The sequence below is a fragment of the Agrobacterium sp. K11 genome, from assembly GCF_059429395.1.
Genome location: NZ_JCAHRB010000007.1, coordinates 170797 through 226780 on the forward strand (window position 1 = coordinate 170797; position 55984 = coordinate 226780).

At 59.3% G+C, this 55984-nt stretch carries 58 protein-coding genes (1 of these 58 cut by a window edge); 36 read left to right on the plus strand and 22 right to left on the minus strand.

Annotated elements, in window-relative coordinates:
- Nucleotides 1-249 precede the first annotated feature (249 nt).
- Entirely contained in the window at nt 250-1746 is a 1497-nt protein-coding gene (locus AC5SEO_RS14600) for a replicative DNA helicase (protein WP_003512358.1), read from the plus strand.
- A gap of 91 nt (nt 1747-1837) precedes the next feature.
- On the opposite strand, the gene AC5SEO_RS14605 is transcribed toward AC5SEO_RS14600, so the two are convergent.
- The 3 genes from AC5SEO_RS14605 to AC5SEO_RS14615 all read right to left on the minus strand — a co-directional run bounded on the left by AC5SEO_RS14605 (nt 1838) and on the right by AC5SEO_RS14615 (nt 3791).
- On the minus strand, nt 1838-2140 hold the full coding sequence (locus AC5SEO_RS14605; protein ID WP_019565389.1) for an AzlD family protein: 303 nt from the start codon (nt 2138-2140) through the stop codon (nt 1838-1840).
- On the minus strand, nt 2137-2841 hold the full coding sequence (locus AC5SEO_RS14610; RefSeq protein WP_174068166.1) for an AzlC family ABC transporter permease: 705 nt from the start codon (nt 2839-2841) through the stop codon (nt 2137-2139). Before AC5SEO_RS14610 ends, AC5SEO_RS14605 begins: the two co-directional genes overlap by 4 nt.
- A 92-nt stretch (nt 2842-2933) precedes the next feature.
- Nucleotides 2934-3791 carry an AraC family transcriptional regulator gene (locus AC5SEO_RS14615; protein WP_035251674.1) on the minus strand — a complete coding sequence of 286 codons (858 nt, stop codon included), beginning with the start codon at nt 3789-3791 and terminating at the stop codon, nt 2934-2936.
- Between the two features lie 86 nt (nt 3792-3877).
- Here AC5SEO_RS14615 and alr point away from each other — a divergent pair, with 86 nt between their 5' ends.
- From alr to rarD, 13 genes are all read left to right on the plus strand, one after another.
- Complete coding sequence (alr, locus tag AC5SEO_RS14620) at nt 3878-5053, plus strand: alanine racemase (protein ID WP_025592950.1); 1176 nt, start codon at nt 3878-3880, stop codon at nt 5051-5053.
- Nucleotides 5054-5118: 65 nt separating this feature from the next.
- Nucleotides 5119-5388, plus strand: coding sequence for a type II toxin-antitoxin system ParD family antitoxin (locus tag AC5SEO_RS14625; RefSeq protein ID WP_174068165.1), 270 nt, complete (start codon nt 5119-5121; stop codon nt 5386-5388).
- A 197-nt stretch (nt 5389-5585) separates the two neighbouring features.
- A complete protein-coding gene (gene radA / locus AC5SEO_RS14630) occupies nt 5586-6986 on the plus strand; it encodes a DNA repair protein RadA (RefSeq protein WP_003512347.1) in 1401 nt (466 codons plus the stop codon).
- A 95-nt stretch (nt 6987-7081) separates the two neighbouring features.
- Entirely contained in the window at nt 7082-7669 is a 588-nt protein-coding gene (locus tag AC5SEO_RS14635) for a CvpA family protein (protein WP_003512345.1), read from the plus strand.
- A 138-nt stretch (nt 7670-7807) separates the two neighbouring features.
- Complete coding sequence (gene purF, locus AC5SEO_RS14640; RefSeq protein WP_003512343.1) at nt 7808-9301, plus strand: amidophosphoribosyltransferase; 1494 nt, start codon at nt 7808-7810, stop codon at nt 9299-9301.
- Between the two features lie 150 nt (nt 9302-9451).
- Nucleotides 9452-10192: an SDR family NAD(P)-dependent oxidoreductase gene (locus tag AC5SEO_RS14645; protein WP_003512341.1), complete on the plus strand. Its 741-nt coding sequence runs from the start codon at nt 9452-9454 to the stop codon at nt 10190-10192.
- Between the two features lie 225 nt (nt 10193-10417).
- Nucleotides 10418-11803 carry a cysteine--tRNA ligase gene (cysS, locus tag AC5SEO_RS14650; RefSeq protein ID WP_174068164.1) on the plus strand — a complete coding sequence of 462 codons (1386 nt, stop codon included), beginning with the start codon at nt 10418-10420 and terminating at the stop codon, nt 11801-11803.
- Between the two features lie 236 nt (nt 11804-12039).
- Entirely contained in the window at nt 12040-12408 is a 369-nt protein-coding gene (locus AC5SEO_RS14655) for an endonuclease domain-containing protein (protein WP_100199928.1), read from the plus strand.
- Entirely contained in the window at nt 12405-12881 is a 477-nt protein-coding gene (locus tag AC5SEO_RS14660; RefSeq protein WP_003512335.1) for a GFA family protein, read from the plus strand. Before AC5SEO_RS14655 ends, AC5SEO_RS14660 begins: the two co-directional genes overlap by 4 nt.
- Entirely contained in the window at nt 12878-13342 is a 465-nt protein-coding gene (locus tag AC5SEO_RS14665) for a GFA family protein (RefSeq protein ID WP_003512324.1), read from the plus strand. Before AC5SEO_RS14660 ends, AC5SEO_RS14665 begins: the two co-directional genes overlap by 4 nt.
- Nucleotides 13339-13818: a GFA family protein gene (locus AC5SEO_RS14670; protein ID WP_025592940.1), complete on the plus strand. Its 480-nt coding sequence runs from the start codon at nt 13339-13341 to the stop codon at nt 13816-13818. Before AC5SEO_RS14665 ends, AC5SEO_RS14670 begins: the two co-directional genes overlap by 4 nt.
- A gap of 3 nt (nt 13819-13821) precedes the next feature.
- Complete coding sequence (gene pip / locus AC5SEO_RS14675; RefSeq protein WP_111789333.1) at nt 13822-14778, plus strand: prolyl aminopeptidase; 957 nt, start codon at nt 13822-13824, stop codon at nt 14776-14778.
- Between the two features lie 215 nt (nt 14779-14993).
- Nucleotides 14994-15902, plus strand: coding sequence for an EamA family transporter RarD (rarD, locus tag AC5SEO_RS14680; RefSeq protein ID WP_003512314.1), 909 nt, complete (start codon nt 14994-14996; stop codon nt 15900-15902).
- 57 nt (nt 15903-15959) lie between these two features.
- Here rarD and AC5SEO_RS14685 read toward each other — a convergent pair whose 3' ends face one another.
- Both AC5SEO_RS14685 and AC5SEO_RS14690 read right to left on the minus strand, forming a co-directional pair.
- Entirely contained in the window at nt 15960-17720 is a 1761-nt protein-coding gene (locus tag AC5SEO_RS14685) for a peptidoglycan D,D-transpeptidase FtsI family protein (protein ID WP_174068163.1), read from the minus strand.
- A gap of 194 nt (nt 17721-17914) precedes the next feature.
- On the minus strand, nt 17915-18535 hold the full coding sequence (locus tag AC5SEO_RS14690) for an LOG family protein (protein ID WP_065688176.1): 621 nt from the start codon (nt 18533-18535) through the stop codon (nt 17915-17917).
- 156 nt (nt 18536-18691) lie between these two features.
- On the opposite strand from AC5SEO_RS14690, the gene AC5SEO_RS14695 reads away from it, so the two are divergent.
- The 6 genes from AC5SEO_RS14695 to AC5SEO_RS14720 all read left to right on the plus strand — a co-directional run bounded on the left by AC5SEO_RS14695 (nt 18692) and on the right by AC5SEO_RS14720 (nt 26446).
- Complete coding sequence (locus AC5SEO_RS14695; RefSeq protein ID WP_174068162.1) at nt 18692-20695, plus strand: LysM peptidoglycan-binding domain-containing protein; 2004 nt, start codon at nt 18692-18694, stop codon at nt 20693-20695.
- 109 nt (nt 20696-20804) lie between these two features.
- Entirely contained in the window at nt 20805-22691 is a 1887-nt protein-coding gene (locus AC5SEO_RS14700) for an ABCB family ABC transporter ATP-binding protein/permease (RefSeq protein ID WP_112959005.1), read from the plus strand.
- Between the two features lie 164 nt (nt 22692-22855).
- Nucleotides 22856-23554, plus strand: a complete 699-nt coding sequence (locus AC5SEO_RS14705) for a phosphatidylserine decarboxylase (RefSeq protein WP_003512305.1) — start codon at nt 22856-22858, stop codon at nt 23552-23554.
- 23 nt (nt 23555-23577) lie between these two features.
- Nucleotides 23578-24447 (plus strand): CDP-diacylglycerol--serine O-phosphatidyltransferase, encoded by an 870-nt coding sequence (gene pssA / locus AC5SEO_RS14710; RefSeq protein ID WP_003512304.1) that lies wholly within the window; start codon nt 23578-23580, stop codon nt 24445-24447.
- Between the two features lie 172 nt (nt 24448-24619).
- Nucleotides 24620-24751, plus strand: a complete 132-nt coding sequence (locus AC5SEO_RS14715; protein ID WP_003496883.1) for a hypothetical protein — start codon at nt 24620-24622, stop codon at nt 24749-24751.
- 402 nt (nt 24752-25153) lie between these two features.
- Nucleotides 25154-26446, plus strand: a complete 1293-nt coding sequence (locus AC5SEO_RS14720) for a GGDEF domain-containing response regulator (RefSeq protein ID WP_013635817.1) — start codon at nt 25154-25156, stop codon at nt 26444-26446.
- 74 nt (nt 26447-26520) lie between these two features.
- Here the strand turns inward: AC5SEO_RS14720 and AC5SEO_RS14725 are convergent, their stop codons facing one another.
- Both AC5SEO_RS14725 and AC5SEO_RS14730 read right to left on the minus strand, forming a co-directional pair.
- Complete coding sequence (locus tag AC5SEO_RS14725; protein WP_174068161.1) at nt 26521-27282, minus strand: SOS response-associated peptidase; 762 nt, start codon at nt 27280-27282, stop codon at nt 26521-26523.
- A 10-nt stretch (nt 27283-27292) separates the two neighbouring features.
- Complete coding sequence (locus AC5SEO_RS14730) at nt 27293-27616, minus strand: YnfA family protein (RefSeq protein ID WP_026330795.1); 324 nt, start codon at nt 27614-27616, stop codon at nt 27293-27295.
- Between the two features lie 106 nt (nt 27617-27722).
- Here AC5SEO_RS14730 and AC5SEO_RS14735 point away from each other — a divergent pair, with 106 nt between their 5' ends.
- The 9 genes from AC5SEO_RS14735 to AC5SEO_RS14775 all read left to right on the plus strand — a co-directional run bounded on the left by AC5SEO_RS14735 (nt 27723) and on the right by AC5SEO_RS14775 (nt 33880).
- Nucleotides 27723-28139: an NUDIX hydrolase gene (locus AC5SEO_RS14735; RefSeq protein WP_003512297.1), complete on the plus strand. Its 417-nt coding sequence runs from the start codon at nt 27723-27725 to the stop codon at nt 28137-28139.
- Nucleotides 28140-28317: 178 nt separating this feature from the next.
- A complete protein-coding gene (locus AC5SEO_RS14740) occupies nt 28318-28758 on the plus strand; it encodes a TIGR02301 family protein (RefSeq protein WP_003512294.1) in 441 nt (146 codons plus the stop codon).
- 105 nt (nt 28759-28863) lie between these two features.
- Complete coding sequence (locus tag AC5SEO_RS14745; protein ID WP_003496894.1) at nt 28864-29121, plus strand: hypothetical protein; 258 nt, start codon at nt 28864-28866, stop codon at nt 29119-29121.
- A 14-nt stretch (nt 29122-29135) separates the two neighbouring features.
- Nucleotides 29136-29903 carry a hypothetical protein gene (locus AC5SEO_RS14750; RefSeq protein WP_174068160.1) on the plus strand — a complete coding sequence of 256 codons (768 nt, stop codon included), beginning with the start codon at nt 29136-29138 and terminating at the stop codon, nt 29901-29903.
- A gap of 190 nt (nt 29904-30093) precedes the next feature.
- Nucleotides 30094-30942: a CAF17-like 4Fe-4S cluster assembly/insertion protein YgfZ gene (ygfZ, locus tag AC5SEO_RS14755; protein WP_174068159.1), complete on the plus strand. Its 849-nt coding sequence runs from the start codon at nt 30094-30096 to the stop codon at nt 30940-30942.
- Nucleotides 30943-30944: 2 nt separating this feature from the next.
- Nucleotides 30945-31580, plus strand: a complete 636-nt coding sequence (locus tag AC5SEO_RS14760; RefSeq protein WP_003512289.1) for an HD domain-containing protein — start codon at nt 30945-30947, stop codon at nt 31578-31580.
- On the plus strand, nt 31577-32095 hold the full coding sequence (locus AC5SEO_RS14765; RefSeq protein WP_019565367.1) for a tyrosine phosphatase family protein: 519 nt from the start codon (nt 31577-31579) through the stop codon (nt 32093-32095). The genes AC5SEO_RS14760 and AC5SEO_RS14765 overlap by 4 nt, the downstream gene beginning before the upstream one ends.
- A gap of 79 nt (nt 32096-32174) precedes the next feature.
- Complete coding sequence (locus AC5SEO_RS14770) at nt 32175-32996, plus strand: mechanosensitive ion channel family protein (protein WP_019565366.1); 822 nt, start codon at nt 32175-32177, stop codon at nt 32994-32996.
- 200 nt (nt 32997-33196) lie between these two features.
- Nucleotides 33197-33880 carry a metal-binding protein ZinT gene (locus tag AC5SEO_RS14775; RefSeq protein ID WP_174068158.1) on the plus strand — a complete coding sequence of 228 codons (684 nt, stop codon included), beginning with the start codon at nt 33197-33199 and terminating at the stop codon, nt 33878-33880.
- 117 nt (nt 33881-33997) lie between these two features.
- Here AC5SEO_RS14775 and AC5SEO_RS14780 read toward each other — a convergent pair whose 3' ends face one another.
- From AC5SEO_RS14780 to AC5SEO_RS14790, 3 genes are all read right to left on the minus strand, one after another.
- Complete coding sequence (locus AC5SEO_RS14780; RefSeq protein WP_003512280.1) at nt 33998-34816, minus strand: ABC transporter permease; 819 nt, start codon at nt 34814-34816, stop codon at nt 33998-34000.
- Nucleotides 34813-35601 (minus strand): ABC transporter ATP-binding protein, encoded by a 789-nt coding sequence (locus AC5SEO_RS14785; RefSeq protein WP_174068157.1) that lies wholly within the window; start codon nt 35599-35601, stop codon nt 34813-34815. Before AC5SEO_RS14785 ends, AC5SEO_RS14780 begins: the two co-directional genes overlap by 4 nt.
- Nucleotides 35602-35689: 88 nt before the next feature.
- Nucleotides 35690-36733 (minus strand): ABC transporter substrate-binding protein, encoded by a 1044-nt coding sequence (locus AC5SEO_RS14790; RefSeq protein ID WP_174068156.1) that lies wholly within the window; start codon nt 36731-36733, stop codon nt 35690-35692.
- Between the two features lie 293 nt (nt 36734-37026).
- On the opposite strand from AC5SEO_RS14790, the gene AC5SEO_RS14795 reads away from it, so the two are divergent.
- The 4 genes from AC5SEO_RS14795 (at nt 37027) to AC5SEO_RS14810 (ending at nt 43087) form a co-directional block, all read left to right on the plus strand.
- On the plus strand, nt 37027-38580 hold the full coding sequence (locus AC5SEO_RS14795; protein WP_065658293.1) for a VOC family protein: 1554 nt from the start codon (nt 37027-37029) through the stop codon (nt 38578-38580).
- Nucleotides 38581-38821: 241 nt separating this feature from the next.
- Nucleotides 38822-41593 (plus strand): DUF2339 domain-containing protein, encoded by a 2772-nt coding sequence (locus AC5SEO_RS14800; RefSeq protein WP_174068155.1) that lies wholly within the window; start codon nt 38822-38824, stop codon nt 41591-41593.
- Entirely contained in the window at nt 41590-42234 is a 645-nt protein-coding gene (locus AC5SEO_RS14805) for an HD domain-containing protein (RefSeq protein WP_003512260.1), read from the plus strand. The genes AC5SEO_RS14800 and AC5SEO_RS14805 overlap by 4 nt, the downstream gene beginning before the upstream one ends.
- 10 nt (nt 42235-42244) lie before the next feature.
- Nucleotides 42245-43087 carry an MOSC domain-containing protein gene (locus AC5SEO_RS14810; RefSeq protein ID WP_003512258.1) on the plus strand — a complete coding sequence of 281 codons (843 nt, stop codon included), beginning with the start codon at nt 42245-42247 and terminating at the stop codon, nt 43085-43087.
- Nucleotides 43088-43118: 31 nt separating this feature from the next.
- Here the strand turns inward: AC5SEO_RS14810 and AC5SEO_RS14815 are convergent, their stop codons facing one another.
- Complete coding sequence (locus AC5SEO_RS14815) at nt 43119-43853, minus strand: class I SAM-dependent methyltransferase (protein WP_003512256.1); 735 nt, start codon at nt 43851-43853, stop codon at nt 43119-43121.
- Between the two features lie 176 nt (nt 43854-44029).
- Between AC5SEO_RS14815 and AC5SEO_RS14820 the strand changes: the two genes are divergently transcribed.
- Nucleotides 44030-45244: an MFS transporter gene (locus AC5SEO_RS14820; RefSeq protein WP_003512255.1), complete on the plus strand. Its 1215-nt coding sequence runs from the start codon at nt 44030-44032 to the stop codon at nt 45242-45244.
- 2 nt (nt 45245-45246) lie between these two features.
- On the opposite strand, the gene recO is transcribed toward AC5SEO_RS14820, so the two are convergent.
- The 11 genes from recO to rpoZ form a co-directional block, all read right to left on the minus strand.
- Entirely contained in the window at nt 45247-46011 is a 765-nt protein-coding gene (gene recO, locus AC5SEO_RS14825; protein WP_174068154.1) for a DNA repair protein RecO, read from the minus strand.
- A 56-nt stretch (nt 46012-46067) separates the two neighbouring features.
- Entirely contained in the window at nt 46068-46445 is a 378-nt protein-coding gene (locus tag AC5SEO_RS14830; RefSeq protein WP_025592901.1) for a response regulator, read from the minus strand.
- Nucleotides 46446-46581: 136 nt separating this feature from the next.
- Nucleotides 46582-47334 (minus strand): Crp/Fnr family transcriptional regulator, encoded by a 753-nt coding sequence (locus tag AC5SEO_RS14835; protein ID WP_003512249.1) that lies wholly within the window; start codon nt 47332-47334, stop codon nt 46582-46584.
- 182 nt (nt 47335-47516) lie between these two features.
- On the minus strand, nt 47517-48467 hold the full coding sequence (era, locus tag AC5SEO_RS14840) for a GTPase Era (RefSeq protein ID WP_013635798.1): 951 nt from the start codon (nt 48465-48467) through the stop codon (nt 47517-47519).
- Nucleotides 48468-48550: 83 nt separating this feature from the next.
- The gene (gene rnc, locus AC5SEO_RS14845; protein ID WP_174068153.1) at nt 48551-49264 is read right to left on the minus strand and encodes a ribonuclease III; all 714 of its coding nucleotides are present in this window, start codon (nt 49262-49264) and stop codon (nt 48551-48553) included.
- Nucleotides 49261-50007, minus strand: a complete 747-nt coding sequence (lepB, locus tag AC5SEO_RS14850) for a signal peptidase I (RefSeq protein WP_003512243.1) — start codon at nt 50005-50007, stop codon at nt 49261-49263. The genes rnc and lepB overlap by 4 nt, the downstream gene beginning before the upstream one ends.
- A gap of 211 nt (nt 50008-50218) precedes the next feature.
- The gene (acpS, locus tag AC5SEO_RS14855; RefSeq protein ID WP_003512241.1) at nt 50219-50623 is read right to left on the minus strand and encodes a holo-ACP synthase; all 405 of its coding nucleotides are present in this window, start codon (nt 50621-50623) and stop codon (nt 50219-50221) included.
- Entirely contained in the window at nt 50620-51198 is a 579-nt protein-coding gene (locus AC5SEO_RS14860; protein WP_003512239.1) for a DUF2062 domain-containing protein, read from the minus strand. The genes acpS and AC5SEO_RS14860 overlap by 4 nt, the downstream gene beginning before the upstream one ends.
- Before the next feature lie 445 nt (nt 51199-51643).
- The gene (locus AC5SEO_RS14865; RefSeq protein ID WP_003496944.1) at nt 51644-51790 is read right to left on the minus strand and encodes a hypothetical protein; all 147 of its coding nucleotides are present in this window, start codon (nt 51788-51790) and stop codon (nt 51644-51646) included.
- Between the two features lie 197 nt (nt 51791-51987).
- Nucleotides 51988-54222 carry a RelA/SpoT family protein gene (locus AC5SEO_RS14870; protein ID WP_003512236.1) on the minus strand — a complete coding sequence of 745 codons (2235 nt, stop codon included), beginning with the start codon at nt 54220-54222 and terminating at the stop codon, nt 51988-51990.
- A 132-nt stretch (nt 54223-54354) separates the two neighbouring features.
- Entirely contained in the window at nt 54355-54747 is a 393-nt protein-coding gene (rpoZ, locus tag AC5SEO_RS14875; RefSeq protein WP_003512234.1) for a DNA-directed RNA polymerase subunit omega, read from the minus strand.
- A gap of 391 nt (nt 54748-55138) precedes the next feature.
- On the opposite strand from rpoZ, the gene AC5SEO_RS14880 reads away from it, so the two are divergent.
- Nucleotides 55139-55708 carry a LabA-like NYN domain-containing protein gene (locus tag AC5SEO_RS14880; protein ID WP_013635795.1) on the plus strand — a complete coding sequence of 190 codons (570 nt, stop codon included), beginning with the start codon at nt 55139-55141 and terminating at the stop codon, nt 55706-55708.
- Nucleotides 55709-55932: 224 nt separating this feature from the next.
- A protein-coding gene (locus tag AC5SEO_RS14885; RefSeq protein ID WP_141193644.1) for a globin-coupled sensor protein crosses the window boundary here: on the plus strand, nt 55933-55984 show its 5' end (the start). The gene runs 1448 nt beyond the window's last position; the window shows 52 of its 1500 coding nt (coding positions 1-52); the start codon lies at nt 55933-55935; the stop codon falls past the right edge of the window.

The following is a 55984-nucleotide window of genomic DNA, read 5'->3' on the forward strand; positions in this document are numbered from 1 at the left end:
GATTTTCAAGTTTCTTTCACGCCGGGTCTGCCATGCGATAAACTCATGGCAGCGAATCACGTTGCCGGGAATTTCCCGCCCCTTGTACCCACCCGCCTGTGGATTGCTGGGGACAACTGAAGATGTGATCCAGCTTCGCAGACAGGACGTCAGGCTACCATAGAGTGTTGCAACAATATCATTGACTGCCATGGCCAAGGAAGCCAAACCCGAAGTGTAGTGGCAAGGCAAAGGGAGATCGTGCAAACCATGAACGACGCTGTGAGAAAGATCACCCCCGCGCAACCGGCGGAACCGCATTACCGCGAGGCGCCGAACAATATCGAGGCCGAACAGGCGCTGCTGGGCGCTATCCTCGTTAACAACGACGCCTATTACCGCGTGTCGGACTTCTTGAAGCCCGTGCATCTTTACGAACCGCTGCACCGCAAGATTTTCGAAGTGGCGGGCGACATCATCCGCATGGGCAAGACCGCAAATCCGGTGACCATCAAGACCTTCCTGCCCGCAGACGACAAGGTCGGCGACCTGACGGTGGCGCAATATCTGGCGCGTCTGGCGGCAGAAGCCGTTTCGATCATCAATGCGGAAGATTACGGCCGGGCGATTTACGATCTGGCGCTGCGCCGCGCGCTGATCCAGATCGGCGAGGATGTCGTCAACATCGCCTATGATGCGCCGCTGGACATGCCGCCGCAGGCGCAGATCGAAGACACCGAGCGCCGCCTGTTCGAACTGGCGGAAACCGGTCGCTACGATGGCGGCTTCCAGTCGTTCAACGATGCGGTGGCGCTGGCGATCGACATGGCGGGCGCCGCCTTCGAGCGTGACGGCAATCTTTCCGGCATTTCCACCGGCATCCATTCGCTCGACGCCCGCATGGGCGGCCTGCAGCGTTCCGACCTTATCGTACTTGCCGGTCGTCCGGGTATGGGCAAGACCTCGCTTGCCACCAACATCGCCTATAACATCGCCGCGACCTACGATCAGGAAGTTCAGCCTGATGGTTCGTTCAAGGCGAAAAACGGCGGCGTCGTCGGCTTCTACTCGCTCGAAATGTCGTCCGAACAGCTGGCAACCCGTATCATTTCCGAGCAGACGGAAGTGTCTTCCTCGAAGATCCGCCGCGGTGACATTACCGAGGCCGATTTCGAGAAGCTCGTCGCCTGCTCCCAGATGATGCAGAAGGTGCCGCTTTACATCGACCAGACCGGTGGTATCTCCATCGCCCAGCTTTCCGCCCGTGCCCGTCGACTGAAGCGCCAGCGTGGTCTTGACGTTCTGGTGGTCGACTATATTCAGCTGATGACCGGCGCCGGCAAGAGCGGTGAGAACCGCGTGCAGGAAATCACCCAGATCACCACGGGCCTTAAGGCGCTCGGCAAGGAACTCAATGTTCCCATCATCGCGCTTTCACAGCTCTCCCGTGCGGTGGAAAGCCGTGAAGACAAGCGCCCGCAGCTTTCCGACCTGCGTGAATCGGGCTCGATCGAGCAGGACGCCGACGTGGTGCTGTTCGTGTTCCGTGAGGAGTATTACGTCAAGAACATGGAGCCGCGCGATATTTCCGATCCGAAATATGCCGAGTGGGAGGCCCTGTTCGACAAGGTGAAAGGCACCGCCGACGTCATCATCGCCAAACAGCGTCATGGACCCACCGGCACGGTGAAACTCGCCTTCCAGTCCGAATTCACCCGCTTTGCGGATCTGGCCGACCCGAGCTTCAGCCAGTACGAAGAGCATTGATCTGAACCGAGGGCGAAACCGGTTCAGCGTTTCACCCTGCCTGCTCTAAATCGAAACTGGGGAATCTTTTCAGAACTTTGGCGGGATTGCCTCACAATCCGATTCCGCGCAAAAGCGCCACGGTGACGACGCCGAGCGTTGCGGCTGGGAGCAGGCTGAGGCGAAGTGCCGCGAATGCCGTCACCGCGCAGGCGATTGTTTCCGCCATTCCGCTTGAGAATGCCGTTGGCGTCACCACAGCCATCAAGACGGCAGGCGGAACCACGCCGAGCGCTTTTTTCAGACGCGGCGTCAGGGTGAAATGGTTGACCAGCAGCAGACCCCCAAGACGCGTAGCAACGGTGGCCGCCATCATGGCGAGGATCGCCAGCAGGGTGTTCGTATCAAGCGTCATGCAGGCTGCTCCACCTCGTCCTCGCGGCCGAAGGCTGCGACGGAAAGCCCCGCAAGCGCACCGGCGGCTATGTACCAGGCGCCTGGGACCAGCGCGTGCGTAACAAAGGCGGCGGCAGCGCTTGCCAGCAGCACCAGGCCGGTTTCCCTGCCCTTCCAGAACCCCATCAGCAGCACGATGAACACGGCCGGAAAAGCGAAGTCCAGACCGATGACCGTCATGTCCCCCATCACCGAGCCTAAAAGCGCGCCCGTGAGCGTGGCGATGTTCCACACGAGGTAGATTGAAAGCGCAGCGCCGGTGAAAAATGCGGCCGTCAGCCTGCCGGCAACTGCCCTGAATTCCGATAGCGCCCAGGATTCGTCCGTCAGCACCAGCATGGCAGCATATTTTCGCCAGCCGGTAAAATCATCGAGCTTGCCAGCGATGGAAGCGCTCATCAGCACATGGCGAAGATTGACCAGCAGCGCGGCAAAACCGAGCGCGCTCCAGCTTGCCGGATGCGTCCACAGATCCAGGGCGACGAATTGCGAGCCACCTGCAAAGACGAGAATCGACATCAGCGAGGCTTCCAGCGGCGACAATTCCTTGCCGACCGCGACTGCACCGAACACGGCGCCGATCGGCACCATGGCGACCAGCAGGGGTGCCGCAGCTCTCAGGCCTGCGCCAAGCTCTGCACGTTTTTCCAGTACGGACATTGCATTCTCCTTTTCAGAGACATGCGATTACGCCTGCAAGTTTTTCCAGTCTTGAATGAAAGTGACGTTGCGCTTCGGAATGGCCACCAAAATCACGCCGTCCGGAATTGTCCCGGCGTGACGCCGGTGCGCGCCTTGAAATGCCGCGTAAAATGCGCCTGATCGGCAAAACCGCACAGCGCAGCCACCTCGGCCGGCATCTCGCCGGAACGCAGAAGACGGCGCGCGCGCCTTATGCGCACATCCGTCAGATAGGCATGCGGGGTGATGTGGAACTCCTTGCGGAAGGCCCGGATGAGATGCGCGCGGCTGAGACCAGCGATGGACGCCAATTCCTCAAGGCCGATATCGGTCTCGTAATTATCGGAGAGATAGTCGCGGGCGGTATGGACCGCCGTCTTCTCGCGGGTTTCAACGGCCAGTATAATGGCGCTGCCATGCCTGCCGAACAGTGCCGCCAGAACCGAGAACATGCCCTCATCTGCCTCAAGAGCGCCGGACTTGGCCTCCAGCCTGCGATGCGCCATCTGAAAAGCAGCGGCCATCTGCGGATCACGCGGCAGAAACCTTGGAAAGGACGGCATTCCGTGGAAAGCCCTGCCCGTCACATCCTCGATAATATCACGCAGCAGCGCTGCGTCGGGATAGATCATCCGATAACGATAACCGCCGCCACCCGGCGCACCATCGTGGATCTCGTCCGGATTGATGAGATAGAGATGCCCCGGCCCGGTCTGTTCCCTGGTGCCCTGAATGGTGGAAATCTGCGAGCCGCTTTCGATCGCGCCGATCGAGAAGGTATCATGCGCGTGCGGCGAATATTCATGTGTCAGGAACGTCGCGCTCAGACATTCCATGCCGCCAAAACGTGGGTCGCGCCAGAAACGCGTCGTTTCCGTCGCTGCAACCGGCATGACGTCTATGGCCTGTTCCTGCGAAACATTGTGCATAGAACGACTTTAAACCAATCGGTCATTACCGTCTTGAACAAAAGTGCTAGGGTCCGAACCGGTTCCAAATCAACCGGACGCATGGCATGACAGACGACTTCGAAGACACATTTACCGAACACGAAACCGACGCTTTCGAACATGCGCCGCTGAGGCTGACCGTCGATCTCGGCGCGCTTGCCGACAATTGGCGCGACATGAAAAAGCGGTCCGGCAAGGCGCGGACGGCGGCTGTCGTGAAAGCAGATGCCTACGGGCTCGGTATCGAGGATTGCGGCGCGACGCTCTACCATGCCGGCGCACGCGACTTCTTCGTGGCAACGGTGTCCGAAGGTGCGACCTTGCGATCCTATGCACCGGAAGCGCGCATCTTCGTGCTGTCAGGCATCTGGCAGGGCCAGGAGCGTCAGGTCTTCGACAATGATCTCGTGCCGGTTCTGGCCTCGGAGGAACAGCTCTCCTTCTGGATGGCGACAGTTGCCGAACGCGGCGAACACCCCTGCGCGCTGCATGTGGATACCGGCTTCAACCGGCTTGGCCTGCCGCTGGACGACGCGCTGTTTCTGGCAGACGACGTGACCCGGCCTGCGAGTTTCGATCCGGTTCTGGTGCTCTCCCACCTCGCCTGCGCCGACACGCCGTCTTCGCCCATGAATAAGGTCCAGCTCGAATCATTCCGCAAGGTTAGCGCCGCTTTCGAAGGAATCGAATCAAGCCTTTCCGCCTCTGCCGGAATCTTTCTGGGGCCGGATTATCATTTCGATCTGACCCGCCCCGGCATTGCCCTTTACGGCGGCGAGGCAATCAACGATGTAGCAAACCCGATGCGGCCCGTCGCAAAGGCCGAAGCGCGGATCATCCAGATTCGCGAGGCCGGCGAAGGCCAGACCGTCAGCTATGGCGGCACTTATTTGCTGAAACGGGCAAGCCGCCTTGCCATCGCTTCCGTTGGTTATGCGGACGGATACCAGCGGTCGCTTTCCGGTTCCGGCATTCCATTGCGCGAAATGGGCCATGGCGGTGCTTACGGCATAGTCAACGGCCACAAGGCGCCGGTCGCCGGTCGTGTAACCATGGATCTCACCATTTTCGACATCACGGACATACCGGCAAACGCTGTCCGCACCGGCGATTATATCGAGCTTTTCGGCCCGAAAGTGCCGCTCGATGAGGTGGCGCGCGCCGCCGGCACCATCGGTTACGAAATGCTGACGGGGCTTGGTTTGCGCTACGAGCGGCAATATCTGATGGCTGACGACTGAACCACGTCTTTAGCTCTTGGAAAGCGGAAGCGACCTGTGCTAAAAGAGAACAAAAGGAGATCGAAATGCCCGAAATCCATTTGAGCGAGCAGGACGAAAGGTTCATCGAAGAGCAGGTGGCTGCGGGTGTCTATAGCGATGCGGACGCCGTTATTCATGCGAGCCTGCAATTACTGAGCAGCGATGAAAGAAAAAGAGTCGCGCTTAAATTGCTGATACAAGAGGGCATTGACGACGCTGAAGCAGGCCGGGTTCACCGCTATGCCTCACAAGACGACTTCCTGAGCGATATCAAACACGTTTCCGTGCAGCAAAAAACGGGGACCGGTCATTAAAATCCGGACCCCAATCTGGACCACGCGGGCAAGGCGCGATCTTGCCGAAGACCATGGGCCGGACTTCGCAGTATTGCCTATCGTGAGCGCGTCATCTTCTTTCGTGTTGACGAGGCCGATCTAACCGTTCTGCGCTTGCTGCACGGCCACCAGGACAATTCCGCCAAAGATTTCAAACAAGAAGAAAACTGACATAGATGGCCAAAGCCAAGACCCAATTCGTGTGCCAGAACTGCGGCACGGTTCATACCCGCTGGGCGGGAAAATGCGAAGGCTGCGGCGAGTGGAATACCATCGTCGAAGAAGACCCGATGGGCGGCATCGGCTCCGGCCCCGGCAAGACGCCGAAAAAAGGCCGGGCGGTCGCGCTCACGGCGCTTTCGGGCGAGATCGAGGAGGCGCCGCGCATTCCGACCGGCATCAGCGAACTGGACCGGGCAACCGGTGGCGGTTTCGTGCGCGGTTCGGCGGTGTTGATCGGCGGCGATCCCGGCATTGGCAAATCGACCCTGCTGATGCAGGCGGCTGCTGCCCTTTCACGGCGCGGACATCGCGTCATCTATGTTTCTGGCGAAGAAGCGGTAGCGCAGGTGCGTCTGCGCGCCCAGCGGCTGGGTGCGGCGGAAACCGACGTGCTGCTGGCGGCAGAAACCAATGTCGAGGATATTCTGGCGACGATTTCCGAGGGCAAACGCCCCGATCTCGTCATCATCGATTCCATCCAGACGCTATGGAGCGACACGGCCGATTCCGCTCCCGGCACGGTAACGCAGGTGCGCACCGGCGTGCAGGCAATGATCCGTTACGCCAAACAAACGGGCGCGACCATGGTTCTGGTGGGCCATGTGACCAAGGAAGGCCAGATCGCCGGTCCGCGCGTGGTGGAGCACATGGTCGACGCCGTGCTTTATTTCGAAGGTGACCGCGGCCACCATTACCGCATTCTGCGCACCGTCAAGAACCGCTTCGGGCCGACGGACGAGATCGGCGTGTTTGAAATGTCCGATCGCGGATTGCGCGAGGTCTCAAACCCGTCCGAACTGTTCCTTGGCGAGCGCAATGAGAAATCGCCCGGTGCCGCAGTCTTTGCCGGCATGGAGGGCACCCGTCCCATTCTGGTCGAGGTGCAGGCGCTGGTCGCGGCCACCTCGCTCGGCACGCCGCGCCGCGCCGTGGTCGGCTGGGACAGTTCGCGGCTCGCCATGATCCTTGCCGTGCTGGAAGCCCATTGCGGCGTGAAGCTCGGTCAGCACGACGTCTATCTGAACGTCGCCGGCGGATACCGCATTTCCGAACCGGCTGCGGATATGGCGATAGCCTCTGCGCTGGTTTCCTCGCTTGCCGGTCTTGCCCTGCCCGCCGATTGCGTCTATTTCGGCGAGATCAGCCTGTCGGGCGCGGTACGGCCCGTCTCGCATACGGGCCAGCGTTTGAAAGAAGCTGAAAAACTCGGTTTCTCCGCCGCACTTCTGCCGTCTGCTTCGGCTGAATTGCCGAAAGCGGGCAAGGGGCGCTGGACGGAAATAGAAAGCCTGCCGGACCTCGTGGCGCGCATCGCCGGTTCCGGCAACCGGTTCAAACAGGTTGAGGACGACTAAGATTGATCCTTTCGCCAAGGGAAACAGTGGTGTAAGAGGATCGCACAATTGGCAAGGCAGCGCCTGACAGGGCGTCGCACCTCCGGAGTTGGTATATGCCCATTACAATTTTCGACGGCATCGTCATCGCCGTTGTTCTTTTCTCCGCCATTCTCGCGATGGTGCGCGGTTTTTCCCGCGAGATTCTGTCCATCGCGAGCTGGGCCGGTTCGGTCGCCGCCGCCTATTATCTTTTCCCGATCCTGCTGCCCTATGCACGCAACTATACCGATGACGACAAGATCGCCATCGCCGGTTCGGCAGGCGTCGTCTTCCTCATCTCCCTTGTCGTCATTTCCTTCATCACCTCGCGCATTGCCGATTTCATCATCGACAGCCGCATCGGTGCGCTGGATCGCACGCTGGGTTTCCTGTTCGGCGCAGCGCGCGGCATTCTCTTGCTGGTCGTCGCGGTTGCCTTCTGGAACTGGCTGGTGGATGTGAAGACGCAGCCGCAATGGGTAACCCAGGCCAAGTCCAAGCCTTTCCTCGACGGGCTGGTGGGCAAGCTGGAAGCGGTTCTGCCTGACGATATCGAGCCGCAGATCCGCGCCCGTATCCTCGGAAAACCGCAGGAACCGGCAGCCGCGCAGACGCCTGCGGAAGATGTACCGGCGACAAATCCGCCGGCAACGAATAATTGACACAGTGTCGCGCCTTGCAATGCATGCAAGGCGCGCTATTTGTGCTAAATATCAAGCACGACACAGACTGGCCGACCGGGAGACAAGCTCACCGGAGAGGTCTTTCGTTTTTCTCGGTAGAGAGCAAGGGCAAGCCGGATGATTGAGCCGCTTTCGCATTCCACTTTCAATGAAGAGATCGACGGCGACACGCTGCACGAAGAGTGCGGCGTGTTCGGCATTCTCGGCCACGCCGATGCCTCCGCCCTGACTGCACTCGGCCTGCATGCGCTTCAGCATCGCGGCCAGGAGGCAGCAGGCATCGTCTCCTTCGATGGCAAGCGCTTCCATCAGGAACGCCATATGGGCCTCGTCGGCGATCATTATACCGATCCTGCAACCCTTGCCCGCCTGCCCGGCTCCATCGCGATTGGCCATACCCGCTACTCCACGACAGGCGAAGTGGCGATGCGCAACGTGCAGCCACTGTTTGCCGAGCTGGAAGAAGGCGGCATTTCGATTGCCCATAACGGCAATTTCACCAATGGCCTGACGCTTCGCCGACAGATCATCGCCACCGGCGCCATCTGTCAGTCGACATCGGATACCGAAGTCGTGCTGCACCTCATCGCCCGTTCGCGTCACAGCTCCACTGCCGACCGTTTCATCGACGCCATCCGCCAGATGGAAGGCGGCTATTCGATGCTGGCGATGACCCGCACCAAGCTGATCGCAGCCCGCGACCCGATCGGCATCCGCCCGCTCGTCATGGGTGAGCTGGACGGCAAGCCGATCTTCTGCTCGGAGACCTGCGCTCTCGATATCATCGGCGCGAAATTCGTGCGTGACGTCGAAAACGGCGAAGTCATCATCTGTGAAATTCAGCCTGATGGTTCGATCACCATCGATGCGCGCAAGCCTTCGAAGCCGCAGCCGGAGCGTCTCTGCCTGTTCGAATATGTCTATTTCGCCCGCCCCGATTCCGTCGTCGGCGGCCGCAACGTCTATACGACGCGCAAGAACATGGGCATGAACCTTGCCAAGGAAGCGCCGCTGGAAGCTGACGTTGTCGTTCCGGTTCCCGATGGCGGCACGCCGGCAGCTCTCGGTTTTGCGCAGGAAAGCGGTATTCCGTTCGAATACGGAATCATCCGCAACCACTATGTCGGCCGTACCTTCATCGAGCCGACGCAGCAGATCCGCGCTTTTGGCGTCAAGCTCAAGCACTCCGCCAACCGGGCGATGATTGAAGGCAAGCGCGTGGTGCTGGTGGATGATTCGATCGTGCGCGGCACGACTTCATTGAAGATCGTGCAGATGATCCGCGAAGCGGGCGCGAAAGAAGTGCATATCCGCGTTGCCAGCCCGATGATTTTCCATCCGGATTTCTACGGCATCGACACGCCTGATGCCGACAAGCTGCTCGCCAACCAATATGCCGATGTGGACGCCATGGCGAAATTCATTGGCGCCGATTCGCTTGCCTTCCTGTCGATCGACGGTCTTTACCGCGCCGTCGGTGGCGAGAACCGCAACAATGCGCGTCCGCAATTCACGGACCATTATTTCACCGGCGACTACCCTACCCGCCTTCTCGACCAGAACGGCGAGGCGATGGGCAGCAAGATTTCCGTGCTGGCCAGCAACGGCTGATAATCTTGAAATAACGAGCGGCCACCGGCTTCCGGTGGCCGCTTTTTTGTGGCGGGCGATTGAAACCGTGCCCGCTGCGGCGTTTTGATCGCTTGCGGTTGGCGTCAGGGGCTTCATAAAACAAGCGGAATGAATTTCGGAGGGGGCAAAATGACCATCAATCTCAAGGGCAGGATCGCGCTCGTCACCGGCGCGTCGCGCGGTATCGGCTATTTCACGGCGCTGGAACTTGCCAAGGCCGGTGCGCATGTCATTGCCTGCGCCCGCACGGTCGGCGGCCTCGAGGATCTGGACGACGCCATCAAGGCCGTCGGCGGCACCGCGACGCTGGTTCCCTTCGATCTCGCCGATATGAACGCCATCGATGCGCTGGGCGCCAATATCTTCGAGCGCTGGGGCAAGCTCGATATTCTGGTCGCGAATGCCGGTGTTCTCGGCGTCATCTCGCCGGTCGGCCATATCGAGGCGAAAGTCTTCGAAAAGGTCATGACCATCAATGTCACCGCTACATGGCGGCTGATCCGCTCGGTCGAACCGTTGCTCCTGCGATCGGATGCCGGGCGCGCGTTGATCCTGTCTTCCGGTGCTGCCCATAGCTGTCGTCCCTTCTGGGGCGTCTATTCCACCTCCAAGGCCGCCGTTGAGGCACTTGCCCGGACCTGGGCTGCGGAAACAGACAAAACCGCGCTGCGCATCAACAGCATCAATCCCGGCGCGACGCGCACCGCGATGCGTGCGCAGGCCATGCCCGGCGAAGACCCCGCAGACGTGCCACACCCTTCTGAAGTTGCCGCCGCCATTGTTCAACTCGCCTCGCCTGAGCTTACCGAAACCGGCAAGCTCTTCGTGGTGCGTGAAGGCAAATTCCTGGATTACCGCCAGCCGGAATAGGCTTTTGGTCAAGGCGATCTCTTAAGGTGCTTCTGGCGCCTGCGAGAAACGCTTGACCGCGAAACACCGGCACGCCATAAGGCAAGGCATGAAAACAACGATCTGCACCTGCTGCTGAATAATTTTTGCTGGTTCACCACCGGCCAGATCGTTTTCGTCTCCCCGCAAGGTCCAACAGACAAACGGTCCGGCCAGGACAATTGACTGCCTTTAGGGAACGCCCGCATGTCCTTGCGCCTGAAACTCCACAACACCCTGACACGCGAAAAGACGGAATTTGTGCCGATCGACGCCGACAATGTGCGCATGTATGTCTGCGGACCAACGGTTTACGATTTCGCCCATATCGGCAATGCGCGCCCGGTCATCGTTTTCGATGTTCTTTACCGGCTGTTGCGCCACGTCTATGGCGAAAGCCATGTGACCTACGCCCGCAACATCACCGATCTCGACGACAAGATCAACGCAAGGGCGCTGCGCGACTATCCGCATCTGCCGCTGAATGACGCCATCCACGCGGTGACGAAAAAGACCGCCGACCAGTTCCATGAGGATGTGGCAGAACTCGGCTGCCTGCAGCCGACCGTTGAACCGCGCGCCACCGACTACATCGCCGAGATGATCGACATCATCGAGAAGCTGATCGCGCGCGGCCATGCCTATGCGGCGGGCGGCGAAGTGCTGTTCGACACCCGCTCGATGGCCGATTACGGCCAGTTGTCCAAACGCCCGCTGGACGAACAGCAGGCCGGCGCGCGCGTGGCGGTGGAAGCACACAAGAAGACCCCCGGCGATTTCGTGCTGTGGAAACTTTCCTCTGATAATGAGCCCGGCTGGGAAAGCCCTTGGGGCCGCGGCCGTCCGGGCTGGCACATCGAATGCTCGGCCATGGCCGGTCGCTACCTCGGCGAAGTGTTCGACATTCACGGCGGCGGGCTCGATCTCATTTTCCCGCATCACGAGAACGAAATCGCGCAATCCCGCTGCGCCCACGGCACGCAGGTGATGGCCAATGTGTGGATGCATAACGGCTTCGTGCAGGTGGAAGGCCGCAAGATGTCGAAGTCCGAGGGCAACTTCGTGACCATCTATGAATTGCTGCACACCGAAAAATTTGGCGGTCGCCAATGGCCGGGCGAGGTTCTTCGCCTTGCCATGCTGATGACGCATTACCGCGAGCCAATCGATTTTTCGGTGAAGCGTCTCGAAGAGGCCGAACGTCTTCTCGCCAAGTGGCCGGCGGCCGAAGCCTCCGACGCGGCACCGGACGAAACCGTGCTTGATGCGCTTGCCGACGACCTGAACACGGTTGCCGCCGTGCAGGCGCTTCACGCGCTGGCACATGCCGCCAACACCGATCCTGCCCGCCTGCCCGCCTTTGCGGCCAGCGCCGCGCTGCTCGGCGTATTGCCGAAGAAAGCGGAAGTGGACGAGGCCATCGTTTCAGCCGTCGATGCCCTGGTGCAGCTACGCCTTGAAATGCTGAAGGCGAAGAACTTTGCAGAGGCGGATCGTTTGCGCGACGAGCTTTCTGAGAAGGGCATTCAGTTGAAGGATGGCAAGGATAAGGAAACCGGGGAACGGACGACGACCTGGGAGTTGAAGCGGTAATTTGCTGCTGCGGCTTGGGACTTCCCCCCCTCTGCCCTGCCGGGAGATCAGCCGGAAGCACACTTCCGCTCCGTATTCAGCGTTCAAGAGGGGCGAGCGATAACCGCGATTGATCTCCCCACCTGTGGGGGAGATGCCCGGCAGGGCAGAGGGGGGCCGACGGTCACCACAATCCGCTTGCGGTTTTGAGTTACCTCAACCAATCTGAGGTAAAGCAGCTAACTGGCGAACCAATGATGCCACACGCGGACGTAGACCCGATGCATCGCAAATATGCGAAGCAGATGCGGAAAGTAATGACGGATGCCGAACTGAAGCTCTGGAATGCTATTCGCGCGCATCGCCTCGAGGGGTTAAGTTTCCGCAGACAAATGCCGATTGCCGGTTTTATCGTCGATTTCGCATGTTCGGATCATCGCCTGATTATCGAGATCGATGGCTCCCAACATACAACCGAGGCGGCGCTACAATACGATCAGGAACGAACTGCGCGGCTTCAGGAAGACGGCTGGACCGTCCTCCGTTTCTGGAACGAAGATGTTGTGAAAGACATCGACAATGTCTGTCTCCACATTATCCGAACGGTGAAGGAGAGCCAACCATGACCACCTACACCGGTGGATGCCAGTGCGGCGCGATCCGGTTCCGCGCGACTGGCGATCTCAAGGACAGTTCCATCTGTCATTGCCGCATGTGCCAGAAGGCTTTCGGGGCCTATTATGCGCCGCTGGTTTCGGTGCGTGAGGTCGAATTCGAATGGACGCGCGGCGAACCCAAGCGTTTTCAGTCCTCCAGCGTCGTCAAGCGCGGCTTCTGCGCCGAATGCGGCACGCCGCTGACCTATGAGGCGCCGGATGGCATTGCGGTTGCGGCCGGTGCTTTCGACGATCCTGCCGCCTTGCCGCCCACCATTCAGTGGGGGGTGGAACGCAAGATCGATTTCGTCGACAGCATCCACACGCTACCCGCCGTCCCAACGGAAGACGATCTGACCTCGGTCGACTATCTGACCAACCTCGTTTCCTACCAGCACCCCGACCATGACACCGAGAGCTGGCCCCCGGAGAATAAACGATGAGCGAAACAGGCTTTTCCGGCGGCTGCCAGTGCGGCGCCGTGCGGTTTCATGCGGGCAAGATCGGTCGCCCCTCCATTTGCCATTGCCGCATGTGCCAGAAGCATTTCGGCAATTTCTTCGGTGCACTCGTCACCGCCGATCAGGCGCATCTGACATGGACGCGCGGCCAGCCTTCCCTCTTCCGTTCATCTGCGAAAATCCATCGCGGCTTCTGCAACAAATGCGGCACGCCGCTGACCTACCATTATCCTGGCGGCGTAGAGATCGCGATCGGCGCTTTCGATCATCCGGAGCGGATCGAACCGCAGGTGCAGGTCAATATCCACAAGCGCATGCCCTGGATCGAGCAGCTGTTTTCAAAACCTGCAATCGAGCAGAGCGTCGATGAGGCTGATATCACCTCCTTCCAACACCCGGACCACGACACCAAGGTCTGGCCGCCGGAAGACGACCGCGCATGAACGGTTCAGAAAGCTTCAGCGGCGGATGCCAGTGTGGCGCCGTGCGTTACCGGATCGATGGCGGGTTGCGCTATCCGCATCTGTGTCATTGCCGCATGTGCCAGAAGGCATCGGGCAACTATTTCATGCCGCTTGCAGCAAGTACCCGCGCGAAGTTTGAAATGACCCGTGGCGAGGCTTCGTGGTTCCAGTCGTCCGATCACGTGCGGCGCGGTTTTTGCGCACGGTGCGGCACGCCGCTTTTCTATGACATGCCGGACGCCGATTTCATCAACATCACGCTTGGTTCGCTGGACGAGCCGGAGCTGATAAAGCCCGAGGCGCAATCAAATCTCGACAGCAAAATGCATTGGTTCGGGGAGCTTGACGGCTTGCCGGTCGAGCCGGAAGCTGCGCCGGATGAAAACCGGCTACCGGTCAACAACCGGCAACACCCGGATCGTGACACGGCCGAATGGCCACCTGAAGGAAAGTAAGACATGACCGAAGAATTGCGCAGCTTCTATCCCGAGATCGAACCCTTCGAGAGCGGCATGCTCGATGTCGGCGATGGGCACACGATCTATTGGGAGCGGGTTGGTACACGCGGTGCGAAACCGGCGGTTTTCCTGCATGGCGGTCCGGGCGGCGGGGTAAACCCCACGCATCGCCGCGTTTTCGACCCGGCACTTTACGACGTCATCCTGTTCGATCAGCGCGGCTGCGGTCGCTCCACGCCGCATGCGGAACTGGAAGCCAACACCACCTGGCATCTGGTTGCCGACATTGAAAGGCTCCGTGCGCTGTGCGGCTTTGAAAAATGGCTGGTTTTCGGCGGCTCCTGGGGCTCGACGCTGGCGCTCGCCTATGCCGAGACTCATCCCGAACGCGTGAGCGAACTGGTGCTGCGCGGCATCTACACGGTCACCAGGCCGGAACTGGACTGGTATTACCAGTTCGGCGTTTCTGAAATGTATCCCGATCGCTGGGAAAACTTCATAGCGCCAATTCCTGAAGCCGAGCGCGGCGAGATGATGCAGGCCTATAATCGCTATCTCACCGGTACGGACGAAGCCAAGAAGCTCGAATGCGCGCGAGCATGGAGCCAGTGGGAAGGCGCAACCATCGCCCTTGTTACCGATCCGGCGCGCGTCGAGGATTTCGGCGAGGATAAATACGCCATCGCCTTCGCACGCATCGAGAACCACTTCTTCGTCAATGGCGGCTGGCTGGAGGAAGGGCAATTGCTGCGCGATGCCGGCAAGCTTCGCAATATTCCGGGCGTCATCGTGCACGGGCGTTACGATATGCCCTGCCCGCTGAAATATGCCTGGCAGCTTGCCAAGGCCTGGCCGAAGGCGGATTTCCATATTGTCGAGGCAGCCGGGCATGCCCTGAGCGAACCCGGTATTCTTGACCAGCTGATCCGCGCAACCGATCGTTTCGGGGGGAAATAGGCAGGCCTTTCAGATGCTTGAAGCGGCCTGATGAGATAACGATTCACGCAGATTTTTGTGCGTGGATCATCCGTTTGGTCGCAAAGTCGCCTGTTTCAAGAGCAAATCGCCTTTTATTCATGCAGTTTTTCTCATGGACGCTTCACGGAAATGAATTGGCCCGCGCTACGCCGATCCGTTATGAAGGGCCATCCCTAATAATTGGCGGTACTCCCATGGCACTCGATAAAACGCTTCCGGCCCAAGAGGGCGGCGATAGCGCACGCGGTTTTGCTTTCGCGCTCTCCGCATATCTGCTGTGGGGATTCCTTCCCATCTACATGAAGGCGGTTGCGCATATTTCGCCGATAGAGGTCATCGTGCACCGCGTCATCTGGTCGGTGCCGATCGGCGCCGCCGTCCTTATCGCTCTCGGTCGCACGGCGGAAATCCGCACTGCGCTGAAAACCCCTAAAATGCTCGCCATGGCAAGCCTCACGGCCGCGCTCATCAGCATCAACTGGGGCATCTATATCTGGGCGATCGGCGCGGGCCGCGCACTCGATGCCGCGCTCGGCTATTTTATCAATCCGCTGTTCAGCATCTTCCTCGGCGCGGTACTGCTCAAGGAAAAGCTTTATCCGGCGCAGATCGCCGCCATCGGCCTCGTGGGGCTGGCCGTTGCGATCCTCACTTGGCATGCGGGCAGCCTGCCATGGGTGTCCATTGCGCTCACCGTGTCCTGGGGTTTTTACGCCTTCTTCCGCAAGACGCTGCCAATCGGCGCCACACAGGGCTTCCTGCTTGAAGTCATGCTTCTTTCCGTTCCGGCCGTGCTGGTGCTGGCCTGGCTTGCCATTAGCGGACAGGCGCATTTCATGGCCGGCAATGCGACCGACACCTGGCTGCTTGCGGCCAGCGGCATCGTCACCGCCGTTCCGCTCATTCTTTACGGCAATGGTGCAAAGCTTCTGCGGCTGTCGACCATCGGCATCATGCAGTATATCGCGCCGACGATGATCTTCCTCATCGCCATCTTCATCTTCAAGGAACCGTTCGACATGGTGCGGATGGCGGCCTTTGCAATGATCTGGGTGGCGCTGGCGATCTATACCGCATCTAGCCTGATGCGGCTGAAGCGATAACCTTCCGCGTCATGCCAGCTCTCCACATTCCCGTATCTGTAACGGGAATGTGGGTCTTCAATAATCGACCAGCAATTGCGGTGTCGCGTCATAACCGAAGCGCGGTTTGACGCCGAGAAATCCAGCCGTCTGGGTGATGATTTCGCGGGTCATGGGTGCGGCCGTCGAGGCAGCCGTGCGTCCTCCGTTCACGCCGGTCCTGGGGGCGTCGATCATCGTCAGCACGACATATTTTGGCTTGTGCATCGGAAAACCGGCAACGAAGGCGTTGAAATTGATATCCTTGGCATAACGGCCATTGATGACCTTGTCGGCGGTTCCGGTCTTGCCGCCAACGTGAAATCCTTCCACCTGCGCACCCCTGCCCGACCCTTTGATGCCGTTCCAGTTGAAAAGGTAACGCATATCGGCGCTCGTCTTTCCGTTGATGACGGTGCGAGAAAGCACTGCCGCATCCTCTCGGGAACGCGGCAGGAAGGTCGGCGAAATAAGGCTGCCGCCATTGATGAGCGCAGCTGCTGCCACCGCCGTCTGCAAAGGCGTAGTGGCAACGCCATGGCCGAAGGAAATGGTGACGGAATTGATCTTCTTCCATGTTCTCGGCTGGGTGGGCGTGGCAACGCCAGGCATTTCCGTGTCCATTCTGGAGAGAAGTCCCAGTTTCGTCAGGAACTGCTGGTGGCCTTCGACCCCGACCTTGTCGGCAACAGCCGCCGTGCCGATATTCGATGAATATTGAAACACTTCCGGGATCGACAGCGGGCGGTTCCGGCCCTTGAAATCCTTGATGGTAAAGCCGCCCATGCGGATGGGTCGCGACGCGTCAACCACCGAGTTGAGCGTTATGGCACCTGCATCCAGTCCCATGGCAAGTGTGAAGCTCTTGAAGGTGGATCCCATCTCGAAGGTCGCATTGCTCATGCGGTTGAACCAGCCCTTTTCATACTCCCTGTCGATGCTGCCATCGGCAAGGGTGCGGGAAGGCTCGTTCGGGTCGTAATCCGGCACCGATGCCATGGCCAGCACCTCACCCGTCTCCACATCCAGTATCACTGAACCGGCAGCCTCCGCCTGATAGGCGGTTTTCGCCTTGAGCACGACCTCACGAACGATGTTCTGCACCCGCAGATCGATCGACAACCTCACCGGCTCCAGCGGTGCACCGCTGGCAAGGCCGGTCGCGCGCAAGTCGGCCAGGCCCTGCTGGTCGAGATAACGTTCCATACCCGCAAGGCCCTGATTGTCGACATTGACGTGGCCGATGATATGGGAGGCTGCGGGGCCACCCGGATAAAAGCGCCGTTTCTCCGGCCGGAAACCGATGCCGGGGATGCCGAGGTTGAGAATATCGGCCTGCTGGCGCGGCGTCAGCTGGCGCCGCAGCCATTGAAAGCCGGAGTCCGAGCGCAATCTGCGGTGCGTCTCGCGCCAGTCGAGATTGGGGATGACGGTTGCGAGCTTCTCGACAACCTCATCCGCGTCCACGACCCGGCGCGGATCCGCATAAAGCGACACCATGTTGAGATCGGTCGCGAGCAGCGTGCCGTTGCGGTCGAGAATATCGGGACGGGAGGCGACTGCTGTAGCGCCGGTATTGATCCATGCGGTCGCAATGGGTTCGGCAAGGCCGTATTGGACCAGTCGCGCCGCAACGACGCCATAGATAACGACAAAGACGGCGATCAATATTCCGAGCCGCTTTTTCGCGTCCACCCGGCGGCGGGCAGCGGAACCGAGGATAGCATCCCTGCCCTGAAACGGACTTCTCTGAATAATAAAATGCGTCCGGCTTTTCAGCCGCACCAAAAAAGCAATCATTCTCCAATGAGCCCCGCTATCATGGCGGCGAAAATCAAATTCCGCGCTCAGCCTACGCCTTGTAGACGCTGGCACAGGATCGGGCGCGGAGCCATGAAAACAGCGGGCGGTGCGATGCCGCAGTCAAATCTCTATTAATATACACTTAAAATTGTAACGAACCGCGAGGCGGCTCGTTAACATTTATTCGATGCCTAGAGACGGGAAATTACCGAAGGGTCGCCGTCCGGGTTCTGCTGCGCAAGCGCCCGGTCGATGATGGCGGGCACGATGTCCTTGACCTCATCGATGACTAGCGGGTTCAGAAGATGGGCGCGATGGATGAAACCCTGATCGCGCATATGCTGCACAAGTTCCAGCATCGGGTTCCAGAAGCCGTTGATATTGGCGAAGACAATCGGCTTGGCGTGACGACCGAGCTGCGCCCAGGTCATGATTTCGACGATCTCTTCCAGCGTGCCGACGCCCCCCGGCAGCGTTACGAAAGCATCCGAGCGCTCAAACATCATATGTTTGCGCTCATGCATGTCCTTGGTGACGATAAGCTCGTTCAATTGTCCGAGAGAATGGCGTGTAGCCTCCATATCGACCAGAAATTCCGGTATGATACCCGTTACTTCGCCGCCGTTGGAAAGAACGCCGCTGGCGACCGCGCCCATGATGCCCTTGGTGCCACCGCCATAGACTAGGCGAATGCCGTTTTCGGCAATGGATTTCCCAAGCGCGCGGCCTGCTTCCATGTGAGCCGGGTCACGTCCGGGCTGGGAGCCGCAATAAACGCAGATGGATCGAATCGCTGTATTTTTGTCCGTCATGATGGGAAGGAACTATGCCGGATGCGACACGTCAAGAAAATTTGGGAAATCCCTTGCAAATATGGCCTTTTACGGCCACGCCGCTTGTCTGGGGCAAGGTAAGACGCTAGCAATCTGAACTCGTGTAAAAAGCTTACAATACCCGGAGATTCCAGGATGAAAAACAATAAAGCCGGTTTGCTGGCACTGATCGTGCTGGGCATCGCGTCCCTGCTCATGATCTTTTTCGTCCTGCCTAGAATTTCCAATGACGGCAAACCGATCGGCGATGCCATCAACGAAGCGGGCAACGCAGTGAAGAACAGCGTTGAAATGGGCAGCGACAAGGCGGGAGACATCCTGTCCGACGCCGCTCAGGAGACCGCCAATATCGCCGACAAGGTCGGACGGCTCGCGGCTTCCGCAACCCAGTCGATCAAGGATCTGACCACGCTTTTCGCCGATAGCAAGGTTCCGTCCGACGCCGACTTTGCGGCAGCACGCAAGAAGGTCGAGGCATCGCTCAAGGAACTGACCAATATCGAAATTCCCGAGACGCTGGATGAAACGACGTCGCGCCTCATCACCACGGCGCGCACTGCGGCCGAACGCACCACCGCTTTCCTGCGCGGTCTGCCGGATAGTGCAGCGGCGGCGGCAGCACAGGTCCGCCGTCTGGCGGGCGTCTTCACCGGCACCGACGATGGTGCTGCACAGCAGCCCCAACCCGCCGCTCCTGCCGCCGATGCAGCGCAGGCCCCATCGGGCGCACCGACCTTTGACGTGCTTCGCGTCGAGCCCGATGGTTCGGCTGTGGTCGCAGGCAAGGCACAACCCGGCTCCAGGCTTGAAATTCTGAGCAACGGCAAGGTGATCGCGCAGACGACCATCGACGGATCAGGCGATTTCGCCGCCGTTTTTGACAATCCGCTACCACCGGGCGACCATGAGCTGGTGCTGCGCTCGACCGACGCCAGCGGCAAGGCAACGCAATCCGAAGAAGTCGCAACCGTTTCCGTGCCCAACGGCAAGGCGGGCGAACTCTTGGCAATGGTGTCCAAGCCCGGTGAAGCAAGCCGCGTGCTGGCAATGCCGGAGGCGGCACCTTCAGCACTCCAGCCCCCGCAAGCCGCGCAACCGGGTCAGTCGGCAACACCTGCCGCCACCACGACGCCCGCGCCTGCCGCTGGTACCCCGGCTCCGTCCGCTGCCGCAGCTCCGTTGACTTCGACCGTTCAGGTAACAGCCGTCGAATTCGAAGGCTCGAAGATTTTCGTTGCGGGTTCCGCGCCTGCCGCTTCGAGCGTGCGCGCGCTGGTCGACGACAAGGAAATCGGCAAAAGCACCACGGAGGCCTCCGGCCATTTCGTCATCGAGGGCAATGTCGATCTTTCCGTCGGCAGCCATATCATCACTGTCGAAGAGCTGAATGCCGACGGCACGGTGAAGGTCCGCGTGCGCGTTCCATTCGAGCGCCCGCAGACCGACCAGGCAACCGTCGCCATGCAGGCACCGTCCGCAACGCCATCCGCCGCCACGACGACCGCGCCCGCTGAAAACCAGAGCACGGCAAGCGACCGCGCTGCATTCGAAAAGCTGCGCACGGATGTCGCCAAGGCCTTCGGCATTCTGTCCAATCTCTACAAGGATCAGGCCACACCGGCGCTCGACCAGGCCATTGCCGGCCGCTCCGCCGTGGTGATCGGCCTCAAGTCGCTCTCCGAGTTCCGCACTGCCGCCCGCACCGAGCCGTCCTTTACCGCCTTTGCCGGCGATATCGCCGCCAAGGCACGTCAGCTGCTGACATCGATAGAGGCATGGCCGAACGACGTTGCCGGGATCGGCAAGGGCATCGCCACGCTGGCAAGCCGCCTTGCCGACCTCCACATCATCGCGCCGCCCGCACCTGCACCGCAGGCGCCCGCCGGTCCGCAGACCTTCGAGCAGCCGCCGCTTGCCGAAAGCCAGAACAGCGTCATCATCCGCCGCGGCGATACGCTGTGGCAGATTTCCCGCCGCGTTTACGGACAGGGCGTGCGTTACACCACGATCTACCTCGCCAACGAGGATCAGATCAAAAATCCTGACCTGATCGAGCCCGGCCAGATTTTCGGTGTGCCGGAGAAGGCACTGCCGAATGCGGAAGAACTTCATCGCAAGCGTCTGAAGAGCGGTTCCTGATCGTTCAAGACATTGCGGTGACCCCGCAACAACCCTACCTGTGACAAGCACGGCGGCTTTCCAGAGCCGCCGCCCTGCTGTCGGCTTCCGGCAGTGCCCGGAGCAAATGATGGCCACCAAGAAAAAAACCATTTCCGCGGATTCCAGCAATCCCACGCAGACCCTCATCAACCTCTGGCCCTACATGTGGCCGGAAGGCCGCCTTGACCTGAAAATGCGGGTGATCTGGGCGACGGCGTTTCTCGTTATCGCCAAGCTGGTGCTGATCCTCGTTCCCTATTTCTTCAAATGGGCAACGGATGCGCTGAACGGCAAGCTGGACATGGTCGGGCTGGTTCCGGCCTTCCTGCTCGGTGCTGTCGCGCTTGTCATCGCCTATAATCTGACGCGGCTAATACAGGTCGGGCTCAACCAGCTGCGCGATTCGCTGTTTGCCAGCGTCGGCCAGCATGCCGTGCGCCAGCTCGCCTATAGAACCTTCGTGCATATGCACCGGCTTTCCCTGCGCTTCCATCTGGAGCGCAAGACCGGCGGGCTTTCACGGGTTATCGAGCGTGGGACCAAGGGCATCGAAACCATTGTCCGCTTCACCATTCTCAACACCGCACCGACCTTCATCGAATTCCTGCTGACGGCGATCATTTTCTGGACCTCCTACGGCTTTTCCTATGTGCTGGTCACGGTTGTCACCGTCTGGGCCTATATCTGGTTCACCGTGCGGGCCAGCAACTGGCGCATCTCTATTCGCCGCGCCATGAACGATAGCGATACCGACGCCAACACCAAGGCGATCGATTCATTGTTGAACTTCGAAACCGTCAAATATTTCGGCAATGAGGAGATGGAGGCGAAGCGCTTTGACGTCGCCATGGAGCGTTACGAAAAATCGGCGATCTCGATCTGGACGTCGCTCGGCTGGCTGAACTTCGGCCAGGGCGTGATCTTCGGCATCGGCTCCACTGTCATGATGGTGATGTCGGCGATGGCCGTGCAACGCGGCGAGCAGACCATTGGCGATTTCGTGTTCATCAATGCGCTTCTGCTGCAGCTTTCGGTACCGCTGAACTTCATCGGTTTCGTCTATCGTGAAATTCGCCAGGGATTGACCGACATCGAACAGATGTTCGAACTTCTTGAAGTCGAGGCTGAGGTTACCGACAGGGCGGATGCGAAGCCGCTTGTGGCCGGACCGGGTGCCATTTCCTTTCGCGACGTGCGTTTCGCCTACGATCCGGAAAGACCGATCCTGAAGGGCATTTCCTTCGATGTGCCTGCGGGCAAGACGGTGGCGATCGTCGGTCCTTCAGGTGCCGGAAAATCGACGATCTCGCGGTTGCTTTATCGTTTCTACGATATTCAGGAAGGCGCCGTCACCATCGACGGGCAGGACATTCGCGACGTGACGCAAAAGAGCCTGCGCTCGATGATCGGCATGGTGCCGCAGGATACCGTGCTGTTCAACGATACGCTCGCCTACAACATCCGTTACGGACGCCCTTCGGCAACGACCGAGGAGGTCACGGCAGCGGCGGATGCGGCCCAGATCAGCGCCTTCATCAGCAAACTGCCGGAGGGTTACGCCACCATGGTTGGCGAACGGGGCTTGAAACTTTCCGGCGGCGAAAAGCAGCGCGTGGCGATTGCCCGAACCATTCTGAAAGCGCCGCCGATCCTCATTCTCGATGAAGCGACCTCTGCGCTGGACACCCACACGGAACAGGAAATCCAGAGCGCGCTTGATATCGTTTCGAAAAACCGCACGACGCTGGTCATCGCCCACCGCCTCTCCACCGTCATCAGCGCTGATGAAATCATCGTGCTGAAGGAAGGTTTGATCGCCGAGCGCGGAACCCACGCCTCGCTGATGGCACAGAACGGGCTTTATGCCTCGATGTGGAGCCGCCAGCGCGAAGCCATCCGGGCAGAGGAAATGCTGCGCCATGTTCGCGAAACCGACGATCTTGGCGTTGTTGACCGCGGCGAACCCGCGCATTGACGGGCATAAACCCCTGACAACAGGGCGGCACACCAACCGGACCATTGCCGGGCGGGGAGTTTGGCTGTAACCAGCTAAGCGAACTTTGTCGCATGCCCGTATGGATGATGTCGTATCACGACCATATAAAGACGCGGCAGGCGGAAACCGGAGCAAGGAAACTTATGAATCTGTTCGACACCATTCGCAACACCATCGTACCGATCCACAAGGAAGGCTACGTCTTCGTGGCCGCCTTCTTCGTGGCATCGCTGGTGCTCGGCTGGATATCCGAACCGCTGTTCTGGGTCGGTCTGGTGCTGACGGCCTGGTGCGCCTACTTCTTCCGCGACCCCGAGCGCGTGACGCCGCAGGATGACGACCTGATCATCAGCCCTGCCGATGGCAAGGTGTCCGCCATCCAGACCGTCGTTCCGCCGCTGGAGCTGGAACTCGGCAAGGAGCCGATGGTGCGCATTTCGGTGTTCATGAACGTGTTCAACTGCCATGTGAACCGCGCGCCCGTGCGCGGTCGTATCGTCAATGTCGCCTACCGCCCCGGCCTCTTCCTCAATGCGGAAGTGGACAAGGCCTCAGAAGACAATGAGCGCAACGGCCTCGTCATCGAGACAGCGCATGGCAAGGTTGGCGTGGTGCAGATTGCCGGCATGGTCGCCCGCCGTATCGTCTGCTGGGTCAAGCCGAATGAACCAGTTGATGCCGGCGAGCGTTTCGGTCTTATCCGTTTCGGTTCGCGCCTCGATATCTTCCTTCCCGAAGGTTTTCAGCCGCGCGTTTCGGTGGGCCAGACGGCAATTGCCGGCGAAACGGTTCTGGCCGAGTTCGGCTCCGCCAAGGGTCCGGTCCTTAGCCGTCGCGGCTGACGAAAACAGGAAGGGCATGCGCCATGGAAACGCCGATCTCGGAGCCGCAACAGAACGGAAAACATGAGGGCCGCAACGACAGCGGCCGTGGGCCGCGCCTGAGGGAAATTCCCTTTCGCCTCGTGATACCCAACCTCATCACCGTTCTGGCCATCTGCGCGGGCCTGAGCGGCGTGCGCCTCGCCATTGAAGGTCGGTTCGAGCTGGCCGTGGGCATGGTGCTCCTTGCCGCCTTCCTCGACGGCATCGACGGGCGCATCGCCCGGATGATGAAGGCGACATCCAAATTCGGCGAACAGATGGATAGTCTGGCCGACATCGTCAATTTCGGCGTCGCCCCTGCCCTCGTCGTCTATATCTATATGCTCGATCAGGCGCGTTCGATAGGCTGGATCGCCGCCCTCATCTACGTGATTGCCGCAGGCCTTCGTCTGGCGCGCTTCAACGTCATGATCGAGCGCCCGGTGAAGGCGCCGTGGCAGAACGAATTTTTCGTGGGCGTTCCGGCCCCGATGGGCGCCATGCTGGTGCTTCTGCCTGTTTATCTCGGCTTCCTTGGTGTCGAGCCGGGCAAGCCCTTTGCCTATATCGCCGCCGCCTACACCGTGTTGATCGGTTATCTTCTCATCAGCCGCCTGCCGGTCTGGTCGGGGAAGTCAGGTACCAGCCGCATTCGCCGCGATCTGGTGCTGCCGATGATCCTCGTCGTCGTGCTTTACGTCGCGATGCTGATGAGCTTCACCTGGGAGGTACTGGTTCTAACGGTTGCTGCCTATCTCGTGTTCATCCCCATCAGCGCCCGCCTCTGGCACCGCCGTTATGGCACGCTGACGATTGAGGAAGACGCGCATGACGATGCCAATGGCGGCAACGGCCTCGATCGCGGTATTTGAAACCGCAGGTATTATTTTTCTCCCACGAACCGTCGTTTGATGTGACACAAAATGTCGCAGCCCGAAAAGCGGGCTTCGCTTTCTTTCGCCTCGAATCCGTCAAGATTACCCCCGAAAGAAGTAGCTCACACGCATCGAAACGGCGATTGACGTGAATTGTGGAGAAAGAGAAATGACGAACGAGACGAAGGCACAGCCGCAGGCGAAGCCCGACCTCAACAGCCACTACCGACCGCTCGGACTGAAGGCCGTTGCGGCCGCAGCCCTGATGCTGAAGCGCAAGCCCGCCGCCAAAACCGCTTGAAAAAATTCGCTTTTCTTGAAAGCACAGCATCCAAGGCCTCGCAGACTTTGCGATGGTAACGGTCAATGCGAAAAAACATCCGGATAAATGTGCGGCGCTAATATTAGCGCCGTCTCCGTTTGTACGGCCCCCATCGAGAACCGCGTAACCGGCCTGTTTTATAAAACTTCCCGATCTGTAACGAAGCTGCAACCAAAACGAAGTAAAGTATTCGACTTCCACGGGACGACTGTACGGATAGTCTCGCATCGACTACTGAGCATCAAAAAAATTTCTACTTTAGCGATTCTTCCTGCTACAGCGAATAAGGCCGATTTTCGATGCCGTTGACAGGCGGTATCGGACCAATTCGGATGTTGCGGGAAAACCAACGAAGACGGGCCATGGGGGGCTTCATACGGCATGCAGGATAAAATCCTTCTGATTGAAGATTCCGTTGCTCTTTCCATGCTGCTGAAGTCGCGGCTTTCGGAGGAAACGCCAGCCGAAGTGATCCATTGTGACAGCATGGCGCAGGCCGATATTCTGCTGCGCGCCCATGATTTCACGCTGGCACTCACCGGTCTCAATCTGCCCGATGCGCCGAAGGGTGAAATTCTCGCACTTCTTGCCGACCACAAGGTGCCGGCGATCGTCTTCACCGCCACGGTGGATGAGGAGGCGCGCAAGCGCTACGCCGAAAAGAAGATCATCGACTACATCGTCAAGGATGGCCATCGCACCGTTGATGCCGTGGTGAAAACGGTCGACCGGATTTTGACCAACAGACTGTTTTCCGTGCTGGTAGTGGATGACGTGCGGACGGCGCGTTCCGGCCTCGTGGAAATCCTCGAACGGCAGAATTTCAGGGTCAGCGAAGCCCATTCGGGCAAGCAGGCGCTGGAAATCCTGTCGCAGGATCCATCGATTCAGCTCGTCATCACCGATTACCATATGCCTGACATGGACGGCTACGAGCTGACGCGCCGCATCCGCGACAGCCGTTCCTCGGAAGACCTGCGGGTCATCGGCATCTCGTCCTCCACGGACCGGCTGCTTTCGGCAAGCTTCCTCAAGGCCGGGGCATCGGATTTCGTCTACCGTCCCTTCGTGCCGGAAGAATTGCAGTGCCGCATCGACAACAATATCGAAACGCTGAAACAGCTGAAACGGCTGCGTGAACTGGCAGAGCGGGATCATCTGACCGGTCTGCCGAACCGCCGCTCCTTCTTCGAGCGTACGCGGGCACTGATGGACGTCATCAACGACAATGACGAGAACGGCGCAGTCGCCATTCTCGACATCGACCATTTCAAGAAGATCAACGACACGCTGGGGCATGATGCCGGCGACAGGGCGCTGAAGAAGCTTGCCGAACTGCTGCACGACATGTGCCATGAGCAGCGCCACATTCCCGCGCGCCTTGGCGGCGAGGAATTCGCCGTGTTCCTGCGTGGGCTCAATGCGCATGCCGCCTATCAATTCTGCGAAGAGCTGCGCGGCGCCGTCGAAAAGAACGGCCGCCAGCTGAGCGGCAGCAGCCTGGCGCTGACGATTTCGCTCGGCGTCGTGGAAATCGAAAAGGGCGAACCCTTCGACAATCAGCTCAATGCCGCAGACCAGCTGCTCTACCTCGCCAAGGCGAACGGCCGCAACCGCGTCTATTCCGACATCATGATCCAGGAAGGCCTGCAGAAAATCGGGCGAAACGGGTAAGACGGCGCAGGATGGGCAACTGTGGAGTGACCGGGTCGATCCGCGATGACCAGCCTCAAATGCCAGCAAGCACATCAGAACAATGACATCTGGCCATCATCCTTAGGTAGCCTGATTTTCGCGAGCGGCGCGCTTTCCGGCACCGGCTCGATAAGGTCAGCGCCGACATTGGTGACCTTGTTGACCTTGTCCGATACCGGGATCATCTCGAAAAAATCATCCTGAACCGGGCGCATCAGGTCGGCCACCTCACGAGGTTCCTGCGTCTTGCAATCCAGCCAGCGGCTGAAATCCTCCGGCGCGATTACCACCGGCATACGGTCGTGAATGCGGCCGATCGCGGCGTTGGCAGCGGTGGTTAGGATTGCGCCGGTATCGACCTCGGACCCGTCAGCGGAAGACCACGTCTCCATGAGGCCGGCAAAGGCGACGATGCCGCCGTTCTTCGGGCGGATGAAATAGGGCTGCGGCTTGCCGCCCTCCTCCTTCGGCGCGCGGCGCCATTCGTAAAAGCCGGTGGCAGGCACCAGCACGCGGCGATGGCGCATGGCGGCGCGAAAGGATGCCTTGCCGATGGCCGTTTCCGAACGCGCATTGATGAGCAGGGGGAAATCCTTCGGGTCCTTGACCCAGCCGGGCAGAAAACCCCAGCGTACCAGCATGGCCCGACGGTTGGGCAGGTTACTGCCGCGCTCCTGCCGTTCACCCTCCTGCACGATCAGGATCGGCTGTGTGGGCGCGATGTTGAAACGGGCGGGAAAATCTTCAAGGCCGATCAGGTCAAGATAATCGGCAATCTCTTCCGGTGTCGCTTTGAGCACGAAACGTCCGCACATTGTCTGCTCCTCAGGCCCGGGGACCGAATAAAATGATAGCCGTGCCCGCGAGGCAGACCGCACCGCCAGCGATATCCCATCTATCCGGTACTTGCCCCTCAACACCCCAGAGCCAGAGAAGCGATGCGGCAATGTAAATCCCGCCATAGGCGGCATAGGCCCTGCCCGCGGTCTCGGTCGGCACCAGCGTCAAAGCCCAGGCGAAAGCGGCGAGCGCCAGCATGCCTGGCAGCAATATCCAGCCCGTCTTGCCAAGCTTCAGCCAGGCCCAGAAGGAAAAGCAACCGGCGATTTCCGCAACAGCCGCCAGGGCATAAATAAGATAGACCTTCATTCCACCGTCTTCTGCGTGCACAATCGATCCGATTCCCGAATATACCATCGGTATTCCCGGACCAATATAGACAGGCCCAAGACGGCTGAAACAAGCGAAACCATTCATGACCCTTCGTATCAAGCCCCGCCCCGCCTCCTCCGCCATCGTCCGGAATGGAGATCGGCTTCTGCTCGTGCGCCGTATAAATCCGCCGTCGAAAGACATGTTCGCATTTCCGGGCGGGCGCGGCGAAGAGGGTGAAACGCCAGCCGAGACGGCGCTGCGCGAACTTCAGGAGGAAACCGGTATCGTCGCGCGTAAACCGCAGCTGTTTGCGACCTATGACCTGCCGTCGCGCGACCCCGAAGGTGCGCTGACGAGCCACTATTTCCTCTCCGTCTTTACCGTGGAAACGGACGCGGACCCGGCGGTGACGGCGGCCGACGACGCGGCGGATGCAGGCTGGTTCACATTGTCGGAAATCCGCCGGTTGCCGGCACCGGAAAGCGTCGTCGAATGCGCCGAGCGGCTGCTTGCATGATTGCCAGCCAGGCAGAATCGCTATTATCTAGAGGATGTCGCGCAACACTGTGCAGCAGTTTTGCGATAACGACATGATATAGACCTAAAGCTGACGGGGCGGTCTGAAAGACCGCGATGGCTTTAGGACCAATCCGCCCGCCGGGTGTTCACGAGTATGTGTGGGGCAGAATAAAATTTTGATACGGCCAACCATTTTCCTGTCTTTTTTCCTGACCATGCTTGTACCCGCCGGGCAAGACGGCGTCGCTCATGCGCAGCCTTCGAAGGCTGCTTCCAGTGAGGTTCGCCCGCCGGAAGCACAACCGCCCAAACCCGCTCCCTATGACGACAGGCTGGCACGGCTGTCGGAGATATTGGGGGCGGTGCAATATCTGAGAACCCTGTGCCCTTCCTCCGGTCCGGAGGACTGGCGCAAATCGATGAGCGATCTTCTGGCGGCCGATACGGCCAACGAACCTGAAAGGCGCCAGCGCATGACGGCTGCATTCAACCGTGGATATCGTTCCTTTGCGGCCATCCACAGCAGTTGCACACGCGCCGCCGTCATGGCAGAAGAGGGCTACCGTAACGAAGGGGCAACACTCGCCCAGGAAATTGCGTCCAGGTTCGGAAATTAGCGGATTGTTAACCTCTTTTCGCCGCAGCCCGTGCCGTTTTGATAAAAGGCTGCTAGTGTTGTTAACAGGATGGTAAGGACTTGCCCGCCCTGTCGAGGATGAAAAATGCAGACGAGCCGTAACGAAATCGACGACATGATCGTGCATGAAAAGATGCAGGTCGCTCTGGAACACCAGAACGAGGCATGGGCTGACGGCATGGCCGACGGCATCGAGCCGGAGATCATCGCCGATGCCGCAATCGCTCTGGCCATGCGCGAAACCATCCGTATGCACGGCGAAGCCGGTGCTGAAGCAATGCTGGAATCGCTGCGCCAGCGCATGCTTGAAGGCGAATTTTCCCCGCAGCGCGTGATACAGTAAAGTCGGGGTCTGTCATGTCTTGCCTGAGCAAGGGGCTTTTGCGCTCTTCCGCCATGCTGTCCATCTTGGCTGCCTTGACCGCCGGGTCCATTGGCTTGCCCAGCCGCGCCTTTGCGCTTTCCGAGCTGAAACCCGCACAAAATACCGAAGGCGAGCCGCAAGCCCAAAGTGGCGAACAGCCGCAACGGCCCCAGGCTCCTGAGCCCGACGAGATCGAAGGTGATTCGGACGGCATTCCCCTTCCCGACCCTCTGGTCGACCGTTCCGCCGGTCAATCGGCCCAGCAACCGGCCAAGCCGGGCAACACGCCGGAAATGTCGGTCGTGATCGAGCATGATATTTCAAAGGCGCCGGAAGCTGTGCGCAAGCTTCGCCAGCAGATCATCGACGCCGCCTCTTCGGGCGATATCGAAAAACTGCGGCCTTTCATCGCCGCCAGCGACAAGCAGTTCCGTATCGACGGCAATGACAGCGACGACCCGATCGCAGCGCTGAAAAGCTACTCTGGCGACCCCGACGGTCTGGAAGTGCTGGCGATCATCATCGATCTGCTTTCCACGGGTTATGCCCATGTCGACGCCGGCACCCCGGATGAAGCCTATGTTTTCCCCTATTTCTCCGGAAAGCCGCTGAATACGCTGACCGCGCCGGAAAAGGTCGAGCTGCTGCGCATCATCACGGCGGGCGATCTGGCTGATATGCAGGAATACGGTAATTACAGCTTTTACCGCATCGGCATATCGCCCGATGGCAAGTGGAAGTTCTTCACCGCCGGCGATTGATCGCGCGGCGGTGCTTGCCGTTCTTTTGCAAAAATCCTAACTGTGCGGCATGAGCAATTCAGCAGAAGCGCGTCGCGGTTCTGCAAAGGAAACTGCGCGAAAACAAAAAGAGAGCATTTCTGCAGATTGCCTCGGGCAGCCCTCAGCGACCCTGGCCGGAAATGCTTTCAATGAACCGAACGGTGATGCCATGCCTTCCGCCTTTCTTGCCGACCGCCGCCTGATCAGAGTTTCCGGCACGGGTGCCGAAGAGTTTCTGAACAATCTGATCACGGCCGATGTTGAAAACCTGCCGCAAGGCGAGGCGCGCGCCTCGGCACTTCTGACGCCGCAGGGCAAGATCCTGTTCGATTTCCTGATCGCGCGCGATGGGCCGGATTATCTGATCGAGTCGGGCGCTGCCGAACAGGATGCGTTGCTGCGCCGCCTGACCATGTACAAGCTGCGCGCGCCCGTCGATCTCAAGGCCGAACCGATAGAAGGCGTCAGCGTTTTCTGGAGCGACAGCGTGCCGGAGGCGGGCGCGAAGGACGGCCGTTTCGCCAAGGCCGGCATCAATCTGTTCCGCGTGCCGGGTGCTTCGGCCTCGGGCGACATAACGGCATATGATGCCCTGCGCATTGAGTACGGAATTGCCGAATCCGGCCGGGATTACGCGTTGCAGGATGCTTTTCCGCATGATGTGCTGATGGATGTGAATGACGGCGTCTCGTTCAAAAAGGGTTGCTTCGTCGGTCAGGAAGTCGTCTCGCGCATGAAACATCGCGGCACGGCAAGAAGGCGGGTCGTCACCGTTTCGGCTGAAAGCGCGCTTCCCGCAACCGGAACCGAAATCACCGCCAATGGGAAACCGGTCGGGGCGCTTGGAACCGTTTGCGGCAACACGGGACTTGCCATCGTGCGGACAGACCGCGTTGCCGATGCGCTCGCCTCCGCCACGCCGCTCATTGCCGAGAATGTTCCCGTTACTGTAGCCTTGCCGGCCTGGAGCGGCATCTCCTTCCCCGTCGTCGATCCTGCGGTACAGGCGGAGGAATAGGCGTGGCGCCCGCTAAAAGTCCGCGAGCCTGGCAGCGCATGCTTTCTGGACGGCGGCTCGACCTGCTCGACCCCTCACCGCTCGACGTAGAAATCGCCGATATCGCCCATGGTCTTGCCCGCGTCGCCCGCTGGAACGGCCAGACGCGCGGCGATCATGCCTTCTCCGTCGCCCAGCATAGCCTCATCGTCGAAAACATTTTCTGCCGCATATGTGCGAATGCGACGCCCGACGATATGCAGATGGCGCTTTTGCACGACGCCCCGGAATATGTCATCGGCGACATGATATCGCCGTTCAAATCCGTGGTCGGCGGCGGTTATAAAACCGTGGAGAAAAGGCTGGAAGCGGCCGTGCATCTGCGCTTTGGCCTGCCGCCGCATGCCTCGCGCGAATTGAAGGACCGCATCAAGAAAGCCGATACGGTTGCCGCCTTTTTCGAGGCGACGGAGCTTGCCGGTTTTTCCATTGCCGAGGCACAGAAATTCTTCGGCCTGCCGCGCGGCATCACCCGCGATATGTTCGACATTATCCCGCTTCCCTCGACCGAGGCGCAGAAGCGGTTCGTTGAACGCTTCGAGGCGATCGAGGCGATGCGCGTGGTCAAAACCGGCAACGCGGCTGGAGGGGTTAAATGACTTCGATCGTCGTATCGCCGTTGTCGCGGATCGCGGAAATGGCCGTGAAGCACAAAGCCCGTGAAATGGTGACGCTGATAGCAAAGGAGCAGACCTTTCACCGCCCGGCGGTGATCTCAGCCGAAAGGCACCTGACCCTTGCGATGAACGACATCAGCTTCAAGGGCACCGGCGATCTCATCGCGCCTGACGATGCGCATGTGCTGCGGCTGATCGATTTCGCCCGCGAATGGGACCAGTCCGCACCGCTTCTCATCCATTGCTGGATGGGCGTGTCGCGCTCTCCTGCCGCAGCCGTCATTGCAGCACTCAGCCTTTATCCGGATCAGGACGAGATGGCGCTTGCGCTCAGCCTGCGCACCGCCTCACCTTACGCCACCCCCAATGCCCGCATCATCGCAATCGGGGACCGGTTGCTTGGGCGGGATGGCAGGCTGGTGGCGGCAATCAAGACGATCGGCAGGGGCGCGGATACGGACGGCAACGTACCCTTCGTGCTGCCTCTCTCCAACTGACGGCTCCGTTTTTGGCGGAACCCCTGCGGCATCCAGTCGTTACCAAAGTAGAACAGCAATAAGAATCACGGGATAATTCATGGAACAACAGGCAACGGATATCATCGTCGCATCGCAGGCAGCGGTACGGCAGGCGAGCACGCTGGCGGTGCAATATTCCTTTTCGATCATCGGTGCGCTTCTGCTTCTGATCATCGGCTGGCTGGCCGCGACTTTCCTGCAGCGCTGGGCTTTTCAGGGTCTGTCCCGCATCCGCGGCTTCGATGCGACGCTTGCCGGTTTCTTTGCGGGTGCCATCCGTTACGTGGTGCTTATTCTGGTGCTGGTCATGGTGCTTGGCCAGTTTGGTGTACAGACGGCCTCCATTCTTGCGGCACTCGGCGCTGCCGGCCTCGCCATCGGCCTGGCGCTTCAGGGCACATTGCAGAACATCGCCGCCGGCATCATGCTTCTGGTGCTGCGTCCCTTCCGGGTTGGCGAATATATCGAGACTGGCGCCGTGAGCGGCACGGTGATCGAAATCGGCCTGTTTGCGACCGAGCTTAAAACCAGCGATGGGCTTTACCGCCTTGCGCCAAACTCCACCCTGTGGAACGTGCCGATCACCAATTACAGCCGCTTTCCCTCACGCCGCCACGAATTGAGCCTGACGGTTAAGAGCGACGAGGATCTGGCTGCGGCGCAGGACATGCTGATGCGTGTGGTGCGCTCGGAAAGCCGGGTACTTCTGGACCCCGCACCCGTTACCTTCGTGGATTCGGTCAGCGCCGACAGCGCCACCGTGAAATTGCGCTACTGGGCGCGCAGCGACAACTACTTCGCAACCACGCGCGACGTGACGAAGGCAATGAAGCTCGCTTTCGATGAGCGCAAGGCGGAATTAACCGCACAAACCGCGTGAATTGAGAGCGTCCCAGCCGCTCCCTTCTCCATACAACTTTTTCCCATATGAAAGCCGGCCCTGAGCCGGCTTTCACCATTTTTCGCGCAAGGGTGGCGGCAGGCGCTCTTGCGTCTGGCGAAGGACGTGTTTATACGCCCTATGCGTAATGTTATTACATAACTTACCCTTCGATTTATAACCACATAAGGGCCAGAAGAATGCAAAAAACCATCACCCGCGTCACCGGCGCGCTTGCAATCGGTTCCATGCTGCTGATGACAGCCCCGGCACTGGCGGCCGGAAAAGACAAGACGTCCACCGCGCATAGTCACAGCCACGATCACAGCCATGGCCAGACCGAAGCCGAGAAACAGATCTACAAGGGTTACTTCGAGGATGCGCATGTGAAGCCACGCATGCTTTCAGACTGGGAAGGTGACTGGCAGTCAGTCTATCCCTATCTGCTGAATGGTTCTCTCGATGGGATCATGGCGGAGAAGGCAGCCCACGGCGACAAGACAGCAGCCGAATATCGTGCCTATTACGAAATTGGCTACAAAACGGATGTCAATCGCATCACCATCAAGGGCGACAACGTAGCGTTTTATAAGGAAGGCAAACCAACGCAAGGCACTTATGTCAGCGACGGCCAGGAAATCCTGACCTACAAGAAGGGTAATCGCGGCGTGCGGTACATCTTCAAAAAGACCGGCGGCGATGCGGATGCACCGCAATTCATCCAGTTCAGCGATCACACCATCGCGCCTAAAAAAGCCGGCCATTACCACCTCTACTGGGGCAATGACCGCAAGGCCCTTCTGGACGAGGTGACCAATTGGCCAACCTATTATCCGTTCCAGATGGATGGCCCTGAGATCGTCGAGGAAATGGCGGCGCATTAAGACCGCACTCTTCCTGGTTTTCCGCAGCCTGTGGCCAAACCTTGAATTGTCACGATTTCGCCTTCCCCCCAGTGGGGAGAAGGCAACCAATGCGAGTTGATACGGCCCTTTCCCCGCTCACTGCCCCATGGTCGAGCGATGCGCCCAACCTGTCATGCGCTTTTCGAGCCAGGCCATGATCGCATACATGACGATACCTTCCACGGCGAGCATCAACAGACCGGCAAAGACCAGTGGCACGTTGAACTGGCTTTGCGCCGAACTCATCATATTACCGAGGCCATAATTGGAGGCGACGGTTTCCGATACGACCGAGCCGACGAAGGCGAGCGTGATGGCGATTTTCAGCGAGCCGAAGAAGTAAGGCATGGAGCGCGGAATGCCGACCTTCAGCATGATATCCATCTTCCTGGCGCCAAGTGCGCGCAGCACGTCCTCCGTTTCCGGCTCGATGGTGGCCAGACCGGTCGCGACGTTGACGACGATGGGGAAGAAGGAAATCAGGAACGCAGTCAGAACCGCAGGAACAGTGCCGATGCCGAACCAGATGACGAGGATCGGCACCAGCGCCACTTTGGGGATGGCGTTAAAACCGATCATCAGCGGATAAAGCCCGGCATAGATGGTTTTCGACCAGCCGATAAAGAGGCCGATGGCGAGACCCGCCGCGACGGCGATCGCAAAACCGAGCGTGGTGGTATAGAGCGTCTGCAGTGAGTTCTTCCAGATCGGCGACCAATATTGCACGATGGCCTGCCCCACACGCACGGGCGATGGCAGAATGGTTGGCGGCATTTTCAGCGCGTAGACCAGCAATTCCCACATTGCAAACAGCGCCAGCGTATAGAGCCAGGGGGCGGCCTTCACCCAGTTGACCCGGGCGATCAGCGGTTTCGACGGCGCGGTTGCCATGCTGCTTTCCACAAACGCACTCATGCCGCGACCCTCGCCTGCGCTATCTCGCCATGCAGTTCCTGCACCATGTCGTTGAAACCCTTGTCATACATGATATCCAGCTGGCGCGGTCGCGCAAAAGGCACGCGGTGTTCCGCCAGCACGCGGCCCGGCCTTGCGCTCATCACGAAAATCTTGTCGGCGAGAAAGGTCGCTTCGCGCAGATCGTGCGTCACCAAAATGATGGTAACCCGCTGCGCCGTATGCAGATCACGAATGACGCACCACAGTTCCTCACGGGTAAAGGCGTCGAGCGCGCCGAAGGGCTCATCCAGCATGAGAAGGTCCGGCTCGTGGATCAATGCGCGGCAGAGATTGGCGCGTTGCTGCATGCCGCCGGAAAGCTGCCAGGGGAATTTCGAGCCGAAGCCTTTGAGGCCGACGATTTCCAGCAGGCGTTCGGCTTTGGCGACATATTCGGCCTTATGCGCGCGCAGACGCCGGCGGTGTTTCTCGACGATCTCCAGCGGCAGCAGGATATTTTCGAGCGTCGTGCGCCAGGGCAGCATCGTCGGGTTCTGAAATGCCATTCCGACAATGGACACCGGTTCCGTGACCTGCCGACCGGCAACGATGACATTGCCCTTTTGCGGAATGTGCAGCCCCGTTACCAGCTTCATCAGGGTCGACTTGCCGCAGCCCGACGGGCCGACGACAGCAGCGAATTCCCCCTTGTCGACCGTCAGGTTGAGGCCGGATATAGCCAGCGTTCCGGCCGCCCCGCCGTAACGCATGTCGACATTGTCTATTTCCACGAGATGTGACATCGCAGTCCCCTTTTCAGCCCCCCATGCTATTTAAAAATTGCAAACCGCCCGGACCGGCAAGCGATCCGCGCGGTCGCCGTGACATCAATCAGGGAAGCATGCGCTCTTCCTTGGGCGGCAGGTAAGCCGCGTCGAAGACCTGCTCTGCCTTGACGTTACCTTTCAGACCCATGGAAACTTTCAGGGTCTCGAGGGAGGCAGTAAGCCGGGCCGGATCGACGCCGCCCATGCCATTTTCCACCACATAGGGCGTCTTGATGTTCATGCTGTTGGCCATGTTGAGGCGTTCCAGCTCAATCGCGCTGTCAAGCGTCTCGTTACGCTTGAGCACGGCCGCCACACCCTCTTCAGGGGTCTTGAGGGAATCGGCGAAGCCCTTGGCCAACGCCTTGAGGAAACCCTTGACGGCATCAGGGTTTTTCTCAGCAAAATCAGTGTTTACCAGCACGGCATTACCATAAAGATTCAAGCCATGCTCGGCCATCAGGATGGTCGAGATATCGTCATCGGCAATGCCCTGTTTTTTCAGGTTGAGGATCACCGAAAAGGCAAAACCGAAGACGCCGTCGACATCACCCTTGGCGAGCATCGGCTCACGCACCGGAAAGCCAATCGATTCGATCTTGATTTTGCTGTCGTCCAGCCCCGCGACCTGCTTGAAGGCTGGCCATTGCGCAAAAGCGCCATCCGGCGGCGGCGCGCCGAGCTTCTTGCCTTCCAGCGACTTCGGGTCGCCAGTGACACCAAGCGACTTGCGGCCGACGACGGCAAATGTCGGGCGTTCATAGACCATGTAAACGGCCTTGACCTTCTGGCTCGGATCCTCATCGAGGAACTTAATCACCGAATTGATGTCGCCGAAACCCATCTGGTAAGCGCCGGTTGCCACGCGCGGAATAGCCTCCACCGAGCCGTTACCGCTGTCGATCGTCACGTCGAGGCCTTCGGCCTTGAAGTATCCCTTGTCCAACGCCAGCAGGAAACCTGCTGCAGGTCCCTCGAATTTCCAGTCGAGCGTGAATTTCACCGGCGTTTCGGCATGGGCGCTCGTTACCGGCAGCGACAGCCCGGCAGCGGCACCGACTGCAGCAATGGCCAGAGCTCTCGACAACAACCTACGCGTTAATATCATCTGTTCCCCCTGATGGTTATGGTTGGATTGGTTGCATAAGACCCAATTCCAGCCATCAAGGCAAGATAAAATTGCATACAAAATAGCCGTTATTTTGTATGCTTATTTTAAAGGCATTCTTGGTCAACCGGCAGGCAAAAAGCCCGATTTTTGCCCATCCCCGCATGCAACGAAGCGACAGTAATATCGTTCACGCAGCGAACACAGCGTTCTCACTTGCCGGGGTTGCGGATCAGGCGCAGCGTGGGACAAATAGGGCCACAAACAGCAGGCAAAACGGCGGGGACGGCACGATGAATTCTGCACTGGGCATACACCACATCACGATGATCACCCGGAAGGTGCAGGCGAATGTCGATTTTTACGCCGGCTTTCTGGGCTTAAGGCTTGTCAAACGCACTGCCGGTTTTGAAGATGCCATGCAGCTTCACCTGCTTTACGGCGACGGAAACGCCTCGCCCGGCTCGCTTTTGACCTTCCTCGTCTGGGAAGACGGTGGGCAGGGCCGCGTGGGTTATGGCCAGACGCTGGAAGTTTCACTGGCGATCGACCCTGCCAGCATTGGTTTCTGGCTGACGCGCGCGCTGAAATTCGGCATCCGCGCGGAGGGCCCATCCGACGAATTCGGAACCCCTGTCATCCGGTTGAAAGACCCTGACGGCCTGATCGTCAAGCTGGTCGGCACGAACGCCTTCGCCGACGCCACTCCGCATGTGACAAACGACATCCCGGCAGAAGACGCCATTCGCCGGATTTATGGTGCGACGATGCTGAGCGAGGTGCCGGAAGAAACCGTGGCGTTCCTTACAAGATATTTCGGATACCGGCAGGAAAGCCAGACAGGCGCGATCCGCCGGCTCGTATCGCAAAGCGGCGACATCATCGACGTGCGCGACGCGACCGGCTTCTGGTCCAGCGCCCCGGGCACCGGCACTGTTGACCACATCGCTTTCCGCGCGAAGGATCTGGAAGAGTTGAACGCGGTTCTGGCCGAGCTGAAATCGCTGAATTCCAGCACCACGAATGCCCACGACCGGAAATATTTCCACTCGCTTTATGTCCGCGAACCGGGCGGCGTGCTGATTGAAATGGCGACCGACGCTCCCGGCATGACCGTGGACGAACCGCTGGAGGCACTCGGCGAAAATTTGTTCATCCCGCCACTCTTCATGAAGGACGAAGCGGATGTGCGCGTTGCGCTGCCGCAATTTTCGATGCCGGGCGAAGAACGTATCGTCTATCGCGACCTGCCCTTCGTGCACCGCTTCTATACGCCCGAAAAGCCGGATGGCAGCACCATCATCCTGCTGCACGGTTCCGGCGGCAGTGAAACCAGCCTGATGCCGCTGGCGCACCGCGCTGCTCCGGGCGCCACGCTTCTCGGCGTCCGTGGCCGCAGCACGGAGGAAGACATCGCCCGCTGGTTCCGGCGTCTGCCCGATTTCAGCTTCGACCAGAAGGATATCGTCTCGGAAGCGGAAGCCTTTGCCGCCTTCATTGACGGCGCCATTCGGTCCTATGGTCTGGATCGCTCTAAGCTGCGCTTCATCGGCCATTCCAACGGCGCAAATTTCTATGCGGCCTTCGCGGCACTCTACCCGGAGCTTGCCGGGGATGCGCTGCTTTATCGCCCGTTGCCGATTCTCGATAGATGGCCGGAAAGTGATCTTACCGGACGCAACTTCCTGCTCGTAGCCGGAGAACGCGACAAATATCGCGACAGAGCGGCAGATGTGCAAGGCAGGCTTGTGGCCGGCGGCGCGCGGGCAGAAGTGCAAATGATCGATGACGGTCACGATCTTGGGTTTGCCGATATCGAAGCGGCACGGCACTGGCTTGCGGCGTGACATCTGACAATACTGCGTTGCCTCGTGGTTTAGTCTCCCCCGCCGGCCAGAAAGCCACGGCAGCGGTATAAGGGGCAAAGGCCGTGAGATTGGGCAACGTTTTCCCCTCATCCGACCCTTCGGGACACCGTCTCCCCGGCGGGCAGAAGAAACAAACGGCAACCTCCCGCATCCCTCAACCAAGCCTTGCATAAATTCGCCAAAACGGCTTTAAAAACAGCTTAGTAATTGGAGAGTCTGTTTGGAAATCCCGTTTCTCATCCTCGCCGTCATCGCAGCCTTCATCTATACGCTGGTCGCAAGCATCCGCAATTCAAGCCGCATCAAGTCGCTGGAGCGTGAGGTTAACGGCCTGAAGCGGCTGATGGCCACCGGGGCGGCCTCTCCTCTTGCCGCACAGGCGGAGGCGGATTCAGCCGCGGAAAACCCGGATTTCAGGGCGGAAGAAGAAAACCGGGCTTTGCCGGAAGAAGAGTTCGTCGAAACGGAATATCCGTCCGAAACCGAAATGGCCGCGGCCATGGCGCCGGCGGAGAACCTTGCCAGCGCGGAAGAGACAAGTGCGCTTTCCACTGAGGCCGCATCCGCGTCAGCCCCGAAGGAAAGCTTCGAAAGTCTGCTGGGCGCACGCTGGGCAGTGTGGGCAGGTGGGCTGGCGCTGGCGCTCGGCGGCATTTTCCTGATCAAATATTCGATCGAGTCTGGGCTCCTGAGCCCGGCCGTGCGGCTTTCGCTCGCCGCCATTTTCGGCCTCGGTCTCGGTCTTGCCGGCGAAGCAATCCGCCGCAGGGCCGTGCCGGGCATCGCTACGACCTATTCCAACGCCATGATACCTGGCGTGCTGACGGCCGCGGGTGCACTGACGCTGTTCGGCGTGGTTTATGCGGCCTACGGCATTTACGACTACATAAGCCCCACCACCGCTTTCATCCTGCTCGGGCTTGTCGCCTTCGCCACTATTGGCCTTTCACTTCTGCACGGGCAGGCGCTCGCCGGTCTTGGCCTTTTGGGTTCGATGCTGACGCCTGCGCTGATTTCCACTGAAACCCCGAATATCTGGGCGCTCTTCGTCTTCCTCACCATATCCTGGCTGGCAACGGCGGCGGCTGCGCGCAGGCAGCGCTGGACCGTGGCTCCCTCGCTTGCCAATGCCGGTCTCGGCCTCTGGGCGCTCGGCTATATCGCCATCGCCGACACGATCAGTGCTGCACCTCCGGTCCTTGCGCTGCTCGTCATGCTTGCGGGTACGATCTTCCTCTGGCCCGGACGCTATTTCGACACAGCACCTGCCGAAACGGGAGAAACCGTAACTTCCGGGCGGCGCGCCGTTCGCGCCATGCGGCTTTTGCTGCGCCCGTCGCTTGCCATCAATCTCACCGTCTCAATGGCCGTGATCCTGCCGGCATTCAGCTTTCTCGTCATCGGCGCCGGCATCGACCTTCATCCGGCCGTGATTGTCTCAGCGCTCATCGCAGGGCTGGCTGCCCTTGGTGCTTCCCGCCGCAACGCGGTCTGGCCCGCCATTATCGCAGCACTTGGCGCGCAGGCTGCGGTCTCGGTGATGTCTCGCTCCGGGCTCGATTTTATCGGCATCATCAACGATACCTCGATTGCGCTGCCGCCGGTGCGAACCGGCTACATGGCTGAAATCGCCATGGCGCTTGGTCTTGGCGCCATTCTTTTGCTCTGCGGTTTTTCCTTCCTGAAACGCAAGGGCGCGGACGATCCGGATTTCGCCCAGCTCTGGGCGGGGATTGCAGCTCTCTTCCCGGTCTGGCTCGGAACCGCGAGCTTCGTCGAATATGGAAATCTCGGTCGTGACTGGCTGCATGCAGCCTATGGCCTCGGCCTCGGTTTCCTGCTGATCTCCGCTGCCGAATGGCTGCACCGACAAAACAACGAGGCCTATCGCAAGCCGCTCAACATCCTCGTGCTTGGCTCCTTTGCCGCATTCGCGCTAAGCCTGCACACGCTGACTGAGGGGCTTACGACAACCATACTGCTTTCCGTCATCGGTTTCGGTTATGTGCTGGCAACCCGACAGCGCAACTGGGATGTGCTGCCCTGGGTTATGGCGGTGGCAAGTGTTGCCGTTCTTGGCCGCATCGCTTGGGAGCCGACCATCGTCGGGCCGCAAAATCTTGGGCTCACGCCGGTCTTCAACGCGCTTCTGCCGGGTTACGGCATTCCGGCGCTGCTAGCTATCGTCTCCGCCTGGATGCTGCGCGACTGGCCGGGCTTCCGGGCAAAGAACTTCCTGCAGGCTATCGCCAGCCTGATGGGCCTGCTGGCGGTCGCAATCCTCATCCGCCATGCGATGAATGGCGGCACACTGGACGAAAGCGTGCCGACGCTTGGCGAACAGTCGATCTATACGCTGCTGACCATCGGTTTTTCAGGCGTACTGATGACGCTCGATTTGAAGAGCCCCAGCCCCGTCTTCCGTTACGGCTCGATGATTGCAGGCGTTATCGCCGTCATCAACGTGCTGGTGATGCATTTCTTCACGCTGAACCCCTATTTCATCGGCGAAAATACCGGCCGCATCCCGTTCCTCAATTTGCTGCTGATCGGTTACCTGCTGCCGGCGCTTGCCTATGGCGGCCTTGCCTATTACGCACGCGGCAAGCGGCCTGCAGCCTATGTCAGCCTGCTGGCCGTGGCGGGTGCCGCACTTGGCTTTGCCTGGGCCACGCTTTCGGTCCGCCGCTTCTGGCAGGGTGAAAACATTGCCAACTGGAAAGGCTTCCTGCAGGGCGAGACCTACAGCTACTCGGTGGTCTGGCTGTTGATCGGCGTATTGCTGCTCATCGTCGGTTCGCGCTTCAATGCCCGCAGCCTGCGTCTGGCATCCGCCGCCTTCGTGCTGATCTCCGTCGCCAAGGCATTCCTGATCGACATGAGCAATCTTGAGGGCGTTCTGCGGGCGCTGTCCTTCATCGGGCTTGGCGCCGTGCTGATCGGTATCGGTCTGTTCTATCAGAAAATCCTCACCCGGCAGCCGAAGACATGATCCCGGCTGAGGCTTTTGCGCCCTATGAGGCGCTTGCGCAGGACCTTATCCCGCATGCCGCCGATGCGGGCGACGGCTCGCACGATCTTGCCCATATCCACCGCGTCTTCCGCAACGCCATGCGCATCCATGCGGGCGAAGGCGGCGATGGCACGGTGCTTGCGGCCAGCGTGCTTTTGCACGATTGCGTGGCGGTGGAGAAGAACTCGCCGCTTCGCGCGCAGGCCTCACGCCTTGCGGCGGAAAAAGCCTCCGGCATTCTGGCCGGGCTTGGCTGGCGTCAGGCCGATATTGACGCCGCCGCGCATGCCATCACCACACATAGTTTTTCCGCCAATATCGAGCCGCAGACGCTGGAGGCAAAGATCCTTCAGGATGCCGACCGGCTGGACGCCATCGGCATGGTGGGAGCGGCGCGCTGCTTTTACATTGCCGGACGCATGGGCTCGGCGCTTTACGACCCGGCCGATCCGCTGGCCAAGGACCGTCCGCTTGATGATCGCGCCTTTGCCATCGACCATTTCGAAACCAAGCTGTTCAAGCTTGCGGATGGTTTCCGCACCGAAACCGGGCGAGAACTGGCAAAGGCCCGCCATGAGCGGCTGAAACAGGTGCTGGGCCTGTTTCTCGACGAAATCTGAGGAGACCTGAATGCGTGTGACCGAACTCAACATCTACCCGCTGAAAAGCGCGCGCGGCATAGTCCTCTCGAAAAGTGATGTTTCGGCGGAAGGCCTGCCCGGCGACCGGCGCGCCATGCTGACCGACCCCTCGGGCCACTTCATCACCCAGCGCGAATTGCCTGATATTGCCACGGTTCTGGCACAGCACGCGGATGGCGGCATGGTGCTTTCGCGGGAAGCAGGTGGCAAGATTTTCGCCAGGCCTTCCGGGCAGCGCATGGATGTGGCCGTGTGGAAATCGATCGTCAGCGCCAATATCGCCGATAGCGAAACCAACGACACATTGTCTGAGTGGCTTGGGCGCGAGGTGAAGCTGGTGTTCTTCGACGACATCGCAAAACGCATCGCGAGCCTCGAATGGACCGGCAACGAAACGCCCGTCACCTTTGCGGACGGTTACCAGATACTCGTCACCACCACCGCTTCACTTGCAGCCCTTAACGACAATATGCGTGCAAATGGCGAGGACGCCGTCGGCATGGAGCGGTTCCGGCCCAATATCGTGCTGGAAACGGACGAGCCGTGGGCGGAGGATCGCTGGGCGGCGATCGAGATCGGCGGCATTCGTTTCGACCTCGTCAAGCCCTGCGCCCGCTGCATCATGACGACACAGGACCAGATCACCGGCTCGCGCGATGTACCTTCCCCCATGAAGGCCATGGGCCGCATCCGCATGTCCGGCGACCGGCGCGTGCCCGGCCCGCTCTTCGGCTGGAATGTCACACCGCGCGGCAAAGGCAGGCTAGCTGTTGGCGATGTGGCAAAGGTAGTCGAGGAACGGCCGGACGGCTGGGCGATCAAGAGGCGTTAAGCTGTCGGGCGATGCATCTCACGATCTCGTATCAAGGCTTCTTCGCACCGACGATCAGGAAAATCGGACGGCGGTCTTCGTGTTTCATCTCCGGCCGCTCCGCCAGCAGGGCGGGATCGGGCCTCGGTTCCGCGAGCCGCGTGATCGCAAAGCCTGAAGTCAGCAGGGCGTTGAGAATGCCTGACACCGTGCGGTGATATTTGACGACATCATCCGCCATCCAGTTGGAATGGCGCACGCCCTCGTTCTGATAGTTATCGAGCGGCCAGTGCAGTATTTCGCCATCTTCGCCGTAGAACCAGTCCTGTTTGTCCAGCGCCGTGAACACGGGGTGCTCGATGGAAAAGACAAAGTCACCGCCGGATTTCAACACGGAGAAAACTCTCGCGAATGCCGCATCGAGGTCGCGGACGTAGTGCAGAGCGAGTGAGCTCAGTACCAGATCGAAGCTTTCCGGCGCAAAATCGATGTCCTCGATCGCGGCGCGGCGATATTCGATGCCGGGGCCGCCGTTTATCTCGGCGGCGCGGCGCAGCATATTTTCCGACAGATCGACCCCGACGACATGCGCCGCGCCCTGCTCTACGGCATGGCGGCAATGCCAGCCAAAACCGCAACCGAGATCAAGAACTGTCTTGTCTTTCAGCGTTGGCAACATGGCGCGCAGCTCATGCCATTCGCCCGCCTGACGCAGACCCTCCAGAGAGCGTGGCATGGCGCTGTAGCGCTCGAAAAACTGCGGGTCGTCGTAAATATTCTGCTTCATCGTTGCCTCACCTTGCCCGATGGCATTTCACCTGAGTGTCTCATCAATCGCACGAATAGTGCCGTCAAGAAAAGTTGCTAGTGGGGCAGCCTTGCAAAAGATAATATTCCTCTCATCAAAGGGGAATTTTGCGGCACAGCGTCCCACGGGGCGAGGTGCTGCATCGGGAGAGTTTCATGTCGCAAGCCACACGCCAAACCATGCCCTGGGCGATCATCGTCGCCGGGTCGCTGATCGCGGTCATGACCTTCGGGCCACGCTCGGCGATGGGCTTTTTCCAGCTACCCATGCTGGCCGATACCGGCTGGGACCGCTCCACCTTCGGACTTGCCATGGCGTTTCAGAACCTGTTCTGGGGTCTAGGCCAGCCATTCTTCGGCGCCATCGCCGATAAATTCGGCACCGGCCGTGTGCTCGTGCTTTCCGGCTTTCTCTATGCGGCTGGCCTCATCTGCATGTCCTTCGGCACGTCGCCCTTCTGGCTGCATTTCGGTGGTGGCGTGCTTGTCGGGCTTGGCATTGCCGCTGGTTCATTCAGCGTCATTCTTTCGGCCTTCGCGCGGCATGTTACGCCGCAGCAACGCTCGCTTGCCTTCGGCATCGGCACCGCGGCGGGATCGGCGGGCATGTTCCTGTTTGCGCCAATCAGCCAGGGCCTGATTTCCACCTATGGCTGGTCGGACAGTCTCGTTTGGCTTGCCGTGATGATGATGCTGGTGCCACTGCTGGCCTATCCGATGCGCGGCAATTCCTCGTCCGGCAGCCAGTCGCAGACGCAATTCAAGCAGACGGCAGGCGAGGCGCTGAGAGAAGCGCTCGGCCACAAGAGCTATCTGCTTTTGACCACCGGCTTTTTCGTCTGCGGTTTTCAGGTGGCCTTCATCACCGCGCATTTTCCGGCCTATCTCGGCGATATCGGCATCGAACCCCGCTATGCGGTCATCGCCATGGCGCTGATCGGCTTCTTTAACATCATCGGATCGCTTGCCGCCGGCGTCATTGCCCAGCGTTACTCGAAACCCTATCTGCTGGCCTATATCTATATCGCCCGCTCAATCGCCGTTACAGCTTTCCTGCTTCTGCCGCAAACGCCGCTTTCGGTCATCATCTTCGCGGCCGTGATGGGCATCCTGTGGCTTTCCACAGTGCCGCCGACCAATGCGTTGGTGGCGATCATGTTCGGCACGCGCCATCTCGGGATGCTGGGTGGCGTCGTATTCCTGTCGCATCAGATCGGCTCGTTCCTCGGTGTCTGGCTCGGCGGCTTCCTTTACGACAAGCTCGGCTCCTACGATCTCGTCTGGTGGCTCGGCGTCGGCATGGGGATTTTTGCGGCCATCGTGCATTGGCCTATTCAGGAACGACCCGCACCTCGGCCAGCAATGGCCTGAGGCTATACCGCCTTATCGAGCGCAGGCAGCACCGCCTTGCGCTCCAGTGCCTTCAACGCCGCCTGCACGAAACCGTCGCGGGCGGCGTTTTCATTGAGGCCGCGTGGATCATAGACATGGCGGTGGAGAAAATGGCCGGTCAGGCGAAAGGCTGCCGCGAGGCTGTTGCGGTCGGCCGCCTTCGACTGACCTTCGCTCAGGAAAGCGGGAAGCGAAAGCATACGCGCCGCATAGGGCGCGCCCGCCGTACTACAGACCGCCCTGCCCGTTTTGGGCGATACATAGATGAGATCGGTGCGCAGGCCCGTTGCCGCGCATTCCGTGAGATCGAGACCGAAACCAAGATCGTTCAGCACCGCCAGCTCGAACCGTACGAACAATTCGCCAGCATCGACCGGATCATGGAGATTGTCGAGAATGACGTCGAGCGCCTGATAGAGATGCGGATGCGGGTCACGCTCCGGCAGAAGCCGCAGCAGCGCGCCCATGGCCTGCACGCCATACACGGCGGTTGCCGTTTCCATCAATTGCGCTGCCCGCAACTGCAAAGGCTCAATGCGGAATTCGCCGAGATGGTCGTCAAGCCGCGCCCGCCAGATCACATCCACCCGGTTTCCCGCCTGCAGCACCGGCTGCATGCTGCGGGAGCGCCCGCCGCGCACCATCCCCAGATGGCGGCCGCGCAAACGGGTCATCACCTCGGCGATGACGCTGGTCTCGCCATGACGCTTTACGCCGAGAATGATTGCCTCGTCCTGCCACTGCATGAAATCTGTCCGAATTCCGATTCAAGCCCGATCATAACCGATCTGACGGCGAAACGTTATTCTTTTACGGTGTCGCGCGCCGCAGCAACGAGCGTCGTCACGAAATCGGCGATTTCGTTTTCACCGAAAGGCTTGCCCAGCAGGGGCGCATGCACGAGATCTTCGGGGAAACCACTCGTGTCGCCATAACCGCTGACGAAACCGAAGGGAATTCCGTGATCGCGCAGGTGGCGGGCAAAATCGTAACTCTTGCCGTCGGAAAGGCTGACGTCGAGAAGCACGCAATCGGCGCCATCCCGCCCTAATGCGTCCTGTGCCTGCGCAAGTGTCGTCGCAATCGTGATGGTTTCAACGCCGATGGACTGGAGAACCGCCTCGACGTCAAGCGCCACCAGATATTCATCTTCAACGATGATGCAGCGTTGTGGCACCATGTTTCTTCTTCTTTCAACGTGAAGGGAACCAGACGGATTTGCGCCGCTGTCGCCAATGTGATTTTCAAGCGCCATGTCGACAGAGTTCGCAAATTACGGACCCAACGTCATTTAAAAAAGACATGCCGAAAAAAGATCAGATGAAGGGTCTTGGCCGCTTTTCATCGTTTTGCCAACCGGCAACATGGCTCAGTCCGGCATCGTCCAGCACCAGACAGCCCTTGTCCGTCCAGCGAATCAGACCGCGATCGACAAGCTTTCTCAAGGTCTTGTTGGTGTGGACGATGGAGAGGCCAAGCGTATCGGCAACATGCTGCTGGGTTACCGGGATCGGCGTTTCACCCTGCACGAGATTAACCGCCTTTGCCTTGCTGTAAAGGAACGCGATGAGGTAGGCAGCACGCTCGATTGCTGTGCGCCGGCCGATGCTGAGCAAGTGGTTGTCGAGCATGCGCTCCTCGCTTGCTGCAATCCACGTCAGGTCATAGGCAAGGGTCGGATGATCGGTGAAGAGGTTGTTGAGTCGCGAGCGCTCGAAGACACACAGTGTCACCGGCGACAGCGCCTCCACTGAATGCTGCATTTCCCCCATGACCGTGCCCTGCAGGCCGACGAGATCGCCTGGCATGACATAATTGAGTATCTGCCGCCTGCCGTCTTCCAGTGTTTTATAACGGAAAGCCCAGCCTTGAAGGACAGTGTAGAGATGGGCGCTGTGCGACCCTTCCATCAAAATGACGGAACCGCTTTCGACCGCCAGTTCCCCTGTCTTGAAACGGGAGACGAAATCCAGTTCGGAAGAGGAAAAGTCCCTGAAATGCGGCAGGTCGCGCAAGGGACAGTGCTGACACGGGGTGGTGGAAATTCCGTTCGGTTTTTTTGGCGACATGAATATCCATCATCGAAAAAAAGGTTGCGCCCAATCGTTTTGGAACAACCCACCCGAATGCATTCGGTTCCCGATAAAAGGTTGAAGATATTCAGAATGTTCGTTGTGTGCCGTTCCGTTTCCGGCCGGCACATCCACATTCCTGTGCCTGTCACAGGAATGTGGGAGGAACCGGATGTGCCTTATCCCCGCGGAAATTCCAGGCCCATTTCGCGGAAACGTTCGGGGTCGTCGCCCCAGTTTTCGCGAACCTTGACGAACAGGAAGAGGTGGACCGGCTGTTCGAGGATTTCAGACAGTTCCTTGCGCGAGGCGGTGGAGATCGCCTTGATCGCGTCGCCGTTCTTGCCGAGAGCGATCTTCTTCTGGCTGTCGCGCTCGACATAGATCACCTGCTCGATGCGCACGGAGCCGTCCTTGCGCTCTTCCCACTTCTCCGTCTCGACATGCGAGGCGTAGGGAAGCTCCTGATGCAGACGCAGGAACAGCTTTTCGCGGGTGATTTCGGCGGCGAGCTGGCGCATCGGAAGATCGGAAATCTGGTCTTCCGGATAATACCACGGACCTTCCGGCAGGGTATCGACCAGATAATCCATCAGGTCTTCGCAGCCCGAGCCGTTGGTGGCCGAAATCATGAAGGTCCGGTCGAAGGTCACGTGCTCATTGGCGGCGGCAGCAAGCTTCAGCAGGTCTTCGCGCTTCACCTGGTCGATCTTGTTGAGGCAGAGGATTTTCTTCTGCGGAACATCCTTCAGCCCCTCGAGAATCGCTTCCGCGTCACCCTTCAGGCCGCGTTCGCTGTCGATCAGCAGCAGGATGAGATCCGCATCCTTCGCTCCGCCCCAGGCCGAGGTGACCATGGCACGGTCGAGCCTGCGGCGCGGCTTGAAGATGCCGGGCGTGTCCATGAAAACAATCTGCGCATTTTTGTGAATGGCGATGCCGCGCATCACCGCGCGCGTCGTCTGTACCTTGTGGCTGACGATCGAAACTTTTGCACCCACCAACCTGTTGACCAGCGTCGACTTGCCGGCATTGGTCGGGCCGATGAGAGCCACGAAGCCGGAGCGGGTCGGAAGGGCGATGTCTTCGCCGGCAACGGCGGGGTTTTCGTGATCGGTCATGATATCCATTCAAGGTCTGAGGTATTCAACATGCGGCCATAAGGCTCGCCATGCGCTCGATTTTAGCGCCACTATCTTTCGGGCGCTCAGTTCTAGGTGGAGCTTTTCTGCCAGACGCCTTCGCGTTCCAGCAATCTGGTTGCTGCCACCTGTTCGGCTGCGCGCTTGGAACGCTCGACGCCGGTTTCCGGCTTCACGCCGGGAATTTCCACCGTCACGGTGAAGCTGGGATCGTGATCCGGTCCGGAGCGATCGTCAACCCGATAAGCGGGCGTAACCGCAAATCTGGCATGCGCCCATTCCTGCAATTCAGTCTTGGCATCGCGCCGTCCGGCATCCACGCGCGTTGCGCGGCCCTGCCAGTATTTCAGAATGAACTTGCGGGATGCTTCCAGACCACCATCCAGATAGAGAGTGGCGATCAGGCTTTCGACCACATCGGCGCGCACGTTCAGCATCGCCTTGCCGGTCAGCCTCTTCACATCCGATCCGGTGCGAATGAAATTATGCAGGCCCATTTCGTCGCCGATAGCGGCGCAGGATTCGGCGCTGACAAGCTGGTTGAGGCGAACCGAAAGCTCACCTTCGCTGGCGGTGCGGAAGGTGGAGAACAACAGCTCGGCAACACAAAGGCCGAGAACGCGGTCGCCCAAAAACTCCAGCCGCTCGTAATTGCCCGCCGCAGCGGAACGGGCACTCGCATGGGTCAAGGCCCGGTCGAGCCGGGCCTTTTCCTTGAATTCATATCCGATCAACGCTTCGAGACGGGAAATCTCCGCAATCGACAGCGGCTTGGTCTTGCTCATCCCACAACCTTGAAGAGACGGTCCCAGCGCATGTTGGACGGCCAGTCCCAAATGCGGCTGAACGGCGTGTCATTGCCCAGCGAGAAGAAGATGACGCTGGCGCGGCCGATCAGGTTTTCTTCCGGCACGAAACCGACATCGAAACGGCTGTCGAGCGAGTTGTCGCGATTATCGCCCATCATGAAATAATGGCCTTCCGGCACCAGGAATTCGCGGGTGTTGTCGCCGCGCGAATCGGGCGACTGGTCGAGCGTGTCGAAGGTGACGCCATTATCGAGCGTTTCGCGGAACACCGGTACATTGGCGCCCGGATCGGCACGGTAATCGGAGGTGAAGGTGCCATCAGGCTGCTTCGGAACCGGCTGGCCGTTGATGAACAGCACGCCGTTCGTCACCTGGATGCGGTCACCGGGCAAGCCGACGAGACGCTTGATGTAATCGACTTCAGGATTGGGCGGCAGGCGGAAGACCACGACATCGCCGCGCTTGGGCTTGCTGAATTCGAGGATACGGCCGGAAAACAGGTTCGGCGAAAAGGGCAGCGAATATTTCGAGTAGCCGTAGGAGAACTTGTTGACGAAAAGATAGTCGCCTACCAGCAGCGTCGGCATCATCGAACCTGAAGGGATCGTGAAGGGCTGAAACAGCACGGTGCGGATGACCATGGCCAGCAGCAGCGCCTGAATGATGACCTTGACGTTTTCCCAGAGGGCGTTCTGCTTCTTTTCAGCTTTTTCGGACACTTAAAGACCTGCCTGATTGTTTACCGGTTCCTGCGATTTGACGGAGGCGTCCGGGCCGTTGTTGCTCGCGACTGCGGCGGGGTGAAGCAATTTTTCACGCAGCCAGCGACGCTTTCATATTTCTGCGACTTCTCTAGAACCTTTCCAGCCGGAAGGGAAGCGCTTCTGTCATACGCCTGCAAATAGGCCGCCAATGCGGCAGCCGCCGGTCTCAGTCGCTCACGGGAAGCGCCTCGATAATCACAAATGCCTGAGCGTAAGGGTAATCGTCCGTGATGGTCAGATGGATATTGGCGCGGTGACCGGCGGGCAGCATGGCCGCCAGCCTTTCTGCGGCACCGTTGGTGAGCGCCATGGTCGGCTTGCCGCCCGGCAGATTGACGACCCCCATGTCCTTCCAGAAAACGCCGTTCGCAAGGCCGGTTCCGAGCGCCTTGGAGCAGGCTTCCTTGGCGGCGAAACGCTTGGCGTAGGATGCCGCGCGGTTCTTGCGGCCATCGGACTTGGCGCGCTCGATATCGGTGAAACAGCGGTGCGTGAAACGTTCACCGAAACGGGTGAGCGAGTGTTCGACGCGGCGGATATCGATCAGGTCGCTGCCCAATCCAAGGATCATTTCAACATCTCCAGAGACGCGTTTTTATTGGCGGCGCGATGCGCGAGATTTTCCATCTTGCGGCGCTGGAAACCGCTGATAAGGCTGTAGACGGTGATATAGGCGATGACCGCGCTCACGGCCGCGGGCAGAAGCGCACCTACGGTCATGGGTTCCAGCACCGGCCTCCATATCTGCCGGAATTCGAGGTGGCTGAACAGCGCAACGAAATCCACATGCGCAACCCCCGCCTCCTTCTGTCGTCCGAGCAGGAAATGCCCGAGTTCCCAGGTGGACGCCCAGATGAACGGAAATGTCAGGGGATTGGCGAAGGTGGTGCCGAGTGCTGCCGCAACGAGATTGACGCGCATGAGGAAACCGAGCGCCATGGCGATAATGATATGCACGCCGAGAAACGGTGTCCACGCCACGCCGATACCGAGCGCGACACCGGCGGCAATCGAATGCGGAGACGCAGACAACCGCAGGAGACGCAGCTTCATATAGCGCAGCGAACGGGTAAATCCCGTGCGCGGCCAAAAGAGGTCACGAATCTTCTCTGAAAAACCAACGGGTTCACGGCGGCGAAACGGCATAAGGGCAGTCTATTTCATCGCTCCGGCTGAGCCAAGAGCATCGTATACGACACGGGGATTTCTTTTGCAGGCACATTTTCCCGTTATTCCGGCCTTTAGCTGGAATTCCGCCCACATCCCGTGGCATCACCAGAGAATACGAACCTTGCCGAACACTCTGACGTCATCCCCAGGCTTGTCCCGAAGATTTGCAAACGACTGATTGAATGCAAGGTTATCATATCCCTGCGACGAGCCAAGGATGACGTCGAGGAAACAAGCACCTCTCGCCATCAAATTCGTTTTAAAAGCAGCGTGTCCTATCATTTGGACCGGACAGCGGTGAACGCCCGTTCGTAGCGCGCATTCACACAGCCTTACGAGACACGAGAAGGAGCTGACCGACAACGGCCACCACCTTCCAAGTCCCATACGCATGGCGAACGGCTGCCATGCGCTGAGTGCATTACCGGCGGAACAGGCCGCGGTCGATTTCGCGCTGGCGGAACTCGAGGTCGACATTCGACACGGAGCCGCTGAGATATTCGAATTCGCGTTCCTGGGTCGTCTTGCCGCGAACTGCACGAGCGATCTTGCGAAGCGGAGTAAACATGATTTCATGTCCTTTCAGTTTGGAAATGGCGTTTCTCATCGGGGTAGGACCACCGGCACGCCGCGTTTTCCATTTTTCAATTTCTGAAAGGAAGATAGTCGCAAACCACATGCGCGACCAGAGACAGTAAAAGGCCGCTGCCATGCACTAAATGCATAACAGCGGCCTTTTGGAATGTGCGAATGATCAAAAATGCCTCAATCGAAGGCACGTTTGACCGTGGATACGCAATCGAGGTCTTTCAGCTGCGACAGCAGCTGGTTGAGTTGCCGCAAATCCCAGACTTCGACATCCAGCGCCAGTTCGGAGAAATCCGTGCCGATGCGGACCATATTCAGGGCGCGTATGTTGACATCCAGCGTCGCGATCGATTGCGCCACGGAGGCGAGCGTGCCGGGTTCGTTCAGCGCGTTGATCATTACCCGCGCCATGAAGCGCGACTTGTTCGCCTCATCAAGATCCCAGCGGACATCAATCCAGCGCTCCGGCTCATCGTCGAAACGCTGCAGCGCCGGCGCCTGAATGGGATAGATGGTGATGCCCTTGCCTTTTTCCATGATGCCGACGATGCGATCGCCCGGAACGGCGCCGGCGGCACCAAAATGCACATCGACATTGCCGGAAAGGCCACGGATGGGCAGCGGGTCCGGTCCATCGAGCATTTCGGCTGCGCCATCGTCTTCCAGAACGGAGCGCGACTTTCCGGGGATCTTGAAGACCATACCGGAAGCGCTGCGCATGTTGAACCAGCCGTCGTCGCCGGTCATCTTCACCGTCACGCGCTCGTCCTGATAATCCGGATAGACTGCACGCAGCACGTCGAGCGAGGAGACCTCGCCGCGCCCGACGGCGGCGATAGCGTCTTCCACATCCTTCTGCGCCAGACGATGCAGCACGGGTTTTAGCGCGTCACGCGAGAAGGCCTTGCCGGCACGTTCGAAAGTGCGCTCCAGAATACGGTAACCGAGACCCGAATATTGCTTGCGAATGGCCATGCGCGTGGCGCGGCGGATGGCCGAGCGGGCCTTGCCCGTCACCACCACCTCTTCCCATGCGGCGGGCGGAACCTGCACGCCGGAGCGGATGATCTCCACCTCGTCGCCGTTGTTGAGCCGGGTTACAAGCGGCATGATCCGGCCGTTGATCTTGGCGCCAACCGTGGTGTCACCGATATTGGTGTGCACCGCATAGGCGAAATCGATGGGAGTCGCGCCGCGCGGCAGCGCAATCAGCTTGCCCTTGGGCGTGAAGCAGAACACCTGGTCCTGGAACAGTTCCAGCTTGGTGTGTTCGAGGAATTCTTCCGGGCTGTCGCCTTCTGCCAGCGATTCGATGGTGTGGCGCAGCCAGGAATAGGCGTTGCTCTCCGGCGAGAGCAGATCGCCCTCCCCGTTTTCGCCGTCCTTATAGAGCGCATGGGCGGCAATGCCGAATTCGGCGATTTCGTGCATGCGCTTGGTGCGCAGCTGCAATTCGATACGCTGGCGCGAAGGGCCAACGATCGTGGTGTGGATGGAACGATAGTCGTTCTGCTTCGGCGTGGAGATATAGTCCTTGAAGCGGCCGGGTACCACGCGCCAGCGGGTGTGGACGATGCCGAGCGCGCGGTAACAGGAGGGAATATCGTCCACCAGAATGCGGAAGCCGTAGACGTCGGACAGCTGCTCGAAAGAGAGCGATTTCGACTGCATCTTGCGGAACACCGAATAGGGCTTCTTCTGACGCCCCTTGACGCTGGCGCCGAGAAGGCCGTTCGCCACGAGAAGCTCGCGCAGCTCGTCCTCGATCTTCTTGATGAGCCCTTCGTTGCGCGTTTCCAGTTCCTGAAGGCGGTTGGTCACCGTCTCATAGGCTTCCGGATTGAGGTAACGGAAGGACAGGTCCTCCAGCTCGTCGCGCATGTCCTGCATGCCCATGCGGCCGGCCAGCGGCGCATAGATTTCCATGGTTTCTTCGGAAATGCGGCTGCGTTTGTCCGCCGGCATATATTCCATGGTGCGCATGTTGTGCAGGCGGTCGGCCAGCTTCACCAGAAGAACGCGCACGTCGTCGGAAATGGCAAGCAGCAGCTTGCGCAGGTTTTCGGCCTGCTTGGCCTTGCGCGTGACGAGATCGAGTTTCTTGAGCTTGGTCAGCCCCTCCACCAGTCTGCCGATATCCTCGCCGAACAGCTCGTCGATTTCAGCGCGGGTAGCGGTGGTGTCCTCGATCGTATCGTGCAGCAGCGCCACAGCGATGGTCGATTCGTCGAGATGCATTTCCGTCAGGATGGCGGCAACTTCCAGCGGATGCGAGATATAGGGGTCGCCATTGGCCCGCTTTTGCTGGCCATGTTTCTGCATTGCATAAACATAGGCCTTGTTCAGCAGGGCCTCATTCGCATCCGGTTTATATTTTTGAACCCGCTCAACGAGTTCGTATTGCCGCATCATGCGATATTCCACAAAAAGAAAGCGCGCCAACCTTGGGGTCGGCGCACAATGCTGCATCAATAGGGATCAGATTATGACGGCAAATATTGACAGACGGTAACCACCGCCTGCCAATGGCGTCATAAAGTCAGATCAATAGTCGTCATTTTTTTCCGGCGGCACAAGGCCTTCGATACCGGCCAGCAGTTCTTCTTCCGACATCTGGTCGAAAGTAACGGTTTCCGGCTGGTCGTCCTCTTCGCCATCGGCAGTAGCGGAGGCTGCGAGCGTAACCGGATCGGGCTCGGGCTCGTCCACTTCCACATGCTTCTGCAGCGAATGGATGAGATCTTCCTTGAGGTCGTCGGGCGAGAGCATCTCGTCGGCGATTTCGCGCAGAGCGACGACCGGGTTCTTGTCGTTATCGCGGTCAACCGTGATGGACGAGCCCTGGGAAATCTGGCGCGCACGGTGGCTGGCGAGAAGGACCAGCTCGAAACGGTTGTCTACTTTATCAATGCAATCTTCAACTGTGACGCGGGCCATTGCCTGTCCTTTGCGAGTCGTAATGTCGTGGATCAGAGCGCCGTGCTTTCTTGAGGATGCACAAGGGATGCTCTAACCTATTGAATCTGCGCTTCGTGCCTTGCGAAAAACGCTTTGGATTCCTCGCGACGAAGCCTTCCAGCTTCCGATACAGCCATTAGCCGCGGAATTCAAGTTTTTCCTGTCTTTGGCGTCTTTTGGCACCTTATTGCCCTTGTTTGGCGTCTGATGAACAAAATGTCTAGAAGAATTGTCTTGGAATACGGGTGAAGTTACCTTACTTAAAACGCAACGGCGCTACGCAAAATTCGTTGATACGACATGATTTTTCGCATTTGCGACCGGAAATAAAAGCCAGATAATGGCCTTTCCAAAAAAGGAATGGGATGGAATGTTCGATCCACGGGAGAAAATTGCGCTCTTTATAGATGGAGCCAATCTTTATGCAGCATCTAAAAGCCTGGGGTTCGATATCGACTATCGCAAGCTTCTTAAGGCGTTTCAGAAGCGCGGATACCTGCTGCGCGCCTACTATTACACCGCATTGATCGAGGATCAGGAATATTCCTCGATCCGCCCTCTGATCGACTGGCTGGATTATAACGGCTACAAGGTCGTGACGAAGCCGGCGAAGGAATTCACCGACGCGCTCGGTCGCCGCAAGATCAAAGGCAACATGGATATCGAACTTGCTGTCGATGCCATGGAACAGTCAGAGACCGTCGATCATCTGGTTCTGTTTTCCGGTGACGGCGACTTCACCAAGCTGGTGGACGCGCTTCAGCGCAAGGGCCGCAAGGTTTCCGTGGTGTCCACCATGGCAACGCAGCCCGCAATGATCGCCGACGATCTGCGCAGGCAGGCAGATCACTTCATTGATCTCATGACCTTGAAGGCCGAAATCGGGCGTGACCCGAACGAGCGCCCTGCCCGGCACGTCGAAAGCCCCGAAACGATCTGATCCCGGTTTTTAAGCCGCCGACCTAATGACAACGCGTCCGTCTGCAAGGCGGGCGCGTTTTTGTTTGGCTCCACAACCGTGTATTCCTGCCGGAAAATTCCTCTTAAAATTAACAAACATCAAATTCGGCCAGTCAAAATTATATCTTGGTTAATTTTAGACGTGTCTAAATCACCCAACGGCACCAACGACATGATTTCGGTGTCAAATCAGGATGTTCAGACATGCATGGCCAAGTAAAAACCAATCAACAACTCGACGAAAGACTTAATTTTC

Excerpts from the sequence above, each read along its gene's own strand:
- AC5SEO_RS14665 (WP_003512324.1), top strand. The coding sequence starts at position 12,878 with ATGAGCGAAACAGGCTTTTCCGGCGGCTGCCAGTGCGGCGCCGTGCGG.
- rnc (WP_174068153.1), bottom strand. The coding sequence starts at position 49,264 with ATGAGCAAGACCAAGCCGCTGTCGATTGCGGAGATTTCCCGTCTCGAA.
- AC5SEO_RS14610 (WP_174068166.1), bottom strand. The coding sequence starts at position 2,841 with ATGTCCGTACTGGAAAAACGTGCAGAGCTTGGCGCAGGCCTGAGAGCT.
- acpS (WP_003512241.1), bottom strand. The coding sequence starts at position 50,623 with ATGATCCTTGGATTGGGCAGCGACCTGATCGATATCCGCCGCGTCGAA.
- AC5SEO_RS14815 (WP_003512256.1), bottom strand. The coding sequence starts at position 43,853 with ATGAAGCAGAATATTTACGACGACCCGCAGTTTTTCGAGCGCTACAGC.
- AC5SEO_RS14750 (WP_174068160.1), top strand. The coding sequence starts at position 29,136 with ATGTCTTGCCTGAGCAAGGGGCTTTTGCGCTCTTCCGCCATGCTGTCC.
- AC5SEO_RS14775 (WP_174068158.1), top strand. The coding sequence starts at position 33,197 with ATGCAAAAAACCATCACCCGCGTCACCGGCGCGCTTGCAATCGGTTCC.
- AC5SEO_RS14810 (WP_003512258.1), top strand. The coding sequence starts at position 42,245 with ATGCGTGTGACCGAACTCAACATCTACCCGCTGAAAAGCGCGCGCGGC.
- AC5SEO_RS14745 (WP_003496894.1), top strand. The coding sequence starts at position 28,864 with ATGCAGACGAGCCGTAACGAAATCGACGACATGATCGTGCATGAAAAG.
- AC5SEO_RS14820 (WP_003512255.1), top strand. The coding sequence starts at position 44,030 with ATGTCGCAAGCCACACGCCAAACCATGCCCTGGGCGATCATCGTCGCC.
- AC5SEO_RS14635 (WP_003512345.1), top strand. The coding sequence starts at position 7,082 with ATGCCCATTACAATTTTCGACGGCATCGTCATCGCCGTTGTTCTTTTC.
- rpoZ (WP_003512234.1), bottom strand. The coding sequence starts at position 54,747 with ATGGCCCGCGTCACAGTTGAAGATTGCATTGATAAAGTAGACAACCGT.
- AC5SEO_RS14735 (WP_003512297.1), top strand. The coding sequence starts at position 27,723 with ATGACCCTTCGTATCAAGCCCCGCCCCGCCTCCTCCGCCATCGTCCGG.
- AC5SEO_RS14625 (WP_174068165.1), top strand. The coding sequence starts at position 5,119 with ATGCCCGAAATCCATTTGAGCGAGCAGGACGAAAGGTTCATCGAAGAG.
- AC5SEO_RS14795 (WP_065658293.1), top strand. The coding sequence starts at position 37,027 with ATGAATTCTGCACTGGGCATACACCACATCACGATGATCACCCGGAAG.
- AC5SEO_RS14720 (WP_013635817.1), top strand. The coding sequence starts at position 25,154 with ATGCAGGATAAAATCCTTCTGATTGAAGATTCCGTTGCTCTTTCCATG.
- pip (WP_111789333.1), top strand. The coding sequence starts at position 13,822 with ATGACCGAAGAATTGCGCAGCTTCTATCCCGAGATCGAACCCTTCGAG.
- AC5SEO_RS14730 (WP_026330795.1), bottom strand. The coding sequence starts at position 27,616 with ATGAAGGTCTATCTTATTTATGCCCTGGCGGCTGTTGCGGAAATCGCC.
- purF (WP_003512343.1), top strand. The coding sequence starts at position 7,808 with ATGATTGAGCCGCTTTCGCATTCCACTTTCAATGAAGAGATCGACGGC.
- AC5SEO_RS14770 (WP_019565366.1), top strand. The coding sequence starts at position 32,175 with ATGGAACAACAGGCAACGGATATCATCGTCGCATCGCAGGCAGCGGTA.
- AC5SEO_RS14600 (WP_003512358.1), top strand. The coding sequence starts at position 250 with ATGAACGACGCTGTGAGAAAGATCACCCCCGCGCAACCGGCGGAACCG.
- AC5SEO_RS14645 (WP_003512341.1), top strand. The coding sequence starts at position 9,452 with ATGACCATCAATCTCAAGGGCAGGATCGCGCTCGTCACCGGCGCGTCG.
- recO (WP_174068154.1), bottom strand. The coding sequence starts at position 46,011 with ATGCAGTGGCAGGACGAGGCAATCATTCTCGGCGTAAAGCGTCATGGC.
- AC5SEO_RS14860 (WP_003512239.1), bottom strand. The coding sequence starts at position 51,198 with ATGCCGTTTCGCCGCCGTGAACCCGTTGGTTTTTCAGAGAAGATTCGT.
- AC5SEO_RS14700 (WP_112959005.1), top strand. The coding sequence starts at position 20,805 with ATGGCCACCAAGAAAAAAACCATTTCCGCGGATTCCAGCAATCCCACG.
- AC5SEO_RS14695 (WP_174068162.1), top strand. The coding sequence starts at position 18,692 with ATGAAAAACAATAAAGCCGGTTTGCTGGCACTGATCGTGCTGGGCATC.
- rarD (WP_003512314.1), top strand. The coding sequence starts at position 14,994 with ATGGCACTCGATAAAACGCTTCCGGCCCAAGAGGGCGGCGATAGCGCA.
- AC5SEO_RS14705 (WP_003512305.1), top strand. The coding sequence starts at position 22,856 with ATGAATCTGTTCGACACCATTCGCAACACCATCGTACCGATCCACAAG.
- AC5SEO_RS14655 (WP_100199928.1), top strand. The coding sequence starts at position 12,040 with ATGCCACACGCGGACGTAGACCCGATGCATCGCAAATATGCGAAGCAG.
- AC5SEO_RS14765 (WP_019565367.1), top strand. The coding sequence starts at position 31,577 with ATGACTTCGATCGTCGTATCGCCGTTGTCGCGGATCGCGGAAATGGCC.
- radA (WP_003512347.1), top strand. The coding sequence starts at position 5,586 with ATGGCCAAAGCCAAGACCCAATTCGTGTGCCAGAACTGCGGCACGGTT.
- alr (WP_025592950.1), top strand. The coding sequence starts at position 3,878 with ATGACAGACGACTTCGAAGACACATTTACCGAACACGAAACCGACGCT.
- AC5SEO_RS14805 (WP_003512260.1), top strand. The coding sequence starts at position 41,590 with ATGATCCCGGCTGAGGCTTTTGCGCCCTATGAGGCGCTTGCGCAGGAC.
- AC5SEO_RS14835 (WP_003512249.1), bottom strand. The coding sequence starts at position 47,334 with ATGTCGCCAAAAAAACCGAACGGAATTTCCACCACCCCGTGTCAGCAC.
- ygfZ (WP_174068159.1), top strand. The coding sequence starts at position 30,094 with ATGCCTTCCGCCTTTCTTGCCGACCGCCGCCTGATCAGAGTTTCCGGC.
- AC5SEO_RS14785 (WP_174068157.1), bottom strand. The coding sequence starts at position 35,601 with ATGTCACATCTCGTGGAAATAGACAATGTCGACATGCGTTACGGCGGG.
- AC5SEO_RS14615 (WP_035251674.1), bottom strand. The coding sequence starts at position 3,791 with ATGCACAATGTTTCGCAGGAACAGGCCATAGACGTCATGCCGGTTGCA.
- AC5SEO_RS14780 (WP_003512280.1), bottom strand. The coding sequence starts at position 34,816 with ATGAGTGCGTTTGTGGAAAGCAGCATGGCAACCGCGCCGTCGAAACCG.
- AC5SEO_RS14715 (WP_003496883.1), top strand. The coding sequence starts at position 24,620 with ATGACGAACGAGACGAAGGCACAGCCGCAGGCGAAGCCCGACCTCAAC.
- AC5SEO_RS14865 (WP_003496944.1), bottom strand. The coding sequence starts at position 51,790 with ATGTTTACTCCGCTTCGCAAGATCGCTCGTGCAGTTCGCGGCAAGACG.
- era (WP_013635798.1), bottom strand. The coding sequence starts at position 48,467 with ATGGATATCATGACCGATCACGAAAACCCCGCCGTTGCCGGCGAAGAC.
- AC5SEO_RS14685 (WP_174068163.1), bottom strand. The coding sequence starts at position 17,720 with ATGATTGCTTTTTTGGTGCGGCTGAAAAGCCGGACGCATTTTATTATT.
- pssA (WP_003512304.1), top strand. The coding sequence starts at position 23,578 with ATGGAAACGCCGATCTCGGAGCCGCAACAGAACGGAAAACATGAGGGC.
- AC5SEO_RS14790 (WP_174068156.1), bottom strand. The coding sequence starts at position 36,733 with ATGATATTAACGCGTAGGTTGTTGTCGAGAGCTCTGGCCATTGCTGCA.
- AC5SEO_RS14670 (WP_025592940.1), top strand. The coding sequence starts at position 13,339 with ATGAACGGTTCAGAAAGCTTCAGCGGCGGATGCCAGTGTGGCGCCGTG.
- AC5SEO_RS14690 (WP_065688176.1), bottom strand. The coding sequence starts at position 18,535 with ATGACGGACAAAAATACAGCGATTCGATCCATCTGCGTTTATTGCGGC.
- AC5SEO_RS14880 (WP_013635795.1), top strand. The coding sequence starts at position 55,139 with ATGTTCGATCCACGGGAGAAAATTGCGCTCTTTATAGATGGAGCCAAT.
- AC5SEO_RS14725 (WP_174068161.1), bottom strand. The coding sequence starts at position 27,282 with ATGTGCGGACGTTTCGTGCTCAAAGCGACACCGGAAGAGATTGCCGAT.
- cysS (WP_174068164.1), top strand. The coding sequence starts at position 10,418 with ATGTCCTTGCGCCTGAAACTCCACAACACCCTGACACGCGAAAAGACG.
- AC5SEO_RS14870 (WP_003512236.1), bottom strand. The coding sequence starts at position 54,222 with ATGATGCGGCAATACGAACTCGTTGAGCGGGTTCAAAAATATAAACCG.
- AC5SEO_RS14830 (WP_025592901.1), bottom strand. The coding sequence starts at position 46,445 with ATGGTGCCACAACGCTGCATCATCGTTGAAGATGAATATCTGGTGGCG.
- AC5SEO_RS14660 (WP_003512335.1), top strand. The coding sequence starts at position 12,405 with ATGACCACCTACACCGGTGGATGCCAGTGCGGCGCGATCCGGTTCCGC.
- AC5SEO_RS14605 (WP_019565389.1), bottom strand. The coding sequence starts at position 2,140 with ATGACGCTTGATACGAACACCCTGCTGGCGATCCTCGCCATGATGGCG.